The following is a 52,900-nucleotide window of genomic DNA, read 5'->3' on the forward strand; positions in this document are numbered from 1 at the left end:
CTTTGGCAATAACTCGCGAACGGTGCCCGCCCCGTGGCAAACCATCGAGTTTTCCAAATATGGCGCCTGGCAAGATGTCAAAGGGCTGAGCGCAGAACAAGCGATGCGCCACTACATTGAACTGGCCGAGGCCATTGGCCGCAGCCAAGTCTGCCATTAACTGCGCCAACCCAGCGACTTAAGAGTGACGATTTAGCCGTTCACGCTGGGCTTGGCGAAACTGTTCACGGGCCTCGTCTTGTTCTGGCTCTTGCTGCCACAAGCCGTCGGTGGGATCGTCATCGGACTGCTCCCACTGATAGCGTTTGCGCGGCGGCAGCGGATCGGCACGGCCATACCACAGCGCCGCCAGCACCCCGCCCACGCCACCAAACAGATGCGATTCAAACGACACGCTCGGATCCCGTGGCAGCACCCCATACAGCATGCCGCCAAACATAAAGAACGCCACCATCATCAGCGCAATTGAGCGGCCATCGCGGCGCACCAAGCTGCCCACCAGCAAGAAGAAAAACAACCCGTGGGTTAACCCAGAAGCGCCAAAGTGATAACTGCCGCGGCCCGTAAGCCAAACGCCCACCCCAGCCACCAACCAGATGATGGCCAGTACCTTCCAGCGGCTGTTGGGGTAGCCGTACAACAGCGCCGCCCCCAACACCACTACCCCAGTGCTGTTGGCCGCTAAGTGCGAGGCCGAGCCGTGGATCAACGGCGCGGTTAAAATGCCCCAAGCGCCGCTGAGTTCGCGCGGGTAGATCCCCCATTGGTGCAGCGACAGGCCCAACAGGGTTGCCACCATCCAAATCAGCCATAACAGCGCGGCAAAGCCAACGCTCAGCTGAATGCTGCGCTTTAATGGGCGCAGAGCTTGGCTTATTCGTTTCATCACCACTCCTTTGCCACCATCACCATATCAGACCGTTGTGGCCACTTATTTATTACTTGGGGCGGGGCAGCAGTGCTTCAAGTTGGGGCGGGGCTTTGATGCAGACTCAAGCGGCGAATGTTTTCGCCCATGCGCTGAAAGATCACCGCGTGGGCTGGCAGCATCGCCCACCAATACAGTAAGCCGGGGGCGCCCGCGGGATACCACCAACACCTCACCAGCAGCTGGCAGCCTTGGCCTTGCGGGGTAAGCACAAAGGTGAGCCCCCCCATGCCCGGCGCCTTCATGCCAAAATGCAAAGTCAGTCGTTGGGCGTCGATGCACTCCGCCACCCGCCACGAATCGATGCGATCCCCCTGTTGCAGGTGGTTGGGATCGCGGCGGTAGTAGTTCATGCCCTCGCCGCCCACCATCGCATCCAGTAATTCACGGATCCGCCACAGTGGATCAAGGGCAAAGTAGCGATGGCGCCCGCCGATCTGGCACAGCTGCCGCCACACTTGCTCGGGGCTGGCATCAATGAAGACCGTGGCTCGCTCCTGTTTGGGGTAGAAACCGTAGTTGGCACGCCAACGTTGTTTCAGCAGCAGGGCGATGCTGGGATCCTGCGCCAGCAACTGCGCTTGCTCTTGCGCCAGCGCGGCTTTGACGGCGTCATCAAAACCCAATAATGGCCTCGGGAAGCGGAGCTCTATGGCGCTGCTGTCGCACAGCAGATCTTGCTTTAGGCCGCCGATCAGCGCCCGGGCGATCCCTTCGGGTACCGAGGTGATAAAGCGCAACCAATGAGCCGACAACGCCGGCGACAACAACGGCACCCCGATGATGCGGATCTTACGCCGCAGCAAGTGCGCCAGCTTTTGCATCTGCTGCTGATAGCTCAGTTCCTCTGGCCCGGCGGCGTTAAAGATCTGACCATCAACATCGTCGCTTTGTGCCAACGCCCGCAGGTAAAACAGCAGATCGTCGATGGCGATGGGCGCCATTTTCGACCGCACCCAGCGGGGGGTGATCATCACTGGCAGGTTGGCCACCAGATCGCGCATCACTTCAAACGCCGCCGAACCCGCGCCGATGATCACCGGCGCGCGCAGCTCAATCACGGGCACCGTCCCTTGACGCAGCACCTCGCCGGTGGCGGTACGACTATCCAAATGGGTGGAATGGGCGCCACGGGGGCACACCGCCCCAAGGTAGATGATCCGCTTAACCCCTGCAGCGGCGGCCGCGTTGGCCAGATTGGCGGCTCCTTGCCGCTCTCGCTGCTGATAACCTTTGCCTTCGGTCATCGCGTGCACCAGAAAATAAACCACGTCGATCTGCGCCAATGCCGCAGCCAAGGTGCTCGACTGCAGCAGATCCAGCCTCACCTTATCGCAGTGCTGCCAGTTGGGGCGGCTCAGTTTACTGAGATCGCGACCAGCAAGGCGCGGCTGCAGGCCATCCTGCAGCAAGGCATCGGTCAGATGGGTGCCAACAAAACCGCTGGCACCAATAATCACTGTGCGGCAATTTCTGTCCATGTGGTTGTTACGCTTTAGCAAATGGGCTTGATCACAACCCTAGTTGCCCCAGCGTACTTTTGCCGCAATAACCGCCCAGCGAAATCGTCGTCGCGGCATCGCGCCTAGCCGCCCCGCGTTATGCCCACTTGTGCTACCATGCCTCTGGCAGCTCACTTTGCTGCCACGCTAAGCGGCACAGCTCGCTCACGTCATCCCATTGCCGCAACTGCAGCCACTGCACTAACGCATCGCCCATTGGCGGGTACACGATCGGATCGATCCCCGATTGCCCCAACCACGTTTCAATCTGGCTTGGCTCTAAGTGCTTCATCACTTTGGCCGCGCCTAGCAGCTCTAAGGCCATGGCGTTCGACAGCTGTTCAAACTGGCCCTGCAGCGGTTTCAACAGCAGCTTTTTGCCCAACACCAGCGCCTCTGACACCAGCTCAAACCCCGCCGAGCAGATCACCCCAGCGCAGGCGGACAACTCTTGCTGAAAACCATCGCGGCTAAAGCCATGCCACTGCACATTCGCCGCTAACCCCGCCGGTGCTGGGCTGCCATGAAACACCGCAAACGACTGCTGCGGCAGCTGCCCCAGCAACGTGGCAATGGTGTCGGCCGCTTCAAACGGCAGATACACCAGCACCCGCCCCGTTCCGTGTGGCGCCACTTGCAGCGGTTCGATGAAGGGCGGCAACAGATCGCAGCCAAAGTGATGCCAATGGCAACCCAGCGCCACGGTGGCCGGCGCAAAGTGATCCATGATCAGTCGATTAACCACGCCATCGCCGGTCATCGGCACCGGGTGTTGAAACGCATTTTGGTGGCTAATGCCGATGCAAGGCAGCCCCTGTCGTTTCGCCGCCCAGGCGGTGATCGGCTCAAAGTCGTTTAACACCAGATCGTAGCCCGACAGATCCAGCTGGCGCACATCCTGCCACCATTGCCACAGGTTGTTGTGCCGCGCCGTTTGCAGCAGCTGCACCGCCCCATCGCGACTGACGAACGTCAGCCCTTGGCGACAATCAAAATCCCCAAAGGGCTGCATATCAAAGAACTGCTCGCGGTCGCGGCCAGAAAACAGGTAGTCCACGTCGATCCCCGCTTTCGCTAACGCCGGCGCCAGTACCCGCGCTCGGGTCAGATGACCGTTGCCCGTGCCCTGCACCCCATAAAGAATTCGCATCATCTTCCTTAATCGCAATGGCTGGGTTAACCCAGCAAATAGAAACTGAGCCACGCCGCACCGCCGCCAAGCAGCGCGCCCACCAACACATCCCCGAGGTAATGCACCCCCAACACCACACGGGAAAACCCGACGGCGGCGGCCCAGCCGTAAGCCAAGGGCGTCAGTGGTGGCCAATACCAGCTCAGCACACTGGCAAACACAAAGGCGGCGGCACAATGGCCCGAGGGCAAACTGAATTTATCGTGGGGTTGAACGATGGACGCCACATTGGCGAGGGCGTGGCACGGGCGAGCTCGTTTTAAGCTGTTTTTTAACAACCAATACAGTGGCAGTTCGATGGCAAAGGCCAGCAAGGCAAAGCGCAACAGCTCGAGCCCCCGCTCGCCGCCGCTGCAAGTCAGTAACACGATGACCAACGCGTAACCGCCGCCGTCGCCACTTAACGAGAACCAGCGGGCGCTGCCCCGCCAGATCCGCAGGTAGGGCAGATGTTGCATCCGCCCCATAAAGGCTCGGTCGTGCTGATCAAGAAATTGCCACATGACGTACTCCCACCGAAATTGTCTGCACTCAAGGTGGCCAATGGCAATGACAATGCGGTGACAGGCGGAGGAAACTACGGTGACACGCACCAAGGCAGTGTGGTTGCCGTGATGATCTGGCGCGTGCTGTAGCTTGTGGCTTGTGGCTTGTGGCTTGTGGCTTGTGGCTTGTGGCTTGTGGCTTGTGGCTTGTGGCTTGTGGCTCAGGGGAAGATGGCACGGCGGGCGTTTGGGGCCGCCCTAAAACCACAAAACCCCAACTGGGCAAAGCCCAGTTGGGGTTGTCTGACCGATGAAACGGCGATTACGCGGCTTGGGCGCTTTTTTCGCGGTTCAGCTTGATCAGGTTGTAGATGTTGATACCAACACAGAAGCCGTTCATCAACGCAACAGGCCAGGCGCCAATGGACGCGCCGTAAATCACAAACAAGATACAGCCGGTCATGTTGATCCAGCGCAGCTTGGTGACGTTGGTCATCATCAAAGAAACAGCAACAAATACGGATGCGGCGTAGCCAACGATCTCAACTAGGTTTAATTCCATGGGGGAAGTGCCTCAATTGCGGGCCCCTAGTAAGCGTTGTTACTTGGTAGTGCCCTGTCTAATTAGAAGCCGATAATAGCAGTGAAGACACTTGCGCCTCTATTCCGCCATTGAGAGTTTGTGACATGGGTCATATTTGAAAACTCTAAGTTCGTGATTTAGAACAATACCGGATGCAGCCCTCGAATTCGGCCGCTGCCATTGCAAATGCAAGCCAGTTCGCTATTTTCGACACAATACCGTTTGCGGGAGCCCTGTAATGCAATACAACACTTCGGCGCTGTGCGATCTGTACGGCGATCAGCTTGATGTGCTGGAACCTATTTTTAGCCACTTTGGCGGCCGTCTCTCTTTTGGGGGGCAGGTGCAAACCATTAAGTGTTTTGAAGACAACAGCGTCCTTCATGAGGTGCTAAGCCAAGACGGCGACCACAAGATTTTGCTGATCGATGGCGGCGGCTCGATGCGACGGGCGCTGCTGGATCAGCAACTCGCTAGCTTAGCGGTAGAGCATCAGTGGCAAGGCATTGTGGTGTTTGGCGCGGTGCGCGATGTGGATCTGCTGGAAGAGCTCGACATTGGCATCATGGCGCTGGCGTCGATCCCAGTCTTGGCGGGGCAACAGGGCGAAGGTCAGCAGGATCTGCCGATCAACTTTGCTGGGGTGACCTTCTGGCCGGGGGATCACCTCTATGCCGACAGCACCGGGATGGTGTTATCGCAAGATCCGCTGGATGTGGATTAACCGCCTCCGGTAATAATGGCCTCAACTTACCATGCGGTGGCGCTACTTCAGCGCCACGGGGCCATCGGCCGCACTAAAGGGACGCAGCTCCCCCACCCCAAAACCCTGCACTCCATCGATCCCCAGTTGCCACAGTTTTTGCGCCAGTTCCGGTTCTTCGACCTGTTGCGCCACCACCTTGATGCCACGGCTGTGCGCCGCCGCAATCATCATCTCGATCAAATCGCTGCTGCCGCTGTCGGTTAATAAGGCGCGGGTATAGCCCGGATCCAGCTTGATCCCCTCGAGCCCCGGTTGCGCCATCAACACCATGCCGGATGGGGTGGTGTGATCCAGCCACAATCGCGCACCCGCTTGGCTCATGGTGCTGATAAAACGCTGGGTCAGCTCGGCATCAATCAGCAGCGCCCGCTCGGGGATCTCCAACGCCAATTGCGACCAGTGGTGGCGTAAGCGCCGTTGCAGCTGCCCGCTTAACAACGGATCCAACACCGATTCGGCGGTTAGGTTGCAGCTTACTGGATAGCGGTGTTGGCGCAGTTTCAGGCGCTCCAGCAGCGCGGTTAACACCCACAAGTCAAACTGCTTAAAGCACTGTTGCCGCGCCACCATCGCCATCACCGGTGCCGGGTTATACCAGCGCTTGCCGTCGCTAAAGCGGGTCAGTAACTCTTGATGCAGCACCTGGCCATTGCGATCTTGCACTGGCTGCGCCAGCAACCGCGGTGGGGTGGTCAGCAACTTGTTCAACAGCTCGCCTTGCGCTGCCAGCAACAGCGGCGGTTGCTCGCTGGGGTGATACTGAAACACGCTCATGGCGGCGCTGCCCAAGGCGTCCGACAGGGTCTGCTCTAACCGCTGCTCCAGCTCGGTGCTGGTTTGATCCAGTTGATAATCACAGGCGGCCATTAACACCCGCTCGCCTCCCGCTTGGCGCAACAACACGCTCAGTTGCTGCCGCGTGTTGCTTTCCAGCTCGGCCACGTCGTGGCCTGCGACTCCGGGAAACAGCAAAATGAAATCCGCAAAACCGATGCGGTACGCCCGCCCTTGGGGCAGCTGTAACGCCAGTTCATGCAGCAGCGCCGCGATCTTTTCCAGCAGGGTTTGTTCGCCACCGATGCCGCCCTTTAATTCCACTTTATCCATGCCGGTTAGGTGCAGCTTCACCACCACCCCGCCTTGGTGCTCGCGATCTTTCAGCGCCTGCTCTAGCCGCTGCCGATAGCGGCTCAGGTTGCCCAATCCGGTTTCATCGTCTTGCAGGGTTTGCTTACGCAGGCGCTCCATCCGCACGCATTGCTGCTTGAACATCGCTTCCGAGTTATCCACCATCAAATTCATGGTGCGTACCAGCGATGCCATCTCGCGAATGCGCGGCAGATGCGCTTGCCGTAGATAGCGGTGCCGCCGCAGGCCATTGGCTTGTTGCTCGGCCAGTTGCAGCGGCCGCAGCAAGCGGCGCAGCAACCAGCTGCCAAACAGCAGCGCCAAGCTGGCGATCACCAATGCCGCCAATAAGGCCTGTTGGCAAATGTGCCACAGCAACCGTTTGCTGGCGGCCACGCTGACTTGCACTTCAACGGTGGCCACCAACCGCCATTGGCCATTCACGTCGCTGCGCATTATCGGCGCTTGCAGCGGCAGAGCGCGGTCGAACCACGCGGGTACCTGTCGTTCACTGGCTGGCCGTTGGCGCTGCAAGCGCTGGCTGCCATCGATGCTTTGCAAGCGAATGTAGGTAAAGTCGCCCTGATCAAAAATGCTGTCGAGCAGCGACTGCGCCAACACCCAATCCGGTTGCGACAGCACCGGCGTTAACGACAACCCTAACGAGGTGGCTGTATCCTGCCCGTGCGCCGCCAATTGCTGCGCTAAAAACTGCTGGCTGGCTCGTAAGTAGATGCCGATGCTGGCGGCGCTGATCACGCTGATAAGCAGCACCAACCCCAGCAGTAACACGCGAAATAGGGTCATCCCTGCGCCTCCTCTTGCAACATTCTTCGGAGCAGATCGCCCCACAGATCGACACCGCTGTCACCGGCTTTCAGCTGCACCCCTTGATCAAAGGCACGCGCCCGCCACAACCCTTCCGCATTGAAGCTGTATACCGGCACCAGATCCGGCCGCTCGGCGCCGGTTTGCACCTGATCTTGCAAGTTATCCAGCACCAACGGCATCGCATCCTTGCTGGCCAGATACAGCAGCACCATGTGCGGTTGGTTCAGGGTTACCGCCTTAACGTACATCAGCCGCAGCCGCTCCGCTTCGATGCCGATGGCACGCAGGGCAAAATACTTCGCAATGGTGAAATCTTCGCAATCACCACCGCCACTGGCCACCATCTCCAGTGGCGTGGCCCAATAGTCGCTGCGCTGCCAATGTTCGGCATCACTGACAAAGGTTAATTGGTTGAAGTAACTGTTGGTGCGCTGCAACTGTGCCTGCACCGAGCGCGACTGCTGGGTTTCTGTGGTTAACCAGCGGCGTAACTGCAGCACCCGTTGCCGCCCAGCGGCGCCATATTGCTGCTCGACCGCCTGCAGCCGTGCGTCGCTAAAAAAGCGCTGCCAGCGCGCCGCAGGCTCCGGCTCGGCCAGTGCCCACCTCGGCCATAAGATCCCCAAGCAGAGAAAAATTCGCAGTAACAACCCACCCTTCCTATTTGTGTGCGTCCAACCTCAAAGGATTGGTATCGCGTCATTTTTGTTGGTTGCGTTATGAGTGTAGACTGTGACCAGTTTCAGGATGCAAACACAGGATTGAGTAGCATGGCCGACAACGGCGAAAACAAGACCCACTTTGGGTACCAAGATGTAGATGCGAACCGCAAAGCCGACATGGTGGCTGATGTGTTCCATTCTGTTGCCTCAAAGTACGACTTGATGAACGACGTCATGTCGTTTGGCGTACACCGTTATTGGAAGCGCTTTACCATCGAATGTGCCGCCGTTCGCCCGGGCATGCGTATTTTGGATCTGGCCGGTGGCACCGGCGATCTGACCGCTAAGTTCTCGCACCTGGTGGGCAACACCGGTGAAGTGGTGCTGGCAGACATCAACGAATCGATGCTGAAAGTGGGCCGCGCCAAGCTGCAAGATCGCGGCATTGTCGGCAACGTTAACTACGTGCAAGCCAACGCCGAAGCGCTGCCGTTCCCTGATAATCACTTCGATGTGATCACCATCGCTTTCGGTCTGCGTAACGTCACCGATAAAGCCAAGGCGTTGCGTTCGATGCAGCGCATTTTGAAGCCTGGCGGCAAGCTGTTGGTGTTGGAGTTCTCCAAGCCACTGAACCCAGCAATGCAAAAAGCCTACGACTTCTACAGCTTCCAGATCATCCCGCGCATGGGCTCGATGATTGCTGGCGATGCAGAATCTTACCGTTACCTGTCTGAGTCCATTCGCATGCACCCAGATCAGGACACGCTCAAAGAGATGATGATTGAAGCGGGTTTCGACCAAGCGGACTACGTCAACTTAACCAACGGTGTGGTTGCCCTGCACCGCGGCTACAAGTACTAAAAACTCGGTAGCAGTCCACGGCGGCTGATGGGACCCCCCGTCAGCCCACCCCGCGGCTCTTCGCCCCCACTTTGAGTGGGCGCGCTTCGGCGCAACAGAGCGCGGTGATCCGGACTGATACACCAGCCAAATAGGACGGCATGCAGCTATCTACTTTGCTGGCAGGCGCAGTTGAAACTGCACTCGCGCGCCTGCTAAAGCAACATCCTCATTCCGCCCCACTGGCCCAATGGCAGGGCCAAGTGGTGCGTGTGCAGCTTCACCCATTGCCGTTTCCGCTGTATCTGATCATGACCGATCCGATCCAAGTCTACAGCCAGTACGATGGCGACTGCGCTTGCAGTCTAGCGCTGTCGGTTTCGACCTTAGCCAAGCTGAAAGACAACGCCAATCTGACCGAGCTCTCTCGCAGTGGCGAACTGCAACTGGATGGCGACATCAAGTTAGCCGGGCAACTGGCCGCCTTATTAGGGGCCATTGAACCGGATCTGGCCGAGCCGCTGGCCAAGCTGGTGGGCGGTGCCATGGCCCATCGCATCGATACTCTCGGTCGCAGTATCTTGCACCGCGCCAGCGCCGATCTGTCCCGCTTAAGCCGCCACAGCGCCGTTTTTGTGCGCGACGAACTGCAACTGGCCCCAAGCCAAACCGAGCTCAACGAGTTTGTTGCCGACGTCGATCAGCTGGCCGAACGGGTGCAACGCATACAGCAGCGCCTTGAACAACACGAGTCGTCGCTATGAGCCTTGCTGCCATGGCTCGTGGCTACACCATTTGCAAAACCCTGCGCCAATATCGCCTCACCGACGCGCTGCCCAGCACCCAACCGCGGCTGCTGCGTTGGCTGGATAAGGGCCTGTTTTGGGTTGGTCGTAAGGCAGCGGATCAGCCTACCCCCGAACGGGTAAAGCTGGCACTGCAAGAGCTGGGGCCGGTCTACATCAAATTGGGGCAGATGCTCTCTACCCGCCGCGATTTGCTGCCGGACGATTTGGCCGACGCCTTAGCGCAGCTGCAAGATCAGGTGCCGCCGTTTGATCCCAAGGTTGCGCGCGCGCGCATCGAAGCCGCACTGGGTGGCTCGGTACACGACTACTTTGACCAGTTTGATCCGCAGCCGATGGCATCGGCGTCGGTGGCACAGGTGCACAGCGCCCGCCTCAAAGGCAGCGGCGATGACGTGGTTCTGAAGGTGATCCGCCCGGGTATAGATCGGTTGATCCACGGTGATCTGCAGCTGATGGAGCTGGGCGCACGCCTGCTGGCCACCACCAAGCTGGGGCAACGGTTGCACCCGGTCGAGGTGATTGCCGATTACCGCCGCACCATTTTGGCCGAGCTGGATTTAACCCGTGAGGGCGACAACGCCAGCCGCATCCGCGCCAACTTTGACGGTTCTGACGCCCTTTATGTGCCGAAGATCTACCCGCAATATTCCCACCCGGATCTGCTGGTAATTGAACGGATCTACGGCGTGCCCGTTACCGACATTGCCCGCTTAAAAGCCCACGGCACCGACATGAAACGGCTGGCTGAACGCGGGGTTGAAGTGTTCTTTACCCAAGTGTTCCGCGACAACTTTTTCCACGCCGACATGCATCCGGGCAACATCTTTATCGACGTAACCGATCCCGCTAATCCCAACTACATCGGCATTGATTACGGCATTGTCGGCCAGTTGTCAGAGCAAGATAAACGCGACATGGCGGCGATCTTTTTGGCGTTTTTCCGCCATGATTACCAACGCTTAGCGGAAGTGTTCTTGGCCACGGGCTGGGTGGATGCCAGCGCCGATCTGAGCGAGTTTGAATTTGCCCTACGGCAGGTGTTTGCGCCGCTGCAAAACTTGCCACTGGGGGAGATCAGCTTCGGCCACGTTCTGGTGAACCTGTTCCGCACCGCCCACGACTTTGGCATGGTGGTGAAGCCGCAACTGGTGTTGCTGGAAAAAACCTTATTGTACGTAGAAGGATTAGGCCGGCAGCTGTACCCAGAGCTGGATCTGTGGGCCACCGCCAAGCCCTATTTGGAAGAGTGGCACGCCCAGCGATTAAGCCCCAAAAGCCAGTGGCAACGGTTTACCGATGCCGCCCCAGACGCACTGGAAAAGCTGCCGGAGATCCCGGCAATGATCCACGAAAACCTAAGTCTCAGCAGAGATTTACTCAAGCAGCCGGAACGGTTACTTGACCGTTACATTGCACAACGGCAACGACATCATAAAAGCAGTTTGTTCTTCCACAGCGGCAGTGTTTTAGTGATCTCAAGCACAATCTTATTGGGCAAAACCGTTACAATCTGGCCTTCCGCCGTCCTCGCAGGGCTTGGCTTTGCGGCATGGATTATCGGCTGGCGAGTTAGAAAACCGTAGCAACGCGCGGTACACTTAAGTTAATTCCACTGGTGAATAAGTCATCAGTCCAACTATCTAAAGATGGAGCCATCAATGGGCAATTTCGGTATCTGGCAACTTTTGATTGTCGCTTTGATCGTCGTGTTACTGTTTGGAACAAAGAAACTGCGCGGCATTGGCGGTGATTTAGGCGGTGCGGTAAAGGGCTTTAAGAAAGCCATGGGCGACGACGATGCAGCGAAGGCCGCACCAGAAGAGAAAGCGGCTGTTGAAGACAAAGCCGACACCAGTGCTGAAAAGACTGAAACCAGCGAACAGAAAAACAAAGAGCAGGCGTAATCGTTTATGTTCGATGGATTCGGCTTTTTTGAGATCATTGTCGTTTGTGTCATCGGTTTGGTGGTACTTGGGCCAGAGCGTCTACCGGTGGCGGTGCGTACTGTCTCCCGCTGGTTTACCACGGCAAAGCGCATGGCCGGTTCGGTTCGCTCCGAACTGGAACAGGAGCTTAAAATTGAGCAACTGCAAGCGGATCTGAAAAAGGCCGAAGCACGGGGCATGCAAGATTTGGATCCCGATCTGCAAAAATCAATTGAGCAGCTGCGCGATGCCGCAGCCTCGGTTAACCGGCCTTACGCCGCCCCTGAAGCGGGTGCCGCTGCGGATCTAAAAGCCGAGGCCAGCGCTCCTGCCCCGACCGATAGCGCCAGCACCCCCGCGTCTTCCAGCACCCCAGCAAAAGATTAAACTATGTCTGAGCAACAACCGCTAATCAGCCACCTAATGGAGCTGAGAAATCGCCTGATGTATGCCATCGGTTCTGTGTTTGCGGTGTTCTTTTCCATCGCGTACTGGGCCAATGACATCTATCACTACCTGTCAGCGCCGCTGTTAGCGGTGATGCCAGATTCGGCGTCGATGATCGCCACCGACGTGGCCTCACCGTTCTTCGCCCCGTTTAAACTGACGCTGGTGTTGTCGTTCTTTATCGCCATTCCGGTGGTGTTGTACCAATCTTGGGCCTTTATCGCCCCAGGGCTGTATAAGCATGAAAAACGGATGGTGATGCCGCTGCTGTTCTCCTCCACCATTTTGTTCTACGCCGGTATCGCCTTTGCGTACTACCTGGTGTTCCCCGTGGTGTTTGGCTTCTTCACCAGCGTGGCCCCTGAAGGGGTACAGATCGCCACCGACATCAACAGTTACTTAAACTTCGTGTTAAAGCTGTTCTTTGCCTTCGGACTGGCATTTGAGATCCCAATCGCGGTAGTGTTGCTGTGCTGGACTGGCGCGACGGATGTCGACAGTCTTAAAGAGAAACGGCCATATATCGTTGTCGGTGCATTTGTCATCGGCATGGCCCTGACCCCGCCGGATGTGATCTCGCAGACCATGTTGGCGGTGCCGATGCTGTTGTTGTTTGAAGGCGGTCTGCTGTTTGCACGCATGTACAAACCCGCAGACGATGAAGACGAGGCCAGCGACGCCGAAGATCCTAGCGCCTAACGCGCCCCCTTCGCAGGTCAGGTTGGCCACCAACCATCTCCACGGAGGGGACCATGCGTCAAACCACACTTACGCTGGCGGCGCTGCTTTTTAGCAGCGCCGCCTTCGCATCCAACAGCAGTTGCGACAGCAACGATCCCACCACTCGCCTAGCCTGCTTTGATCAGCTCGCCGACACCATTGATGCTTGCCAAGCCAAAACCGATAAGCTGGATCGCTTGGTTTGTTATGACGATCTGTATCGCGCCATCAAAACCGCCTTTGGCGGCAAGGCACTGGCCCAGCCCAGTGTGATGCCAACCCCGGCCCCAACCGTGGCCGCCCCCGCGCAGGCAAGCCCCACTGCGGTGCCAGCCCCAAGCCCGGTTACGCCAACCGTCGCCCAAATGCAGGATGGCTTTGGCAACGAACGCAAACGCAGCCAAACCGAAAGTAAGCAGCTCGAATCGATCAGCTCGGCCGTCACTAAAGTGGTGAAGGATCCCTACAAAAAGTGGACCCTGACCCTCGCCAACGGCCAGCGCTGGAAGCAAACCGAAAGTCGTCATTTGCGAGTTAACGTGGGCGACACCGTGGTGATCAAACGCGCCTCCTTTGGCTCGTTTTTGCTGCACCGCGCTGGCAGCAACAAGCAGATGCGAGTCAAACGGCTGTGATGTCGCCGCTGACCGACATTGCGGTTAACCTCTGCTCAAGCCAGTTTGATGATGTCGACGCCATTGTTGAACGGGCTGATGCAGCAGGGGTGACTCGGCTGCTGAATCTGGCGGGGGATCTGGCCGAAGCGCAGCAGGGCATCGACTTATGCCAGCGTTTTGCTCAGGTTTACTCAACCGCAGGGGTGCACCCGCACTACGCCAGCAGCTGGCACGGTGAGAGTCAGCAGCAACTGCGCCAGTTGTTCAACCAGCCCAAATTGGTGGCGGTCGGCGAATGTGGCCTAGACTACAATCGCGATTTTTCACCGCGGCCACAGCAGCGGCAGGCCTTTGCCGAACAGCTGCAACTGGCAGCAGAGCTGAACAAGCCCGTGCTGCTGCACTGCCGCGAAGCCTACCAAGACTTGGTGCCGATGCTGCAACAGCACCGGGCGCAGTTACCGGCGGCGGTATTGCACTGCTTTACCGGCACCGAGCAAGAGCTGGAACACGCCTTAGGTTTGGATTGCTACATCGGCATTACCGGCTGGATCTGCGATGAACGCCGTGGCCAAGAGCTGCGCCGCTTAGTCCGCCAGATCCCCGCCGAGCGGCTGCTGCTGGAAACCGACGCCCCCTACCTGCTGCCTCGGGATCTGAAGCCCAAGCCAAAATCCCGTCGTAACGAACCTTCGCTGCTGCCGCACATCGCGCAAACGGTGGCAACGCTGCGGGGCCAATCTGTTGAAACAATAGCCAAACTAAGCCACGACAATGCAACTCGAGCCTTTAGTTTGTGAGCGAGCGCAACTCGCCAACAACGCCATTTGCTACCATGACGGCATGACGCAAGTCTGACCGTTAACCACAAGGAGCCGAACGTGAGCCCAGTAACCGGAGCGTTTCCACGCCGCCGCATGCGTCGTGTACGCAAAAACGATTTCTCTCGCCGTTTGATGGCTGAAAACGCCATCAGTGCCAACGATCTGATCTACCCAGTGTTCGTGCTGGAAGGCAACAATCGCTGCGAAGCGGTGCCGTCCATGCCGGGGGTAGAGCGTAAGTCCATCGACTTGCTGTTAGAAGAAGCCAAAGAGTTGGTTGAACTGGGGATCCCAGCCGTGGCGCTGTTTCCGGTAACGCCGGAAGAGAAGAAATCGCTGCACGCAGAAGAAGCCTACAACCCAGAAGGGCTGGCACAAAAAGCGGTACGCGCACTGAAGCACGCCTTCCCTGAGCTGGGGGTGATCACCGATGTGGCACTGGATCCGTTCACGACCCACGGCCAAGACGGCATCATTGATGACGAAGGGTACATCCTCAACGACATCACCACCGAGATCTTAGTGCAGCAGGCGTTATCCCACGCCGAAGCCGGCGCGGATATCGTGGCCCCATCGGACATGATGGATGGCCGCATTGGCGAAATTCGCGATGCACTGGAAGCCGCAGGCCACGTCAACACCCAGATCATGGCGTACTCGGCTAAGTACTCCTCCAGCTTCTATGGTCCCTTCCGCGATGCGGTGGGCTCGGCCGGTAACTTGGGTTCAGGCAATAAGCACACCTACCAGATGGATCCGGCCAACTCGGACGAAGCGATCCAAGAAGTGGCGATGGACATCGACGAAGGCGCTGACTACGTGATGGTTAAGCCGGGCATGCCGTACTTGGACATTGTCCGCCGCGTGAAAACCGAACTCAAAGTGCCCACCTTCGCTTACCAGGTCAGTGGCGAATACGCGATGCTGAAAGCCGCCGCCCAAAACGGCTGGCTGGATGAGCAAAAGGTGGTGATTGAAGCGCTGCTGTGCTTCAAGCGTGCCGGTGCCGATGGGGTGCTAACCTACTTCGCCAAAGACGTTGCCCGCTATTTGAAGCAGCAAGGTTAACCGCACCACACCGGTGATAAACGGCAAGCCTTGGGCTTGCCGTTTTTTATGGGAATGATAAAAAAAGTTTGCCGCCGTGGATCACAGTTTTGTGGTTACAGCGGAATCATTTACCCTGAAAACACTCATACTGCCAACATCGTGATAACCAAGGAGTCTCTCCATGAGAGCAATGGCACTCGCGGCGCTGTTGGCGCCAATGTTGTTCACCCCAGCTCAGGCTGAAGGTGGTTGTGGTTTTGAGCAAGCCGGAAAACAGCAAGGCTTGATCGCTACCTGTGATCAAGACACCGAAAAGAAAGAGGTTATTTTGACCGGATTATTAGGCCCTGCGGATCTGGCTCAACAGCCACATTTCGCTGAAAACCTAGCCGCTTACCAAGCGGACGCTGCCGTTATCAGCAAGCTGCAGCAAATTGACGTACCGACTGAAATCATCGTGATCATGGCCACTTGGTGTCCAGATTGTCACCGTGAAACCCCACGTTTGGCCAAGGTCATCGAACAGATGAACAACCCAAACATTAAGGTGACCTACATCGGTGTTGATCGTGAGAAGAAGGACGCCGACGGCCTCGCCGCCAAGTACGACTTTACGCGGATCCCAACCTACATCGTCCAACAGGGCGAGATGGAACTGGGCCGCATCGTTGAGTCGACCAAGTACAGCACCGAGCTGGATCTGTTGGACATTCTGCACAAGTAATTGCCGCAGTTATCCAGCAAAAAAAGGGGCCTTTCGGCCCCTTTTTGTTACGTTTCAGCGCAGCCAATGGTTAATTCAGCGGCTCCAATTCCAACGCCAGTTCTTGCTCATACAACGCCATGTCGGTCTGCCCCAGCATTCGGCTGGTTAAAAAGCCAGAGGTAATGGCGCCGTTAACGTTCAAGGCGGTTCGGCCCATGTCGATCAGCGGCTCAATCGAGATCAACAACCCCACCAAGGCCACCGGCAGATCCAACGCACTTAACACAATCAACGCCGCAAAGGTGGCACCGCCGCCAACCCCCGCCACCCCAAATGAGCCCACCACAATGGTGATCAGCATCGAAACAATAAACAGCGGCTCCATCACATCGATGCCAACCGTGGGCGCGATCATCACCACCAGCATGGCCGGATAGATCCCCGCACAGCCATTTTGACCAATGGTGGCACCAAAGGAGGCGGCGAAGTTGGCGATGCCATCGGGCACCCCCAACTGACGGGTTTGGGTTTGCACCGTTAAGGGGATGGTGGCGGCACTGGAGCGACTGGTGAAGGCAAAGGTCAGCACTGGCCACACCTTCTTCACGTATTTAAAGGGATTGCCGCCAGCCAAGAAAATCAGCAGCAGGTGCACCGCAAACATCAGCCCCAAGGCGGTGTAAGAGGCCAGCACAAAGTTAAACAGGTTGAGGATGTCGGCAAAGTTACTGCCCGCCAATACCTTGGTCATCAGCGCGAGCACCCCATAAGGGGTGAGCTGCAGCACCATGTTGACCATCCGCATCACTATCGCATACGCCACATCCATAAAGCCGGCAAACTTGCTGCCCAGCTCCGGTTGCTGTTGGTACAAGCCCAAGCCCGCTAAGCCAATAAAGGTTGAGAAGATCACCACCGAAATGATTGAGGTATCCCGCGCGCCGGTCATGTCTAAAAACGGGTTGGCGGGGATCAGTTCAATCAAGGTGCGAGGAATGGAGATCGCTTCTGCGCTGCCTTGACGAGCCACTAAGCTGGCGGCGCGCTCGGCTTCACGGCTGCCTTCCACTAAGCCTTCGGCACTTAAGCCAAACAGCTGCGCCACCAACAAGCCGATGGTGGCGGCAATGGCCACGGTAAACAGCAACCAGCCGATCGTCAGGCCGCTGATCTGCCCCAACGATTGGCCATCTTTTAGCTTCATGATGGCGTTGATGATCGACACCATCACCAGCGGCACAATGATCATCTTCAACAGCTGCACATAACCTTTACCGGCAATGTTGAAGTAATCCAATGAGGTTTTTAAGGTGACGCTGTCGCTGCCATACACCAATTGCAACAGAGCGCCGAAGCTGATCCCTAACCCCAAGGCCAAGAACACCCGCCGTGTGAATTTGACCTGCTTGCGCTGCATCGTAAACAGCAAATAGAACATAGCTAACATCATCGCGACATTAGCAATCACCATCACATCCATGGATCCACCTTTATTGGGCACAACGCCAACGACAGTAGGCGCTTGTTAAATTGAGCCTACCTGATGGTCACGGATGGTATCTAAACGGTTGGAAATATACTTATTCTTGAATCGAATAAGGCATAACCAAGCGGTGTTAAGCCGGCTTGGTCATGCGCTGGTAGCGGCGATTCAACTCCACCAAGACACCTTCTCGTAAGGCACCGCCGGCAGGATGCAGCTGCGTAATGTTCAGGGCGATCATCAGCGCTTGTAGGATGGCAAGGCCCGCGGCAAAGGTAGGCACCCGCTCTGAGTTTAAGCCGATTAACTCGGCCCGTTGCTCGGTTAACAGCTCTTGCTGCAACTGCTGCAGCAGCGGCAGCTCAATGGCGTTGATCCCCAGACCACGAGCCTCCGCTAATTCAAACACGCTGCGGAAGGTGCCTGAAATGCCCATCGCCTGCTGCCAGCCAATCTGCGCGATCTGCGCCAGATGCGGCTGCAACGCTGCCATGGCAGCGGCTTGCGCTTGGGCAAAGCCTTGGGCACTTAACCCCTGCGCAAAGTAGCGTTCGGTGTACAGCACCGCGCCCAAGGGCAGCGAGGTTTTGTAATCGATGGCCGCGTCACCCAACACCAATTCGGTGCTGGCACCGCCGATGTCGAGCATCAAGCAGCGGCCTTGCGTGGCGGTGGTGGCGCGCATGCCGTGGAAGATGTATTCCGCTTCGCGCTCGCCGGAGATCACCTCGATGGCGCAGCCCAACAGCGGCTTCGCTTGGGCGCAAAACATCGGCCCATCCGCCGCTTGGCGTAAGGCCGCGGTGGCGTATACCGCCCGATGTTGTGGTTGGTAGTGTTGCAGTAACTCACCAAACCATTGCAGGCAGTCCAGCGCTTCTTGGGCGGCTTGGGGCTCTAACACACCACCGGACACCAGCCCACGGGCTAACCGCACCTTACGCTTATGTTTGGCAATCACTTGGGGAAACTGCCCACCCGGACGGGCCAGCAGCATATTGAAACTGTTGGAGCCTAAAGTAATGGCGGCCACAAGGGGGCCGCCATTGGCGTGATCAACTGCGTCGACGTGGTTGGCGCCCGCCACGGGAGCCTCCTTGACGATCACCACCTGGGCGACGGCGTGGTGCCGTGCGCTTGGGTACGGTTAAATCACTCAGCAATGCGCTTGGATCGTAGCTGCTTTGCGGGATCCCATGCTGGATGTAATCCTCAATAGCAGGCAAGTTCAACGCGTACTGCTCACAAGCAAAACTGATGGAGTTGCCCTTGGCGCCAGCACGGCCAGTACGGCCAATGCGGTGCACGTAATCTTCGCAGTCATCGGGCAGATCGTAGTTGAACACGTGGGTCACATCAGCGATGTGCAAACCACGGGCCGCAACGTCGGTGGCCACCAGAAAATCAACCTCGCCGCTTTTAAACAGCTCAAGGATTTTCAGACGTTTCTTTTGCGGTACATCGCCGGTTAATAAGCCAACACGGTGACCATCGGCGGCCAGCCAGTTATGGATCTCTTCACAGCGGTGCTTGGTGTTCGAGAAGATGATGCCTTTTTCTGGCCACTCCTCTTCAATCAAGGTCAGCAGCAGTTTCATCTTGTCTTGGTTCGACGGATAAAACAGCTCTTCTTTGATCTGCTTGGCGGTTTTACGCTCTGGTTCCACTTGCACATGCTCGGGATCGTTCATGTGTTCGTAGGCCAGTTCCTGCACCTTGAAAGATAAGGTGGCAGAGAACAGCATGTTACGGCGTTCGGCCGGGGCTGGCATGCGACGGAACAGGTAACGAATGTCTTTGATAAAGCCCAGATCGAACATCCGGTCCGCTTCATCCAACACCATCACTTGAATCGCGTCGAGCTTGTACACGCCTTGCTTGTAATAGTCGATCAGGCGACCGGTGGTGCCAACAAGGATATCAACACCAGCAGCGATGGTATCGCGCTGTTCCTCGTAGCCTTCACCACCGTAAGCGAGCCCCATTTTCAAACCCGTGGTTTGAGCAAGAGGCTCGGCATCTTTGCAGATTTGGATAGCCAGTTCACGAGTCGGCGCCATGATCAGCGCACGAGGGCTTTTGCCATCGTGGTGCGCAGGCACCTCGCGCTGCAGCAATTCGTGAAAAGTAGCCACCAAAAACGCCAGCGTTTTGCCGGTGCCGGTTTGCGCTTGACCTGCGATATCTTTGCCTTGCAGCAGGATAGGTAAGGTCAACGCCTGAATGTGGGTACAGTGAGTAAAACCAACGCCTTCCAGCGCAGTAACCACCGTTGATGCCAATGGGAAATCGGCGAATTTTGAGTCGGTAAGATGGGTCTTTGTCATAACGATTGCAGCATATCCGAAGCGCTTGCTATTGGGAACCAATACAGTCAAATTATCGCCAGATAGCGCGGCCAGCTCGCAGCAGCCAGCAACGTCATTGGAACAATTCTCGATTAGGCCAACCGAAAATTGTGATTGGCGGCAACGGTTGAAAGCGGGCAAGCTCGCTCCCATATAGGGACATAGCCCTCCCGGGGATCATTTAATCTGGAGCAAACCATGAGCGACAAAATTCTTACTCTGTCTGACGACAGCTTTGACACCGATGTGATTAATGCCGAACAACCTGTATTGGTTGATTTTTGGGCTGAGTGGTGTGGTCCTTGTAAAATGATCGCCCCAGTGCTGAATGAACTGGCAGAAGATTACGCTGGCCAGCTGAGCATCGGCAAAATGAACGTTGACCAGAACAGCGCAACCCCAGCGAAGTTCGGCATCCGCGGGATCCCTACCTTACTGCTGTTTAAAGGCGGTGAGCTGGTTGGAACCAAAGTTGGTGCCGCATCTAAAACTCAATTAAAAGAGTTTATTGACGGCCATCTGTAAGCCGTTTCAGCTAGGCCAAGCAAAGCCTTGGCCTAGCTCACTCCCGCCAGAGAAAGCGCTGGACGCTCCTAAGCATTGGTGCTAACTTCTTAACCAATAAAAATCTCTGCTGAATTTTTCAGCGATTTCCCCCAAACTTAAACTCAAACTGACCCGTCGGCGCCGCAACGAGCCGCACAGTAATGATCAAAAAGACCCACCTATGAATCTTACCGAATTGAAACAGAAACCGGTCTCCGAGCTGGTAGCTCTGGCCGAATCCATGGGATTGGAAAACCTTGCCCGCGTCCGCAAGCAAGACATTCTGTTTGCCATCCTAAAAGCCCACGCTAAGTCCGGCGAAGACATCTTCGGCGACGGCGTTTTGGAAATTTTGCAGGATGGTTTCGGTTTCCTGCGCAGCGCTGATTCCTCGTACTTGGCTGGCCCCGATGACATCTATGTCTCGCCAAGCCAAATTCGTCGTTTCAACTTGCGTACCGGCGATTCAATTGCTGGCAAAATTCGTCCACCGAAAGATGGCGAACGTTACTTTGCGCTGTTGAAAGTCAATCAGGTAAACCACGACCGACCTGAAAATTCGCGCAACAAGATCCTGTTTGAGAACTTAACCCCACTGCACGCCAACGACCGTCTGCGGATGGAACGAGGCAACGGCTCAACCGAAGACATCACCGCCCGCGTGTTGGATTTGGCCAGCCCAATCGGTAAAGGCCAACGTGGCTTGATTGTGGCTCCGCCAAAAGCCGGTAAAACCTTGCTGCTGCAGAACATCGCCCAGTCCATTGCCCACAACCACCCAGATTGTGAACTGATGGTGCTGCTGATCGATGAGCGTCCGGAAGAAGTGACCGAGATGCAGCGGTTGGTGAAAGGCGAAGTGATCGCTTCCACCTTTGATGAACCGGCTTCTCGCCACGTACAAGTGGCCGAAATGGTTATCGAAAAAGCCAAGCGTTTGGTTGAGCACAAAAAAGACGTGGTGATCCTGCTGGATTCCATTACCCGTTTGGCCCGTGCCTACAACACCGTGATCCCAAGCTCTGGCAAGGTGTTAACCGGTGGTGTTGATGCCAACGCCCTGCACCGTCCAAAGCGTTTCTTTGGTGCGGCCCGTAACGTCGAAGAGGGCGGCAGTCTGACCATCATCGCCACCGCGCTGGTTGATACCGGCTCGAAGATGGACGAAGTGATTTACGAAGAGTTTAAAGGTACCGGTAACATGGAACTGCCTTTAAGCCGTAAGATCGCTGAGCGCCGCGTGTTCCCAGCCATCGACTTCAACCGTTCTGGCACCCGTCGTGAAGAGTTGTTGGCCAACGCCGATGAACTGCAGAAGATGTGGATCCTGCGTAAGATTTTGAACCCAATGCAGGAAGTGGAAGCGATGGAGTTCTTGATCGATAAGTTGGCGATGACCAAAACCAACGACGAGTTCTTCGATGCGATGAAACGCGCCAAGTCAAAATAAGACGGCGTCTTCATCCCTAAAAAACCGGCCATGGCGCCGGTTTTTTTGTGGCCAAAATCCAGCACACCGCTGCCCTATCGTCAGCGATGGCGAGCCGCCAACACGGCTATACTGACAATCATCGGCGGCGGCAATGCACCGCCACGGCCAGCAACGGAGGCGCAATGCAGCTCATTCACCCAAGGGCACGCTTAACCACAGTCAACACCGTCGCCATCGGCGTGGTCGCCCTGAGTTTGCTCACGATGGCACACGCACAGGCTGGCACCGTTGGGATCAGCGCAGAGCCCCGCGCCTCCCTTGGCCTGCATTACCGCAGTGACCAGCACCACCGCTACGGCACCGCTCCTTGGCGCCATCGAACCGTACCATCTTATGCCCGCGGGCCATACGCATCTTGGTCGCCAACAGCGTGGCCCGATTCAGCGCGGCATCCGTCGCACCGATGGGCGCCTTGGCAATCGCTCTGGCGTAACCCCTATTCGTATCGACAATGGCCACCGCGCTACCGTTATCAGCCAACGCCAAGGCTGCCCAAACCTATCCAGCTGAGCCAGCGCACCATCAAGGCGGAGCACGTTGAACGGGGCACGCTCAACCGCCTTCCTGCCAATGCACGTACGCTGCTCACAGCCAACGAGCGCCTCTATCGCTGGCAAGATCAGTGCTACCGCTTAAATCACCAAGACAGTCGCTATCATCCCCAGCCCTGCCCTCGCGTTCACTCGAGCCGCTGAGCCGTTGCCCTCAAACGCAGCCAGCAACGACCAACAAAAAGGCCACCCAAGCGGTGGCCTAATCACAACAATTGCAGAGCAATGGGGTTAGAACTTCACCCCTAACTGCAGCTGGCCACCCACTTCGTCGTCGCTGCCAAACTGCGCCGCCACGTCAAAGGTCACCAGATCCCCCGGCGACAAGCCTAAACCAACGGCAAAGATGTCGTTGTAGTTGCTGGCCATGTCGGTGCGATAGCCCATCCGCGCTTGGGCGGTATCAAACAGGTTGTACTCCAGCCCTAACCGCGCCCATTGGCTGGGCTCTGCAAACAGATCGAACGACTTGTCTTCAATCAGATCCAAGTCGAGCTCGGCGGTGAAGCCCAGCGACTGAAACGCCGCACCGGCGGTGATGGTTGGGCTTAAGGTAACGTTATCCCCTTGGATGTTCTTAAGATCCTGCTCAATCAGGTTGCGCCCCACCAACGCAAAGGCGAAGGGGCCATAACTGCTTTGCAAACCGATATCGAGGTTAAACTCGGTGCTGTCGGTCATGTTGGCGTCGTCGGTTACGTCGTCTTCATCGAAGTTGGCCACATTGGCGTTGTAGTAATAGCTGTCGATGCGCTGCACCTTCGGCGCTATCCCCACCGATAAGCTTGGCAGCAACGGTAGGTTGAATTCCCGCGCCATGGCGAAGGCAATTTCGGTCACCACCGCCGCTTGCAGATCAGAGTTGGTTTGCAGGTCGTCTTCATCAAAATCGACGTTGGGGATCGGCTGGTTCAGCTGATCAACCGCGTCTTCAATTAACTGCCGATCGCTTTCGGCAAAATTAACGATGCCCGATACCGCCCCGTAGGCGTTTAACGACACCCCAAAACCAAAGGTTTTACTGGGGGCATACCCCCCTAACACCAACCCTAACCGCCCTTGAGGCTGCTGCTGATCCAAGGCTTCTAACTGATCCACCAACAGCAGCGCCAACCGCGATGCTTCCGCTTGATCCAAGTTATCCAGCGCCACATCAAAGGCATCGATGGTGTCTTGCACCTCATCGATGTCGTCGGTTACGTCTTGGTAATCCTGCGCCAAGGCACCAACGCCCAGCTGCAGATAGAAATCGTCATTATCCTCAAAGCGCGTTAATAAGGCTGGGTTAACCGCGGTTTGGGTAAAATCGCCAGCGGCGATGCTGGCCCCAGCCATGCCTTGGCTGCGGGCGTCTGCCAGCGGGGAAGCGGTCGCCGCCAATGGCGTCAGCAGCGCCGCGGCGGTAAGTAGAGTCCGTGTTTTCATCATCATTTCCTATCACTACATCGACGGCCATGTGGCTATTCAAACATAGCCAAACTTGCAGAACTAAAACGACCGAAACACGACAAAACTATAACAATTCGACCCAAATTCCCTCCTTTTTCTGAGCCCAAATTGAATCTTTAATACCGAGCCACTGGCACGGCAAAATTACGCCAAAAGACCGCCACATGGCGGGCTTATGACAAATATCAACTGAGGCAATCTACTGGGTCGTTTAGGCAAAAGAGTAATGCGTTTACACAGTTGTTATACTGCCGGTTCACGCGCCGCTGGGCGCTGCCATGGCTGAGATAAAAACAATGAAGTTTAGGGACTTACGCTCATTTGTTGATCACCTCGAACAAGCAGGTGAACTGAAGCGGATCCGCACCGAGGTTGATCCTCACCTAGAGATGACTGAGATCTGCGATCGTATCTTACGCGCAGGTGGCCCAGCCATTCTGTTTGAAAATCCCAAAGGCCACACCATGCCGGTGTTAGCCAACCTGTTTGGTACCCCCAAGCGGGTTGCCATGGCATTGGGCCACGAAGATCCCAAGGCGCTGCGCCAAGTGGGCGAGCTGTTGGCGTTCTTAAAAGAGCCAGAGCCACCATCCGGTTTTAAAGACGCCATCGCCAAGGTGCCGATGTTCAAGCAAGCGCTGAACATGCCACCCAAAGAGGTGAAAAAGCCCAAGTGCCAAGAGATCATCTGGCAAGGGGACGAGGTGGATCTGACCAAGCTGCCAGTACAGCACTGCTGGCCGGGTGATGTGGCGCCCTTGGTCAGCTGGGGGCTAACCATCACCAAGGGGCCGAACCAAAAACGGCAAAACCTCGGCATTTATCGGCAACAGTTGCTGAATAAAAACCAGCTGATCATGCGCTGGTTGGCCCACCGTGGGGGCGCCATCGATTACCAAGAGTTTCAGAAACAACACCCAGGCGAACGCTATCCGGTGGTGGTGGCATTGGGCGCCGATCCCGTCACCATTTTAGGTGCCGTCACGCCCGTACCGGATTCGATGAGCGAATACGCCTTTGCCGGTTTGCTGCGCGGCGAGCGCACCGAAGTGGCCAAGGCACTGACCTGCGATCTGCAGGTCCCGGCCACCGCCGAGATCATCCTTGAAGGCTACCTCGAACCGGGTTTAGAGGCACCAGAAGGCCCTTACGGCGATCACACCGGTTACTACAACGAAGTCGAAACCTTCCCGATTTTGACCGTGACCCACCTGAGCATGCGCCGCGATGCCATCTACCACAGCACCTACACCGGTCGTCCGCCAGATGAACCGGCGATGCTGGGCGTGGCACTGAACGAAGTGTTCGTGCCGATCCTGAAAAAACAGTACCCCGAAATTGAAGATTTCTACCTGCCACCGGAGGGTTGTTCCTACCGCATGGCGGTGATCACCATCAAGAAGCAGTACCCCGGCCATGCTAAGCGGGTGATGATGGGCGCGTGGAGCTTCCTGCGTCAGTTCATGTACACCAAGTTCATCATCATCTGCGATGATGACGTTAACGCCCGCGATTGGAACGACGTGATCTGGGCCATGACCACTCGCATGGATCCAGCCCGCGACACCATGATGGTAGAAAATACCCCGATCGATTATCTTGATTTTGCTTCGCCAGTGGCGGGGCTAGGCTCGAAAATCGGCATGGACGCCACCAATAAATGGCCCGGCGAAACGGATCGCGAATGGGGCGAACCCATCGTGATGGACGACGAAACCAAAGCCAAAGTGGATGCCCGTTGGGCAGAATACGGCTTAGACCCACAAGAATAAGAACAGAGAATTATGAGCCAGATCCTTTGCCAAGTGGACAGCGTAACGCCACTGACCGATACCGTTTTTAAAGTATTACTGACCCCAGAACAGCCACTGGATTTTGTGGCGGGCCAGTACCTCACCATGGTGATGAGCAGCGACGACAAACGCCCGTTCTCCATCGCCTCTAAGCCTGGCGAACGCCAAATCGAATTGCACATCGGTGCCTTCGTGGCTGAAAGCTACGCCATGCAGGTGATTGAACACCTAAACAATCACGCCCAAGTGTGCATTGAAGCGCCGTTTGGCAGCGCCCAGCTGCGCCCAGACAACAAGCGTTCCCGCATTATGGTGGTGGGCGGCACGGGGTTCTCCTACGCTCACTCGATGCTGCAGCATTTGGTTGCCAACGGCGATAAGCGCACCACCTTCTTGTACTGGGGCTGCCGCGATGCGGCGGGCATGTACCTGCAACACGAAGCCGAGCGCCTGGCTCAGCTGCACCCACACTTGAGCTTTATTCCGGTGTTTGATGAACCCGTCAACGGCGCTCGCCAAGGCTCAGTGATCGACGCAGTCTGTGAAGACTTCAGCGATCTCAGTGGTTTTGACATCTACGTGGCTGGCCGTTTCGAGATGGCCGGAGTGGCCCGCGAGCGCTTTGGTGCCCAAGGTGCCAACAGCGACAACTTGATTGGCGATGCCTTCGCGTACTTAAAGTAAGTTGCTTCATCCGCGAATGAACACAAAGCGACGCCAATGGCGTCGCTTTGTCGTTGTGGATCACAGCACAGAGGTTCAGAAGTGGCGATAATTCCGCCTCTTTTGGAAACCTGAGCCCAGCCCGATGTCTGCCATTGCCCTAAGCCCTCACCACCAGCTGCAACCGCTTGACGCTGCCAGCGCCACCGCCTTTATCGCCACCCAAGCCGCGCAGCCACTGCAAGCGATCCCTGCGGCTCCGGCGTGTGCCCACTGGGGTGTCGTTCGCGACAATCAATGCATCGGCATCGTCGCTTTGCATCAGCAGCAACTGACGGTGCTGCTGCAGCCACAGGCACGACAGCAGGGGCTGGCCACTTTAGCACTGCGTGCCGTCCGCGACTGGGCGTTCTCCCAACAGGGCTTGAACCGCCTAACGGCGGCGTTACCCGACAGCGATAAGGCCGGCAAACGTCTGCTGGAAAAATGCGGTTTTGGCCGCAGCCACAAAGAGTATGGCTACTACGATAACCAACAGGATCGCTGCTGGTTTGGCATCGATTTGGCGCAGTGGCAGCGCAGCCAACAAGTGGCCGCGCAGTAACAACCGCCGCGCCGCCGTTGATGACGGCAGCCACAAAAAAGCTCGATGACGGTCTCCCGCATCGAGCTTTTTTATGGGCGGAGCCATCGTCTAGATGAACGGCCTTGGCATCTGCCGCTTAGCCAAGCAGCGCGTAATCCAGCACCACCCCAAGAAACAGCGCCGCGCCAGCCCAGTTGTTATTCAAAAAGGCATGGAAACAGGCGTCGCGATCGCGGCCGACAATCAGGCACTGCTGATACACAAACAGCGCGGCAATCGCCACTAAGGCGGTGTCGTAGATCCAACTCAAGCCTAAGCTGATGCCAATGGCCGCCAGCAACCCTAAGGTGATCAACTGCAACAGGCCGATGATGTGGCGGTCCCAGCTGCCAAACCAGATGGCACTAGAGCGGATCCCGATTTTCAGATCGTCTTCTCTATCCACCATGCCGTACATGGTGTCGTACGCCACCGTCCAACACCAATTGGCCAGAAACAACAGCCACGCCAACGGCGCGACCTCACCCGTTTGCGCGGCAAAGGCCATTGGAATCGACCAGCTCCACACTACCCCAAGAAACATCTGCGGCGCGGGGAAAAAGCGCTTGGTGAACGGGTAGATCACCGTCAACACAATGCCGCCAACCGCCAGCTGCACCGTTAACCCATTCAACAACAACACCAAGCCAAAACAGGCCAGCCCCAACACCGTAAACAGCGTCAGCGCTTCCCAGCTTTGGATTTCACCACTGGCCAGCGGCCGCCCTTTGGTGCGCGCCACGTGCCGATCCAACTTACGATCAGCAAAGTCGTTGATGATGCAGCCTTCGGCTCGCATCAACCACACCCCAACAAAAAAGACGGCCAGTACGAAAGGATCCGGCACCCCATCGGCGGCAAACCACAGGGCTGCCATGGTCGGCCACAACAGTAAAAAGGTACCAATGGGCCGATCTAACCGAGCCAAGCGGAGGTAAGCATTAAACTTACCCTGCATTACAGCGAGCATATTCCTTGCCCTACAAGCATCAATAATCTGCCCGCATTATGCGCTGCGACACCACAACGGGCAACGATCACGACACCTTAAATGTTGCCAGCGATGCCGTCAGCTGTTGTGCCTGTGCCACCATGGTGTGGCTGGCCTGCGCCAAGCCCTGTGCCATGGTGCCCACTTCGTTGGCCGCCTGATTCACGCTTTGCAAATTGCCGTTGATCTGCACCGCCACGCAGCTGTGTTCCTCTGCGGCGGTGGCGATTTGGGTTGAACGCTCATCCGCTTGCTGCAGCTGATCTAAAATGGCGTTCAGTTCTGCAGCAATGGATAACGTATCTTGCTGCCCCTGCTGCGCCAGTACCGAGCCGGCGTTCATCGCCACCACCGATTCGCCCGCCTGCCGTTGCAGTGTTTCCACCGTGGCTTTTACCTGCGAAGTCGAACTTTGGGTACGACTGGCCAGTTGCCGCACTTCATCGGCCACCACCGCAAACCCACGGCCTTGCTCTCCGGCACGGGCGGCTTCAATGGCGGCGTTGAGCGCCAATAAGTTGGTTTGCTCAGAGATGCCATCAATCACCTCGGTCACTTCATTAATGGCCACCACTCCCTGCTGCAACGCGGTGATCTGCTCGGAGTTAGTATTGATGTGTTGCGCCAACTCACCAATGCGGCGCTCCGTTTGTTGCATCAACACTTGGCTATCACTGCTGCGGCGGCTAACGGTTTGCGTCAATTGCGCCGCCTCTTCGGCATTGCGCGCCACCTCTTCCACGGTGCAGCTCATCTGCTCCATCGCCGTGGCGATCTGCTCCAGTTGCTGATGTTGGTGCTCAAGCTGTTGTTCGCCTTTGCTGGCAATGGCGGCGATCTCCGTGGCTTGGTTTTGGTTCGCCTGCACCGATTGGCCAACCTCTACCAGCATCTGCCCCAGTTTCGCCTTCGCCGCCACTAAGGCGCTGGCCAGATGGCCGAGCTCATCCTGCCGTTGCAGCAGGTGGCTGTGTTGCGTGGTGAGATCCCCAGCCGCCAACTTATCGCAAGCGTCTTCAATCTGCCGCAAGGGCACGCAGATGTCTTTTTGAATGCGCCAACACACCAACTGAGTGATCACCAATGCCAACAGCGCCACCATCACCAAATCCAACACCTTATCGATGATCACTTGCTGCATGGCGGCATTGCTGATCCCCGCCCCAACCACCCACTGGCTGCCTGCCACCGGCTGTACGTAGGTGTGCTTATTCAATACCGGCTCGCCGGGCAGCTGCAGGTGGTAGTTCACCATGCCACCGCCTCGCTTGGCCGCATCCAGCATCAACTGCCAGTGGCGGGCGCCTTTGGCGTCAGTGCTGGCCAACATATTGCGCCCGATCAGGCTGCTTTTCTTTGGGTGCATCACCACGGTGCCCGTCAGATCAAACACAAAGAAATAGTTGCCGTCATCAAAGCGTGCTTGCTGCAACGCCTGCAGTGCCAGCTGCTGCGCCGCTTGCGGATCGCTTTGGCTTGGGTTAGCCATCACCGCCTGCATCATCGCCACCGAACTTTGCACCTGCGCTCGTAAGCGCTGATCCGCAGCCCGTTGCGTATCTTGCGCCGCCAACCAAGCGGCGTAACTGAGCAGAGCAACCGTTGCCAGCACCGATAAAAATTGCAGCAGATTTAACTTACGCCCGATGGTCAGGCGTGACAGACGAAACCAATCCATTGTGTTACTCACAGGGTGATTACTGGGCTGACCACCTTCCCATAGCCCTGAGCAAACCACGTTGATCTGCATCACATTAGCGATGGCTAACTATCACTTATTACCTTATAAAACAATGTGATAAGCAACAATGAACGCCATTTGTTTGGCGTTCATTAAATGCCGTCGTGTCGGCGGAGCAAAGGGCATGGATCCGACACTCATTTGCTCAGGTTTGGGGGCCCCCCCATTAATGCAAGCCGTAATCCGGGCGCGGCGGCGCACTAAATCGACCGTGGTGGGCACGGTGGAACAGCTGCGGCACTGCGGTGGCGGGCACCTGCAACAGGTGGCAATGATCACCACCTTCAAGGTAAAGATCGCCGCCGCTTAATAAGCTTTCGTCATACACCACCGTTAAATGGTACGGATCCCCCGTGGCTGGCACTGCGCCTACTTCGCAATCGTCAAATAGATCAGCAAGCGCCCGCTCAGGCAGCAGCGACAAGGTGCACTCCAATTCGCGCTGCAATTTCCCCAGCAACAAGCGGTGCGCTGCGGGGATCACCGCCATCACCAAATGACCCTGATGATCCTGCAATACCACCGCTTTGGCTGTTTGCGCCGGTGGCACCCCCGCACTGCGGGCGCTTTGCAGCGCGGATTGAGTATGGGGATGATCCACCAAGCGGTAACCGATCCCCTGTTGCTGCAGATACTGAGCAACCCGTCTGGCTATGGCCATAACTCACCTCCTAGTCGTGATGACCTCCCTTGCAGTTTAGCCCGCCGCGGTCAGCGCCGGAGTAAATTCAAGCATTGTCGCTGCCATAAAAAAGCCCCACCGGCAGGTGGGGCTTGGCTGGGATCTCAGCAAGCGCTACTGGGATTTATACTCAATGCTGCCGTCGGTTTTAATCTCATCAAACCACACATTGTGGTGCTGCTTGGCCCAATTTTCATCGCAATAGCCGCTGGTCATGTTAACCAAACCGCCTTCCGACAACACCGTGGCCATAAAAACGTGCACCACGGTAAAACCGGTGATCACCACCGCCGATAAGCCGTGCACAAAGATGGCGGTTAAGGCATCGGTGCGCCCAGTACCCATCGCCACGGGGAACAGCATAAACAGCCCCGAAACAATGATGGCCAAACCGAAGATGGTGAAGCTCCAAAACCACAGTTTCTCACCGGCGTTAGAGAAGCCCGCATCTGGGTGCTTACCCTTAAAGGGACCAAAGTTAAGATAGCCCCCCACCACGGTAAACCACTTCAGATCGTACGCCGCAGGCAAGTTGTGCTTCATCCAGCGCAGCATGGCGATGATGGCAAACAGCGCAAACGGCAGCGCCATGTAGTCGTGGATCGGCTTGGCCATCGCCGCCAGCGCCGCCACCCCATCAGGGCCAAGCCAATCGCCAAAGACGAAGCGCCCAGCCATCAACGCCAGTCCGGTTAGGATCAGCAAGATGCAGGGGATCGCCATCAGCCAATGCACGGCGATGTCGAACTTGCTCCAGCGCAGCACTTCACGACCAGAAAACCCCTTTTCCAACTTGGCAGCGCCATTCACCAGCACAAAGGCGGCAAAGACGATGATCATTCCAAACAGCGCCATGGCTAAGGTGGTGCTAAGCCAGCTGGCCCGATGTTGCAATAGCCCCGGATCGTACTGGTTGATGAAGTTGTTGTGGAACGGGCTGGTGGAGCTGGTTCGACCCGACTCCCCCTGTCGCACCGCCTGCCACAACGGATCAAGGCCTGCGGTGTCGGCTTGGCCACTGCCTTTGGCTTGGGCCGCTTCGGCGCTGCTGATCAGCGGCACCTGCGGCATGGTGGCGTTATCGATTTCGGTCATCTGTGCTGCCATCAGGGCTTCAGCCTGCGCTTGTTGCTGCGCCTGCGTTGGGCTCTCACTGCTGGCCAGTGCCGTTAACGGCACCAACCACAGCAACAACAGCAACCGTCTAAAGGTCGCTTTCATGACTCCTCCTATCCGGCCCAGCCGGCGTTGTCGGCGCCACGAACCGCCACTCGTTGACGGAACACCTTAGAGATCACCTCGGCATCGCCAGCCAACAAAGACTTGGTGGCGCACACCTCGGCGCAGAACGGCAGCTTGCCCTCGGCAATGCGGTTAGCGCCATACAGCTGCATCTCTTTCTCGCTGCCCACCTCGGCATCAGGGCCGCCAGCACAGTAAGTGCATTTGTCCATTTTGCCGCGCGTACCAAAGGCGGTTTGTTTCGGAAACTGCGGTGCCCCAAACGGGCAGGCATACAGACAGTAACCGCAACCGATGCACTTATCTTTGCTGTGGCGAATAATGCCATCGCTGGTGCGCTCGAAGCAGTCGGCGGGGCACACCGCCATGCAGGGCGCATCAGAGCAGTGCATGCAAGCCACCGAGATCGAGGCCTCTTTGCCCGCGACCCCGTCGTTCAAGGTCACCACGCGGCGGCGCTGAATGCCCCACTCCACCGCAGCGTCATTTTTGCTTTTACAGGCGACCACGCAGCCGTTGCACTCGATGCAGCGTTTGGTGTCGCATAAGAACTTCATTGTTGCCATAACAAACGCTCCTTAAGCCTTGCGGATCTCACAAAGGGACACTTTGGTTTCCTGCATCTGGGTAACGATGTCGTAGCCATAGGTCATTGCGGTATTGGCGGATTCCCCCAGCACATAAGGCACACTGCCTTCGGGGTAGTTGGCTGCCAACGATTCGCCTTCGAAGATCCCAGCAAAGTGGTATGGCATAAAACATTCGCCGGGGATCACTCGCTCGGTAACGAGGGCGTGAATGTTCAGCACCGCGCCTTCCGGAGAGTGCAAGGTCACGGCGTCGCCGTCGCCGATGCCTCTGGCGCTGGCGTCAACCGGGTTTATCTCCACAAACATGGTTTGTTGCAGCTCCGCCAGCCACGGGTTGGAACGGGTTTCCTCGCCGCCGCCTTCGTACTCCACCAATCGGCCGGTGGTAATGATCAGCGGGTGCGACTTATCCAAGTTTTCGGCAATGACTCGATCCTGCACTGACTTAAACAGGGTCGGCAGTCGCGCCACTTGGCGATCCTCGTAGCTGGGGTACTTTTTCACCAGATCCCGACGGGGGGTGTAGAGCGGTTCGCGGTGCACCGGGATCTCGTCGGGGAAGGTCCAGACCCGACAACGGGCACGGGCATTACCGTAGGGGATACAGCCGTGTTTCATCGCCACTCGCTGAATGCCGCCGGACAGATCGGTTTTCCAGTTGCGCCCCTCGGCAGCTTGCTTCTCTTCGGCGGTGAGATCGTCCCACCAGCCCAGCTGTTTCAGCATCTTATCGCTGAACTCTGGGTGGCCATCCTTCAGCTCGTTGCCCTTGGAGCCGGGATCCGCCGCCAACAGGTTGTCGCCTTGGTATTCCACCCCAAAGCGAGCGCGGAAGTTACCGCCGCCATCCAAGATGTGTTTCGAGGTGTCGTAGAGGATGTGGGTGCCCGGGTGCTTCTGCTCTGGGGTGCCCCAACATGGCCATGGCAGGCCATAGATCTCGCCTTTGAGTTCGCCGCCTTTGGCTTGCAGATCCTCAAAGCTGAACAGATCCCAATGTTGCTGGTGGGCCTTTAGCCGTTCTGGCGATTGGCCGGTGTAACCCACGGTCCACATGCCACGGTTAAATTCCCGAGTGATGTCCTCAACCAGCGGCTCGGTGCCGTTGATCTTAATGTGCTTAAACATCTGCTCTGCCATGCCCACTTTTTTCGCCAGCAGGTACATGATCTCGTGATCCGGTTTGGACTCAAACACCGGCTCAACCACCTTGTCACGCCACTGCAGCGAGCGGTTGGATGCAGACACCGAACCGTAGGTCTCAAACTGGGTACAGGCGGGCAGAATGTACACCCCGTCGGTGCGTTTCGACATCACCGCCGCCATGGTTGGGTAGGGGTCCACCACCACCACGGTGTCCATCTTCTCCAGCGCCTCGCGCACTTCGCGACCACGGGTTTCGGTGTTAACCGACTGCCCCATAAAGAACGCCAAGCGGACGTTATCCCGCTGGCCCAGCTTGGCTTTGTCTTCGCGCACCCCATCGTGCCAGCGAGAACAAGGGATGCCGGCGCTGGTCATCGGTTGTTTGCCAAGGTAGGTGCCTTGATCAAAGCGAGATTTCACCCACTCAAAATCCAGATCCCACACCCGCGACCAGTGCTGCCACGCCCCTTCAGACAGGCCGTAGTAGCCCGGCAGGTTATCGAACAGCAAGCCAAAGTCGGTGGCGCCCTGCACGTTGTCGTGGCCACGGAAGATATTGGCGCCGCCGCCACTGGTGCCCATGTTGCCCAGTGCCAACTGCAAGATGCAGTAGGCGCGGGTGTTGGCGTTACCTACGGTGTGCTGGGTGCCGCCCATGCACCAGACGATGGTGCCCGGCCGATTCTCCGCCAGCATCTTCGCGGTGCGTTGCATCTGCGCTTCCGGCACGCTGGTGATGTTTTCCACCTCCGCCGGTGGGTAGTTCTTCACCTGTTCGCGGATCGCTTCCATCCCCCACACGCGGCCATCGATGAAGCCTTGATCCTCCCAGCCGTTTTCGAAGATGTGCCACAGCAAGCCATAGATAAAGGGAATGTCGGTACCGGGGCGAATGTGCACATATTCATCGGCGTGAGCCGCGGTGCGGGTCATGCGGGGATCCACCACAATCATCTTGGCGCCGCGCTCTTTGGCGATGAGGATGTGCTGCATCGCCACTGGGTGCGCTTCCGCCGGATTGGAACCCACAAAGATCATGCTCTTGGCGTTGTGCATGTCGTTGTAGGAGTTGGTCATGGCACCGTAACCCCAGGTGTTAGCGACCCCGGCCACGGTGGTGGAGTGACAGATCCGCGCCGAGTGGTCGACATTATTGGTGCCCCACATCGCCGCCATCTTGCGGTACAGATAGGATTGCTCGTTGCTGACTTTGGCCGAGCCCATAAAGTAGATGGAATCTGGGCCCGATTCTTTGCGAATTTTCAGCATCTGCTCGCCAACTTCATCGATGGCTTGCTCCCAGCTTAATCGCTGCCATTTGCCCCCGCTCAGCTTCATCGGATATTTGATCCGTTTTTCACTGTGGGTGTGGTGGATCAACGACGCGCCTTTGGCACAGTGCGCGCCGCGATTAATGGGGTGATCAAAGGCCGGTTCATGGCCGGTCCACACGCCGTTGCGCGTTTCCGCATAAACGCCACAGCCGACCGAGCAGTGGGTACAGATGGTGCGGACGGTTTCGGTTGGGCCGCTGCCACTGGCAGTGCTGGCCTGCGCTTTGCGGATCATGCCGGTGCCCAGCATCGACGCGGCGGCAATGCCACCACTGGTCACGCCAGCGCGTTTCAGAAATTGGCGTCGATTAAGACCAAGAGAGTTACCCACCTTGGGGGCGGAGCTGGTTGACGTCGAGCGAGTGAGTTTCATGGTTAGCCCCCCTGTTCACTGAGGGTGGCGTAATAGGTAAGAACGTGTTCAGACGCGCGGTATCGGGATTCCGCGGAAGACGGTGCGGGTTGATCAGGTTGAGATTGTGCTGCTTGAACCGCTTGGCCGCTGATTGCGGCTGCGCCTACCCCTAAGCCAATGGCTTTCAGGGCACGACGGCGATCCATGACGGGCTGCCGTTGGGTCATAACACCTCCAAGGTGCTCCCCACTGAATCCTTAATATTGAGAAAATGCCCAACATTAAGGCCAAGTGAGGCCATAGGAAATGGTGAAACGACCGCTTACTGTTCCACCGCCGAAAGACACCAATCGCTCATCAAACGGAGCGATTGGTGTTGCGGCGACGGGCGCGGAACCCCTTACCCTGCTTGGGTAACGTCGGTATCCAGCGTCAGTGCGCCGAAGCTGGCTTGCTCGATCTCAATAAAGCTCTGACCAAGCGCAGCTACTGCAGTATAGAAGCTGGCGCTATTGGCCTTGGCTAAATCGGCAAAAAACTTGTCCGCCCAAGGGGCGATATGACGACTAAAGACGCTCATCTGCTCGGGCGCGCTGCCTTCTTGCAGCAGGTAGGCCATCACTTCGCACAAGGCCGCAAGGTGATCTTCAGGCTCTTTCACCTCTTCTTGGCGAGCAAAACCCAACTGCTGCAGATCTTGGCGCAACATCACCAATGGTTTATCCATCAGCGAACCCGTTAGATACCAGCTGGCGTAGGGGATCACCTCGCCATGGCCAAGGCCAATAAACAGATTGAAGTATTCATCTTCAAGCTGATCCGCCGCGGCGGTGCTGGCACTCAATTTCAGCGCATGCCAGGCGCGCAAAATTGGGCTGTCTTGATCAGCATCCAGTTCCAGTTCAGCCAAAAACTGCAGCAATTCTGCGGTTGGTGCACTGCGTAACAGCGCCGCCAGCAGTTGGTATACGTCAGCGCGCAGCTGTTGTTGTTCGTTGCCGATGGTGGCAGTGGACTCGGTCATGGTTATACCCGCAATTGTTTTTCTGGGTTATCAAGAATGTCGCTGAACATGTCTTTCACTCGACAGTCTTCACACATTTTCAGTCGTTCGATGGCGCTGCCCGCAAAGGCGCTGTGACCGGCCAAAGCGGTGGTCATTTTTTTGATCACCGCTTGGGTGGCAAACGGTTTGCCACAGGTGATGCATTCAAACGGCTGCTCTTCCTTCAACACCTGTTGGCTCTGGCGCTGATCGCGATCCAAATTGAATTGCGCCGCGAGGCTGATCGCTTGCTCTGGGCAGGCTTGCTGACACAAACCACACTGCACACAGCTTTGCTCGGTGAACTTCAGCGCCGGGCTGTCGCCGCCATCTTGCAAGGCGCGGGCTGGGCACAAGGCCGCACAGCTCATGCACAAGGTGCATTTGTCGGTGTCCAGCACCACTTGGCCGTACGCCACGTTGCTGATGGCAATGCTGTCGCTGCTGCCAAGGTGACAACCGTTAAGGTGATCCAGTGCGTTGTAGAAGGTGTCGCGTTTAGGCAAATCGGTCGAGAACGCCGCCACCGGCAACACTTCTAACTGGGCACTTTGCGCCGCAATGGCGTCAATGGTGGCCAGTTCACTGGCGTCCAGCAGTTGCAACCGTTGCTCATCAATCCCTGCGGCGGCAAAGAGCTTGGCGATGTTGTCGTGCTCGCTGCTCACCAAATCACGCAGGGTTTGTGGGGTGTGTTCGTGGGTGAGCACCAACACTTGGCGGGCGCCCCACGCTAAGCTGGCCAGCCACAGTTCCGCACCGGCCACGCCGATCTCTTCCAGCGCCACTGGGATCACTCCTGCGGGCAGCTGCTGCAGTTGGCTTAACTGCGCCGCGCCAAGTTCGCCATCGTGAAACAACACCACTGGGCGCAGCTCTGACAGCTGCTGATAACGGCTTAATAACCGCTGCAGGTAATCTTTCATGATCGGCGCGGTGGGCTGATCGTATTGGATTGCCCCGGTTGGGCAAGCACTGGCACAAGAACCGGCACCGTGACACAGGTATGGGTCAATCTGGATCTGGTTGTGGTCGCTTTGAATGGCATCCGCCGGACACACGCTTAAGCAACGCTGACACCCATCAACGCCACTACTGTGGTGGGCGCACACCTCGTGATTAACCTGCACGTAGCGCGGCTTATCAAACTGGCCAATCAACTGCGGCAGTTGCGCTAAGGCGTCCACCAATTTGCCGTCGTCGGCGCCAACGTGAAAATACCCCGCCGGTTTCAGCTCAAGATCAATCGCCGCGCTGCTGCCCAGATCCAGCACCAAATCAAAGTGCGGCCGCTGAATTGCTTCGGCCGACAGGTTGATTGGCTGCTGCTGTTGCGGCGCAATAACCGCCGCTTGAAACTGGCCTAAGAATCCGCGCAGTTGCAGGTGTTCGGCGTTAAAGCACGGCAGCGATTCGGTGGCTTCGGCGGCCACCATCACCTGCTCAAGATACGCGTCGTCGCTGTTGCTTACCGCTTCGCTGATCAGCAAGGTGCGGCTGGCCACCTGCTCCAACTGCGAGGCCGCCAGACGCACGCGGTCTTCCGGCCCCAACAGCAGCACATGGCCGGCGGTGGTAAAGGTTACGGTGGCGGGGATCAAGTTCGCCAACAGGGTGGTTTGCTGCAGTGCTGCGGCACTGGTTGGATCCAACGTGATGGAGTTTTGGCTCACGGTAGCTTCCTAACTTAGGTAGTGGGATCCGTCGGTAAGGACGGATCCGCCAAAGGCGTAGGGTCTTCGTCATCGCAGTGGGGGCTGGATGGCGCAGTCGATTCGGTTGCGGCCACTTCGGCGGACGAAGTGGGTGTAGATTCGGTCGCAGCGTCGGCTGCTGGGGCTGCATCAGCCTCTAACTCTGGGGTCGTACTGTCGTCGGCGACGATGGCCTTGGTATCGGCCAAGCTGGATTCTGGCGGCGCCAATTGCGGTTTGGCGTCATCCAGTGCCGCTTGCGCTTGGTCAAGTTGTTCTAACCGTTCTACCGCTTCTTTGCTGTGGCGGAAAACGTTGTTCACCAGCTCCGCCGCCACGTCTTTATCAAGCAGCGGCTGGGCCGCGTAATCCAAGCTGTAGTCGGTTAAACCGTCGGTTACGTTGTACTGCGGTTGCGACCACAACGCTTTGAGCGCTTGCTGACGCTTAGCGGGATCCACCCCCTCTTTTAAGAATTCAGCAAAGCTGCCGCCCTCTTCGATGGTGTCGGGATCCGGCAGGTCGGCGGCATCGCTGGTTGCCGCCTCTGTGCTGGCGGCTTCGGGCTGCTCCAGCTCAGCGGCTTGCGCTTCGGCTTCGGCTTCGGCTTCCGCTTCTGCCTGCAAGGCTTGCTCGTGCTGAGTCTGCTGCGCTTGCTCGGCCACCTGCTGGCGGCGTTGTTGCCACCGACGGAACAGGCCGCTCATTGCTTGCCACCGCGCTGCTTCATCTCGCCGCGCACATCAATGTGTTTGCGCCGCTTCGCTTGGATCGCCATCTCGCCGTGGCGCGTGATGAAGGCTTCAAGCCAGCACGCAATGGCATCGGGGATCCCGATGGTCAGCACTGGGGTATCGCCTTCCAGCGCCCCTGCGGCGATGTTTTGGTTGGCGGTAACGCTTTGCGGGATCGGCACCCCATCGCCCGCGTCGTCACAGATGATAAACAGCTTAGGCTCAGCCAAATCGAGGTTTAAACGGTAGTTGGCGCGTTCATCTAAGAACAGCTCCATCACCACTTCGTGGGCATCGGCGGGCTTGTTGCCCGTAGCAGGCAGCAGCTGATCAACCTCCCAATGGGTTTGGGTCCATTGGCCAACACTGACTTGTTTGGAGCACAAGGTCACATAAAAGGACCAGTAGGAATCGCTTCGAGGCATCTGTAATCCAATTTGGCAGGCGAAGAGAGTTCGGAATTCTGCAATATTCGTTCCAACTCATACAGGATCGTTTTCAGAACAACGATCACATTTTTTGCATGGATATAGACATTTTGTCCAGTCACAGTGGGACAAACTGGGTCAGTTTGCTATTCATGCGGTGAGTCAGATCTCAATTTAGTCTAGCTTATAGGTTGGAATAAGTTTTGCAGTAAACCACTGACCTAGCTTGCTCTGATCGCCATCAGCGCAGCCTCCATATCCATCATAAGCAGATGAGCCAAGCCAATTATGACCACAGCTTCCCAGCGCCCTCGATTGTCCCGTACCCACGCTGAAGCCCCGCTGACGTTAGCGGTTACCGCCGTGGATGAAACCGGCCAGGTGGTTGAGAAGAGCATCGCCTGCGAACGCCCACTCACGCTGTACCTGAACTGGCAGCCGATTGTGACCTTAATGACGCTGGGGGCCCGACCGGAAACCTTGGCACTGGGTTACTTAAAAAATCAGGGCTTTATTAGCAACATTGCCGAAGTGGAATCGGTGATTGTGGATTGGGAGGTCAACTCCGCCGCCATCATCACCGCCGAAGACACCAGCCACGTCGCCAAGAAGATGGAAACCAAAACCGTCACCACCGGCTGTGGCCAAGGCACGGTCTTTGGCAGCTTTACCGCTGGCCTGGATCAGATCCAGCTGCCGACGCCTCAGCTCAGCCAAAGCGGGATTTACGCCCTGCTGAAGAATTTGAACCAATACAACGAAACCTACAAAAACGCCGGTGCTGTGCACGGTTGCGGCGTCTGCCAGCAGGATAAAATCTTAAGTTTTGTCGAAGACGTAGGCCGCCACAATGCGGTTGATACGCTGGCGGGTGAAATGTGGCTGGACGGTTTAAGCGGCGGCGACAAGGTGTTTTACACCACCGGTCGATTAACCTCAGAAATGGTGATTAAAGTGGCCAAGATGGGCATTCCGGTGCTGCTGTCGCGTTCGGGCATTACCGAGATGGGGCTGACCTTAGCCAAACAGCTGGGGATCACCACCATTGCCCGCGCCAAAGGTCGCCACTTTTTGGTTTACCACGGCGCCGACACCATCGAGTTTGATAAGGCCGAAGCATGAACGACAGCTTATTTTTAAACGCACGGCAGGTGGCTGAATACCTCGATCTGAACGAGAAAAAAGTCTACGCCATGGCCAATGAACGGCAATTGCCGGGCACCAAGGTAACCGGCAAGTGGCTGTTTCCTAAGGCGCTGATCGACCGTTGGATCATCGATTCCTGCCACGGTGGAACGCTCTCGGATCGGTTAGTGATTGGCGGCTCCGACGATCCGCTGCTGCACTTTGTGGTGCGCCGCGTAAGCCAACGCATTGGCAGCAGCGGCTTGATCAACTACTGCCCCAGCGACACCCGCTCTGGCCTGACTCACTTAGCCAATGGCTACACCGACATGTGCTGCATCCACTGGAGCAACGCCGATGAACGGGATCTGCGCCACCCCGCGCTGCTGAAGCACCACAGCGCCCACAAACAGTGGGTGATGGTGCACGGCGCCAACCGCGATTTTGGCATTTTGATGCGAGGCGAACACCACCACCTAAGCCAAGATCTGGCTCAAACCACCGCCCTGCGCTACCGCTGGGTGCCACGGCAGCAGGGCGCCGGCTCGCGCTATCAGATGGACAACTTCTTAACCAGCCACGGTTTAAGCAGCAGCGATCTGAATCTGCAGCCAGAAGCCCTGTCTGAGCACGAATTGGCGGCCGCAATTGCCCGTGGCCAAGCCGATTTTGGCATTGGCTGCCAAGGGGCGGCGGGTGAATTTGGCTTGGTGTTTGTGCCGCTGGGCAAGGAGTCGTTCGACTTTGTGATGCCGCGCGGGGTGTTCTTCCGTCAACACTTGCAGGCGCTGTTCAGTGCCCTGCAAACCCCAGAAAGCGCCGAGCACGCCCGCCTGCTTGGGGGCTACGACTTGCAAGATTGCGGCAAGCTGCTGTGGAGTGCCCAGTAGCGTTTGCCGCAACAGCCGCGCCAAACCCGCTAAAAAAAAACGGCGCCATGATTGGCGCCGGTGTCTTTTGGGTTGCGGCCACTAAGTTAAGGTGATGTCGCCACTGCTGTCTCGCGGCGGGCGCTGCGAAGGCAGCTTCACCGAGAACACCGTGCCGCGATTGGGCTCAGATTCCAGCTCCAGCTGGCCACCAAAGCGGCGGATAATGCCGTAACTCAGGGACAACCCCAGTCCGGTGCCCTGTTTCCGGGTGGTAAAGAACGGATCGAAGATCCGCGATTGCAGCTCCGCCGGAATGCCACAGCCGTCGTCTTCGACCTGCAGCACCACCCCTTGGCACTGGCCCGCGTCATCCAGCCAGTTACGGCTGTTCACCCGCACTTCGCCTTCGCCATCCAGCGCATGGGCGGCGTTCACCACCAAGTTGATCAACACCTGCAGCAGCTGCTGCCGATTCACCAACGCCGCTTGTTCCGCCTGCAGATCCAGCACCACATTAACCGATTGGCTGCGCAGCGAGTGGCGCACCAGCACCAGCATCTCGTCGATGATGGGGTTGATCGGCTGCACGCTCACCGGCATGTCCATTTCGCCGGGGCGGGCGTATTGCAGCAGCGATTGGATAATCGCTTTGATCCGCTGCACCTGTTGCAGGATCAAATCGATCTCCTCCTGCACCGGTTGGCTTTGCTCACCCAGCTCCCACTGGATCAGCTCGATGTTGCCCAAGATCACCGCCGTCGGGTTGTTGATCTCGTGGGCGATCCCCGCGGTCATCTCCCCCAGTGCCACCAATTTTTCATTGGTTACCATCTGTTCGCGGGTGGCGTTCAACAGCTCGATGTTTTGCTTTAACTCTTGGGTTCGCACCTGCAAGCTTTGGGTGCGCTCAACCACCTTTTGCTCCAGCTGATCGTTGGCCGCTTGGATCTGCCGATTGCGCTCCTGCAACTGATCCAGCATCTGATCAAATTGCTGCGCCAGCTGCGCCAGTTCGTTGCTGTTGCTGAGCCCCAGATCGCCAATGCGGCCATCACGGCCCGCTTTAACGTCGCTCACCACCGAGGAGATCTGCCGGATCGGCCGCAGCAAGCCCGCCGCGCCGCGATACACTGCCCAGCCGGAGCCCAACAGCACCAGCAGCAACATGCCCCCCAATTCGAAGATGTTACGCAGGTAGTTACCGATAAAGGTCTCTTCGGTAAAGCCGGTATAAAGCATGCCGATCCGCTTGCCGTTAATGTCCAGCAACGGCGCGTAGGCCGACACATACCAGTCGTCGTAAACAAAGGCGCGATCCACCCACACCTGCCCTTGCTCTAGCACCTTCTTACGCACTTGATCCGACACCAAGGATCCCACGGCGCGATGGCCGTGTAAGCTGTCGGGCACGTTGGTGCTGATCCGTAGGTTGTCTAAGCAGATGGTGGTGGTGCCGATCACGTCATAAGGCAAGGCGTCTTTGGCGTACACCAGATCCCGCACCTTATCGACAAAGTGGGTGTCGTAGTTGAGCAAGACGCCGCCATCTAAATAGCCTAACAGCCGTTTACCCGCCGCATACACCGGCACCAGCGAACGCACCATTAAGCCACGGCTTTCCAGCGGCGCCTTAGCTGCCCCAGACATTGGCGTGGTGCGGATCGGCATCTGCGCTTGCGCGGCTAAGCCCGGCTTCAGCGCATCCAGCTGGGCGGCATTAAGCACCTGCATGCCCGCGTGTTCTGGCGCCCCTTGCAGTGCCTGCAGTTCCGGATCTTGCTGCACCTGCTCAACCGCCACAAAGCGCAGATAACTTAAGCCTAACCCTTGCTGCCGCTGCTGCAAAAACTGCAGCAGCGGTGCTGGCTCGGCCTGTTGCAATAGGCGTCGAAATTCAGCGCTGTACTGCAATTGATCCAAGCTGCGTTTGCGCTGCACGCTTTGAGCAGCCAACACCCCCTGCGCCACCGACAGATCACTGCGTACCTTCATAAACAGCTGGCTGCCGGTGTAAGTCACGTTCCAGTAGATGGTGATGAACACCAAGCTGGCGAGGGTTAACAGCACCGGCAACAGCAACAACACCAGCAAGCGATAGCGAACGGTACTGGTCATCAGCTGCATGTCGCGCCGCACCAGTTGGCGCCAAACGTTGAGCATCAGTCGGTTAAACCCCACTCTTTAAACTTACGGTCTAGGGTTTTACGGCTGACCCCCAGCACGCGGGCGGCGGCGGATTTATTGCCGCCATGCTCTTCAATCACCTTCAACACGTGCAGCCGCTCCACCTCTTTCAGCGCCATCTGCACTGGGTAGCCGGGCTCACACTGGGCGTCGGGCTCGGCTTCCGGTGCCACTTGGCTGCGCCAGTAGTCTGCCGGTGGCTTGCCCAACAACAAGCAACGCTCCACCATGTTACGCAGCTCGCGGATGTTGCCGGGCCAGTCGTAGCGTTGCAGTACTTGCAAATCTTCATGGCTCCACGCGACTTCACGCACCCCCAGCTCGGTCGCCAACTGGCGAGTAAAGTGGTGCACCAGATCCACCACATCATCAGGGCGTTCGCGCAGGGATGGGATCAGGATATTCAATACGTTTAAGCGGTAGTACAGATCGCGACGGAATCGCCCCGCTTCCACTTCGGCCATCAGTTCGCGGTTGGTGGCCGCGACCACGCGCACATCCACTGGGATCTCTTTTTCCGAGCCCACCGGCCGAATGGTGCGCTGTTCCAGCACCCGCAACAGCGCGGTTTGCATCTGCAGCGGCATCTCGCCAATTTCATCTAAGAAGATGGTGCCGCCGTTGGCAAAGCTAAACAGCCCTTCCCGGCCAGTACGGGCACCGGTAAAGGCACCAGAGATGTGACCGAACAGCTCGCTTTCCAACAGATCGGGGGCGATGGCGCCACAGTTCACCGGCACAAAGGAACCAGAGCGATTAGACAGTTGGTGCAGGCTGCGCGCCACTAACTCTTTGCCGGTGCCGGATTCGCCTTCAATCAACACCACCGAGGTGGTTGGGGCCACGCGGCGGATCACATCCTTCATCTCGAGGATGTTTTGGCTTTTACCGATGATGGTGTGCGGGTGGCTTTGGGCCATTTCCCGCCGCAGCAGCAGGTTTTCTCGGCGTAATAAGCGGCGCTCAATGCAGCGCTGCACCGATTGCATCATCTGCTCTAAGCGGAACGGTTTTAAGATGAAATCCGACGCCCCAGCACGCAGCGCTCGAATGGCGGTGTCCATGTCGGCAAAACCGGTCATGAAGATCACATCGGAACGGCGGGTGTCTTCGTTCAGCGCTTCGTGCCATTCAATGCCATCACGGCCAGGCAGGCTGATGTCGACAATCAGCAGATCAAAATGACAGCGACTGCGCAGTTGTTCGGCTTCCTCTACCGAGCCAGCGGTTTCAACCAAACTGAAGCTGCGGGCGAGGGCTTTTTTCAAAAACGAACGCATACCGGATTCATCGTCAACAACGAGAACCGACATGGCGGTATTGGGCGTGGCTATGTCAACCATGATGGGGGTGCTCTTGGTGGCCTTGCACTAAGTCAAAATGTCCTACTATGGTCATTTTGGGAGATACTTTGGGATAGTGTGTCATTTTGACCCACTTAAGCCCCCAAATAATGTGAACTAGTGCAAAAAAACTTGGCCGACATTTCTGGCATCATCATTGCTAATAGTCAGTGACTTGTCCGGTATTTGGACGCTAATTTCACAGGGAATATTGTTGTTTCCTGTATATAAAGGATTTCACATGAACACATTGCGCGCTCTGTTTGCCGCCTCGTTGTTGTTGCTGTCGCTGAACGCGACCGCCACCGAAACGGTCATTAAACTGGCCACCACCACCAGCACCGACAACACCGGCCTGCTGGCTTACCTGCTGCCAGAGTTTGAGCAACAGTCGGGCTACAAAGTGCATGTGATCGCCACCGGTACCGGCAAAGCTCTGCGCCACGGCCGTAACGGCGATGTGGATGTAGTGATGACCCACGCCCCTGCCGCCGAAGCCACGTTTGTGGCCGACGGGTTTGGCCACCAGCCACGCCAATTGATGATGAACGATTTTGTGTTGGTTGGCCCCAAGGCGGATCCCGCGCAGCTGAGCCAAGCTAAAGATCTGAACGATGCCATGACCCGCATCGCCAACAGTGGCAGCAAATTTGTCTCTCGCGGTGACGAGTCCGGCACTCACATGAAAGAACTGACCCTGTGGCAGCAAGCGGGGATCACCCCAGAATTTGCCGGCTACAACGCCATTGGCCAAGGCATGGGCCCAGCCCTGCTGACCGCCGATCAAATGAACGCTTACCTGTTGGCCGATCGCGGCACCTTTTTAGCGTTCTCGAAGAAAATTGAATTGGACGTGGTGTACCAAGGCGCCAGCGCGCTGGCGAACCCGTACCAGATTGTGTTGATCAACGCCGAACGTTACCCCGATCTGAACCACGCTGGCGCGCAAGCCCTCAGCAACTGGTTGGTGGGCGCACAGGGTCAGCAGATGATCGATGAGTTTCGCGTTAACGGTAAGCAGCTGTTCCAAGCCACTTACCAGGCCAGCGCTGAATGAGTGACGGCTTTCTCGTCCATATTCTGGAAGGGATCCGGCTGCTGTTGAGCTTTGACGCTGAGGTGTGGGACATCATCGGCGTCTCCTTTACGGTCTCAAGCCAAGCGTTATTGTTGGCGCTGCCAGGCGCCATTTTGCTGGGCTTTTTGCTGGCGGTAACGCGCTTTCCCGGCCGCTGGTTGCTGATCTCACTGTTTCAAACCCTGCAAGCGGTGCCCACCGTGGTGGTGGGCTTGTTGGTGTACCTGTTGCTGTATCGCCAAGGCCCGCTGGGTGAGCTGCGCTGGCTGTTTACCCAACCGGCGATGATCATGGCGCAGTTTATGTTGGCGTTCCCGCTGTTGGTCTCGTTAAGCTACGGCACCTTTGCCAGCGCCGATTGGCGCGCGTGGGAAACCGCCCGCACCTTAGGCGCCAGCGTCAGTCGCGCCTTTTGGGTGCTGTGCCACGAATTAAAAGCGCCGCTGTTGGTGGCGGTGATCAGCGCCTTTAGCCGCGTTATCACCGAAGTGGGCGCGTCGATGCTGGTGGGCGGCAACATTGCTCAAGTTACCCGCAACATCCCCACCGCCATTGCCTTAGAAACCAGCAAAGGCGCCTTCGCCCAAGCGATTGCCCTTGGCACTGTGTTATTGTTGCTGGCACTGTTTCTTAACTTTGCCGTGGGCACCTTGCGTCACCGGCACGATCGCCTTGCGCGGGGATAATTGATGCTGCTCTCCAGCCACAATTTGGCCATGACCTTTGAGCGCACCACGCTGTTTGCCAACGTTAATTTGCAGCTGCAACCGCACCAATCCGTGTGGTTGCAAGGGGCCAACGGCTCGGGCAAAACCACCCTGCTGAAACTGTTGGCAAAGTTAACCCGGCCACACCAAGGGCAGGTGCGTTATCACAATGGCGCCGATCGTCGTGGTGCCGTGATCTATCTGCACCAACAACCCTATTTATTTGCGGGCAGTGTCCGTGCCAACCTCGAGTTTGGCTTACGCTCTTTAAAGCTCAGTCGCAGCGAACGCCAGCAAGCCTGTCAGCAAGCGCTGCAATTGGCGCAGCTAGAACACTTAGCAGAACGTTGCGCGCAAGTGCTGTCGGGTGGCGAACGCCAGCGCTTAGCGTTGGCACGAGCGTGGGTGATGCAGCCACAATTGCTGTTGCTGGACGAGCCCACCGCCAACTTAGATCCACAATCGCTGCAGCTGATCACCGCGATGGTGGTGCAACTGCAGCAGCAAGGCTGCGCCATTGTGGTCACCAGCCATCAGCAAACCCCGTTAACGGAACTGTGCCAATCCCGCTGGCAGATCGACCAAGGTCGACTGTTATGCCCACAGCTATAGGAGCCTTGCCCATGAGCAACGCCAATCTTACCCTTGCGGTGCTGGCCGGTGGCCAAGCCCGTCGCATGAACGGCGAAGACAAAGGCCTGATCGAAGTGGCTGGTAAGCCGATGGTGCAGCACGTGCTGGATCGACTGCAGGCCAACACCATGGCCACCATGTTGATCTCCAATCGCAATCAACAGCGCTATGGCGAGCTGGGTTATCCGGTATACAGCGACGAAGTGCCCGATTTTGCTGGGCCATTAGCGGGGATCTGCCGTGCCCTGCAGCAGGCGCAAACCGAGTTCGTGATTGCCGTACCCTGCGATACGCCGATGTTGCCGCAGGATCTGATCCCGCAGATGCTGGCCACCCTAACCGAGCACAACGCCGACATCGTGATTGCCCGCGACGAACAGCAAGATCATCCCGTATTGATGCTTTTAAAACGCAACTTATTGGGATCGCTGCAACAGTTTTTAAGCGACGGCGAGCGTAAAGTGATCCGCTGGTGCCAACAGCACCACATGGAGTATTGCGACTTCAACGGCCAAGCTCACGCCTTTGCCAACATCAACACCCCCGAACAAAAACAGCAGCTGGAACAACAGCTGCTTAGCCAGAACGCCTAACGAGGTCTTTGCATGACTCTGGATCAACTTCTTGCCGACTGCCGCGTGCCGGTGCTTGGGATCTGTGCCTACAGCGGCACCGGTAAAACCACTTTGTTGCTGAAACTGCTGCCATTGTTGGCCGAGCGCGGTGTGAAAGTGGCGGTACTGAAGCACGCCCACCACAACTTTGAAGTGGATAAGCCAGGCAAAGACAGCTTCGAAATTCGTAAATCTGGGGCCGATCAGGTGCTGATTGCGTCATCCCAACGTCGCGCTTTGATGATGGAACGCCCGGTGGACGGCGATCCGTGTTTGAAAGAGCTGCTGGCGATGGTGGATCAAGACCGCGTTGATCTGATCTTGGTTGAAGGCTTTAAGCGCTTGCCGCTGCCGAAGCTGGAACTGCATCGCGCCGCCGTGGGCAAACCGTTTGTGTTTGACCAAGACAGCCTGATCAAAGCCATCGCCTGCGACGCCGATACCGTGCTGCCAAGCGATTGTGCCCTGCCCCGTTTAGACATCAACGACGTGGCCGCCATTGGCGATCACATCCAGCAGTTTATGGCGAACTGGCAGCCCGTTGGCGTGCAGCCGTTTGGCCCCTGTTGCGATGCGTTTGAACGCAAGCAGCTGTCGGTGAAACAAGGCATCGAGCGGATCTTGGCGATGGTCACCCCCATCACCACAACCGAAACCGTTGCCCTAACCGACGCCATTGATCGGGTACTGGCGGAGCCAGCAATCTCGCCGATCAATGTGCCGCAGCACACCAACTCGGCCATGGACGGGTACGCCTGCGCCTTTGATGCCAGCATCGCTCAATATCAAGTGATGGATACGGTCTTTGCCGGCCACGCTTACGCGGGCGAACTGCAAGCGGGGCAAGCGGTTAAGATCATGACTGGCGCCCCTATGCCAGCCGGTGCCGATACGGTGATCATGCGCGAACTGGCCCGCCAAGAAGGCGATGTTGTGCGCTTTGAAGACGGCATCGAACGGGGCCAGCACGTGCGCCAAGCGGGCGAAGACATCGCCATTGGCGAGCAGGCACTGCCCGCCGGCGATCGCGTTAAACCGGCCACCGTCGGCTTACTGGCGTCACTGGGGATCGCCCAACCACGGGTATACCGTCGCCCCAAAGTGGCCATCTTCTCTACCGGTGATGAAGTGTGCTCTCCGGATGAACCGCTTAAGCCAAACTGCATCTACGACTCAAACCGCTACTCGCTGCATGGCTTGCTGGCCAAGTTGGATGTCGAGGTGCTGGATCTGGGCGTGATTGAAGACAATCAAGCGGCGATGGAGCAAGCCCTGCGTGACGCCGCCGCCCAAGCCGACATTGTGCTGACCTCTGGCGGTGTCTCGGTGGGCGATGCCGATTTCATCAAAGACGCGCTGGAACAAACCGGCGAAATCAACTTTTGGAAGATAGCCCAGCGCCCCGGCCGACCACTGGCCTTTGGCACCGTGGATGGCACCCTGTTCTTTGGCTTACCGGGCAACCCCGTTGCCACCATGGTGTCGTTTATGCAGTTTGTGCAGCCAACCATTCGCAAGATGGCGGGCGAAGCCAACTGGCAGCCAACGCTGATGCGTGCGATCTCAACCACAGCATTACGCAGCCGAGTTGGTCGAACGGAATTCATGCGCGGTATAATGACCCTAGGCGCGGCGGGGCAGCTTCACGTGAGCTCGACCGGCGCCCAAGGCAGTGGCATGCTCAGTTCAATGACCTCTGCTAACTGCTTGATAGTGATTGAAGAACCGCAAGAGTCTGTGGCCGTTGGCGACACCGTGTGGGTTCAACCTTTTTCCGATCTGCTGTAACACGGGAACGCTGTAATGAGTCTGACCGACGGCTTTGGCCGCAAAATCGATTATCTGCGCTTATCGGTCACCGATCGTTGCGACTTTCGCTGCATCTATTGCATGGATGAAGCCCCCGTCTTCCTGCCTCGTGCCGAAGTGCTAACACTGGAAGAGCTGCAACAGATCGCCCAAGCGTTTACCGAGCTGGGGGTGCGTAAGATCCGCCTCACCGGCGGTGAACCACTGGTGAAATCCGATCTGGTTTCGTTGGTGGCCAACATCGCCAAGCTGCCAGGGCTGGATGATCTGTGTATGACCACCAACGGTTCAAGGTTAACCAAGTTTGCCCAGCCATTGGCCGAAGCCGGACTGATGCGACTGAACATCAGCTTGGATACCTTGGATCCACAGCGATTTGAAGCCACCACCCGCAACGGCAAACTGGAGCGGGTACTGGCGGGGATCGACGCAGCCCAAGCCGCCGGCTTTAAACGTGTGAAGCTGAATGCCGTAGCAATTAAGGGCAACAACGACGACGAGATTGTCGACTTGGTGCACTACGCTCGCGAGCAAGGGGTCGACATCACCTTTATCGAGGAGATGCCACTGGGGGTGCTGAACACCGATCGCCGTGATCACTCGCTGCTGACCAGTGATGAAGTGAAAGCGCAGCTAGAAACCGCCTTTAACTTGATCGGCACCAACGAAAACACCGGGGGCCCCGCGCGCTACTACCGCATGGACGACAGCGACATTCGCATCGGCTTTATCAGCCCCCATTCGCACAATTTCTGTGGCGACTGTAACCGCGTACGGGTCACCACAACCGGTGAACTGCTGCTGTGTTTAGGCAATGAAAACTCCGTTGATCTGCGCCTGATCCTGCGAAAATACCCCAATGACATCGAGCGTTTGAAGCAAGTGATTGTGGATGCCATGGGCGCGAAACCGGAAAAACATCACTTTTCCACCGGCGCTGAAACGCAGATCCTGCGGTTTATGAGCCACACTGGCGGCTAAGCCACTAGCCGCTGACCAAAGACCCAGCCATTGCGCTGGGTCTTTTGCTTTTACACTGGGTTTAACTGGCGCGGACAGTCAGATCCACTGTGATCCGCCATCGCGCTCGCCTCAGGGGTTAACGCTGCCCGCCCCCCATTGGCGCACCCAGCCAATCGCCATCAAACGCCCATCACAATCGCGCCGTTTTTTGCTGCTGTTATCCCCTTTATCCCCGTCATTCATGCTCATTATTCTGAGTTGTCACCAAAGCAGCTCAGCAAAGACATTTAAACCAGATAATTAACAATTTTAAGGTAAATAAATCAAAAACAAGACCAGAACGACATTCAATAATCTTTGAGAGTCATTGTTCACATTTGCCGGCAAGCACATCTAGTGCATTTTTCCACAAAATATCCCCACATTTGCCGAAGCGATGATTTTGCGCCACAAAAATCAGCACCTTACACACAAATAACTCCTCGGCAATGGTAGTAAAAACACCGCTGCATCGGTAATATCGATCCGTTAATAAAGATAACAATTGTTGTTACTGGCAGCAGATCCTGCTGCCAAATGGAATGATCTTTGGGCGAGAGGGAATATCGTGCAATCACAAGTGTTGGCATCAACCGTCAAAATTACTCACATCAGCGGCGCTGTGGAACTTATTGTTACCGATGTAAACGGCAGCGAACGACTGCTGCAGGTAGGCGACATCGTCTACGCTGGCGAATCGTTGTTATTGCCCGCAGGCGTGGCCATTGAAACCGATGCCAACGTCGAAACCCCAAACTTTCCCAGCAATGAAGATGATGAGATCAGCGCCATCCAGCAGTTGCTGGAACAAGGCGGCGATCTGGATGAGTTGCCCGCCACCGCAGCGGGGAACACCGAAGCCGAAGGCAGCGACAGCTTCGTTAGTGTTAGCCGTACCGGCGCCGAAACCATCGCTCAAGCGGGCTTTGAAACCAGTGGCCCAGCCGCTGTTGCCGCCCCGGCGTTTGCCCAAGACGCCAGCGCGGTTGCCAACCTCAACCCCATTGCCACCGACAACAGCGCCGCCATCAATGAAGATGCCGATCCCCTCTCCGGTAACTTACTGACTGATGACGACAACAATGGTATCGACCAAGATCCCGAAGGCAGCAGCCTCACCGTCATTGGCGTAAACGGTGACAGCAGCGGCATCATTGAAGGCCAGTACGGCACCTTGCAATGGTTTGCCGACGGCAGCTACCGCTACACCCCCAACGACCATGCCCAAACTTTGGCCGCTGGCGAACTGGCTCAAGAGCAGTTCCAGTACCACATCACAGACGGGGATGGCGGCAACGCCAGCGCCACGTTAACCATCACCATCACCGGCAGCGATGATCTGCCCGTGATATCCGCCGATACCGGCGAAGTAACCGAAGGCAGCGACGTCGCCGCCACCGGCCAACTGACGGCAACGGATATCGACAATCCGGACTTGGCCTTTGTTGCCAGCAACATCAGCACCGAATTTGGCACCTTCAGCGTGGATGCCAACGGCAACTGGACCTTCAGCCTCGATAACAGCAATCCAGCGGTACAGGCGTTGGCCGCGGGCGAGCAACTGCCGCTGCCCAGCTTTGAAGTCATTCTGTCTGATGGCTCCAGCACCACCGTTGATGTGGTGGTGATCGGTACTGATGACTTGCCCGAGATCTCAACCGATACTGGCATGGTGACCGAAGACAGCGAGGTTATGGCCGAAGGCACGTTAACCGCCACCGACGTCGACGGCGACGCCCCAACCTTCATCGCTAACACCATCACCACCGAATTCGGCACCTTCAGCGTGGATGCTAACGGCAACTGGACCTTCAGCCTCGATAACAGCAATCCCGCTGTGCAAGCACTGGCCGCCGGCGAACAACTGCCGCTGCCAAGCTTTGAGGTGGTGCTGTCCGACGGCTCCACCACCACCGTTGATGTGGTGATCATCGGCACCGATGATCTGCCCATCATTTCCGCCGACAGCGGCGAAGTGGTTGAAGACAGCGACGTGGCCGCGACCGGCCAACTAACCGCCACCGACGTCGACAACCCCGATCTGGCCTTTGTCGCCAACAGCATCACCACCGAGTTCGGCACCTTCACCATCGATGCCGATGGCAACTGGACCTTCAGCCTCGATAACAGCAATCCAGCGGTACAGGCGCTGGCCGCGGGCGAGCAACTGCCACTGCCAAGCTTTGAGGTCGAGTTATCTGATGGCTCTACCACCACCGTTGATGTGGTGGTGATCGGTACTGATGACGCGCCGGTGATCTCATCCGATACTGGCACCGTGACTGAGGACAGCGACGTTGCTGCCGAAGGCACGTTAACCGCCACCGACGTCGACAGCGACGCCCCAACCTTCACCGCTAACACCATCACCACCGAATTCGGCACCTTCAGCGTGGATGCCAACGGCAACTGGACCTTCAGCCTCGATAACAGTAATCCCGTTGTGCAAGCACTGGCCGAGGGCGAACAGCTGTCACTGCCAAGCTTTGAAGTCATTCTGTCTGATGGCAGCACCACCACGGTGACCATCACCATCACTGGTACCGACGATCTGCCAGAAATTTCCAGCGACGCCGACCGCAT

Annotated in this window: 51 protein-coding genes (1 of these 51 running past the window's edge); 27 read left to right on the forward strand and 24 right to left on the reverse strand. The window is 57.2% G+C overall.

Features of this window, described 5'->3' with window-relative positions:
- Nucleotides 1-160 carry the 3' portion of an acyl-CoA-binding protein gene (locus tag Q0796_RS05850; RefSeq protein WP_298441064.1) on the forward strand. The gene continues 134 nt to the left of window position 1, outside the view, so the window shows 160 of its 294 coding nt (coding positions 135-294); its start codon lies off the left edge, out of view; the stop codon is at nt 158-160.
- An 18-nt stretch (nt 161-178) separates the two neighbouring features.
- Here Q0796_RS05850 and Q0796_RS05855 read toward each other — a convergent pair whose 3' ends face one another.
- The 5 genes from Q0796_RS05855 to Q0796_RS05875 all read right to left on the reverse strand — a co-directional run bounded on the left by Q0796_RS05855 (nt 179) and on the right by Q0796_RS05875 (nt 4,669).
- A complete protein-coding gene (locus Q0796_RS05855) occupies nt 179-886 on the reverse strand; it encodes a rhomboid family intramembrane serine protease (protein WP_298441066.1) in 708 nt (235 codons plus the stop codon).
- Nucleotides 887-963: 77 nt separating this feature from the next.
- A complete protein-coding gene (locus tag Q0796_RS05860; protein ID WP_298441068.1) occupies nt 964-2,409 on the reverse strand; it encodes a DUF2867 domain-containing protein in 1,446 nt (481 codons plus the stop codon).
- Nucleotides 2,410-2,542: 133 nt separating this feature from the next.
- A complete protein-coding gene (locus tag Q0796_RS05865; RefSeq protein WP_298441069.1) occupies nt 2,543-3,580 on the reverse strand; it encodes an MJ1255/VC2487 family glycosyltransferase in 1,038 nt (345 codons plus the stop codon).
- Between the two features lie 26 nt (nt 3,581-3,606).
- Nucleotides 3,607-4,125, reverse strand: a complete 519-nt coding sequence (locus Q0796_RS05870) for a phosphatase PAP2 family protein (protein WP_298441070.1) — start codon at nt 4,123-4,125, stop codon at nt 3,607-3,609.
- Nucleotides 4,126-4,429: 304 nt separating this feature from the next.
- On the reverse strand, nt 4,430-4,669 hold the full coding sequence (locus Q0796_RS05875; protein WP_298441071.1) for a YgjV family protein: 240 nt from the start codon (nt 4,667-4,669) through the stop codon (nt 4,430-4,432).
- A 259-nt stretch (nt 4,670-4,928) separates the two neighbouring features.
- On the opposite strand from Q0796_RS05875, the gene rraA reads away from it, so the two are divergent.
- A complete protein-coding gene (gene rraA / locus Q0796_RS05880) occupies nt 4,929-5,414 on the forward strand; it encodes a ribonuclease E activity regulator RraA (RefSeq protein WP_298441073.1) in 486 nt (161 codons plus the stop codon).
- 42 nt (nt 5,415-5,456) lie between these two features.
- Here rraA and Q0796_RS05885 read toward each other — a convergent pair whose 3' ends face one another.
- Together Q0796_RS05885 and Q0796_RS05890 are read right to left on the reverse strand one after the other, a co-directional pair.
- Complete coding sequence (locus tag Q0796_RS05885; protein ID WP_298441074.1) at nt 5,457-7,391, reverse strand: EAL domain-containing protein; 1,935 nt, start codon at nt 7,389-7,391, stop codon at nt 5,457-5,459.
- Nucleotides 7,388-8,065, reverse strand: a complete 678-nt coding sequence (locus tag Q0796_RS05890; protein ID WP_298441075.1) for a transglutaminase-like cysteine peptidase — start codon at nt 8,063-8,065, stop codon at nt 7,388-7,390. The genes Q0796_RS05885 and Q0796_RS05890 overlap by 4 nt, the downstream gene beginning before the upstream one ends.
- A 120-nt stretch (nt 8,066-8,185) precedes the next feature.
- Between Q0796_RS05890 and ubiE the strand changes: the two genes are divergently transcribed.
- From ubiE to Q0796_RS05940, 10 genes are all read left to right on the forward strand, one after another.
- Nucleotides 8,186-8,941 (forward strand): bifunctional demethylmenaquinone methyltransferase/2-methoxy-6-polyprenyl-1,4-benzoquinol methylase UbiE, encoded by a 756-nt coding sequence (ubiE, locus tag Q0796_RS05895; RefSeq protein WP_298441077.1) that lies wholly within the window; start codon nt 8,186-8,188, stop codon nt 8,939-8,941.
- 140 nt (nt 8,942-9,081) lie between these two features.
- Nucleotides 9,082-9,684, forward strand: a complete 603-nt coding sequence (locus tag Q0796_RS05900; protein ID WP_298441079.1) for an SCP2 sterol-binding domain-containing protein — start codon at nt 9,082-9,084, stop codon at nt 9,682-9,684.
- Nucleotides 9,681-11,312 (forward strand): 2-polyprenylphenol 6-hydroxylase, encoded by a 1,632-nt coding sequence (gene ubiB / locus Q0796_RS05905; RefSeq protein ID WP_298441081.1) that lies wholly within the window; start codon nt 9,681-9,683, stop codon nt 11,310-11,312. The genes Q0796_RS05900 and ubiB overlap by 4 nt, the downstream gene beginning before the upstream one ends.
- Before the next feature lie 75 nt (nt 11,313-11,387).
- Nucleotides 11,388-11,633, forward strand: coding sequence for a Sec-independent protein translocase subunit TatA (gene tatA, locus Q0796_RS05910; protein ID WP_298441082.1), 246 nt, complete (start codon nt 11,388-11,390; stop codon nt 11,631-11,633).
- Nucleotides 11,634-11,639: 6 nt separating this feature from the next.
- Entirely contained in the window at nt 11,640-12,041 is a 402-nt protein-coding gene (gene tatB, locus Q0796_RS05915; protein WP_298441084.1) for a Sec-independent protein translocase protein TatB, read from the forward strand.
- A 3-nt stretch (nt 12,042-12,044) separates the two neighbouring features.
- Nucleotides 12,045-12,800 carry a twin-arginine translocase subunit TatC gene (gene tatC / locus Q0796_RS05920; RefSeq protein WP_298441085.1) on the forward strand — a complete coding sequence of 252 codons (756 nt, stop codon included), beginning with the start codon at nt 12,045-12,047 and terminating at the stop codon, nt 12,798-12,800.
- 53 nt (nt 12,801-12,853) lie between these two features.
- Nucleotides 12,854-13,456: a hypothetical protein gene (locus Q0796_RS05925; RefSeq protein WP_298441087.1), complete on the forward strand. Its 603-nt coding sequence runs from the start codon at nt 12,854-12,856 to the stop codon at nt 13,454-13,456.
- A complete protein-coding gene (locus Q0796_RS05930) occupies nt 13,456-14,238 on the forward strand; it encodes a TatD family hydrolase (RefSeq protein WP_298441088.1) in 783 nt (260 codons plus the stop codon). Before Q0796_RS05925 ends, Q0796_RS05930 begins: the two co-directional genes overlap by 1 nt.
- Nucleotides 14,239-14,319: 81 nt before the next feature.
- Entirely contained in the window at nt 14,320-15,330 is a 1,011-nt protein-coding gene (gene hemB / locus Q0796_RS05935; protein WP_298441089.1) for a porphobilinogen synthase, read from the forward strand.
- 172 nt (nt 15,331-15,502) lie between these two features.
- Nucleotides 15,503-16,036: a thioredoxin family protein gene (locus tag Q0796_RS05940; RefSeq protein ID WP_363322306.1), complete on the forward strand. Its 534-nt coding sequence runs from the start codon at nt 15,503-15,505 to the stop codon at nt 16,034-16,036.
- Between the two features lie 70 nt (nt 16,037-16,106).
- Here the strand turns inward: Q0796_RS05940 and Q0796_RS05945 are convergent, their stop codons facing one another.
- From Q0796_RS05945 to rhlB, 3 genes are all read right to left on the reverse strand, one after another.
- Entirely contained in the window at nt 16,107-17,498 is a 1,392-nt protein-coding gene (locus tag Q0796_RS05945; protein ID WP_298441091.1) for an L-cystine transporter, read from the reverse strand.
- Between the two features lie 136 nt (nt 17,499-17,634).
- Nucleotides 17,635-18,588, reverse strand: a complete 954-nt coding sequence (locus tag Q0796_RS05950; protein ID WP_298441092.1) for an exopolyphosphatase — start codon at nt 18,586-18,588, stop codon at nt 17,635-17,637.
- Entirely contained in the window at nt 18,557-19,828 is a 1,272-nt protein-coding gene (gene rhlB / locus Q0796_RS05955; protein WP_298441093.1) for an ATP-dependent RNA helicase RhlB, read from the reverse strand. The genes Q0796_RS05950 and rhlB overlap by 32 nt, the downstream gene beginning before the upstream one ends.
- Nucleotides 19,829-20,047: 219 nt before the next feature.
- Here rhlB and trxA point away from each other — a divergent pair, with 219 nt between their 5' ends.
- From trxA to Q0796_RS05970, 3 genes are all read left to right on the forward strand, one after another.
- A complete protein-coding gene (gene trxA, locus Q0796_RS05960) occupies nt 20,048-20,374 on the forward strand; it encodes a thioredoxin TrxA (protein WP_298441094.1) in 327 nt (108 codons plus the stop codon).
- A 202-nt stretch (nt 20,375-20,576) separates the two neighbouring features.
- On the forward strand, nt 20,577-21,845 hold the full coding sequence (gene rho, locus Q0796_RS05965; RefSeq protein WP_298441095.1) for a transcription termination factor Rho: 1,269 nt from the start codon (nt 20,577-20,579) through the stop codon (nt 21,843-21,845).
- 164 nt (nt 21,846-22,009) lie between these two features.
- A complete protein-coding gene (locus Q0796_RS05970) occupies nt 22,010-22,582 on the forward strand; it encodes a hypothetical protein (RefSeq protein ID WP_298441096.1) in 573 nt (190 codons plus the stop codon).
- 87 nt (nt 22,583-22,669) lie between these two features.
- On the opposite strand, the gene Q0796_RS05975 is transcribed toward Q0796_RS05970, so the two are convergent.
- On the reverse strand, nt 22,670-23,863 hold the full coding sequence (locus Q0796_RS05975) for a conjugal transfer protein TraF (RefSeq protein WP_298441098.1): 1,194 nt from the start codon (nt 23,861-23,863) through the stop codon (nt 22,670-22,672).
- Between the two features lie 320 nt (nt 23,864-24,183).
- Between Q0796_RS05975 and ubiD the strand changes: the two genes are divergently transcribed.
- From ubiD to Q0796_RS05990, 3 genes are all read left to right on the forward strand, one after another.
- Nucleotides 24,184-25,659, forward strand: coding sequence for a 4-hydroxy-3-polyprenylbenzoate decarboxylase (gene ubiD, locus Q0796_RS05980; RefSeq protein ID WP_298441099.1), 1,476 nt, complete (start codon nt 24,184-24,186; stop codon nt 25,657-25,659).
- 12 nt (nt 25,660-25,671) lie between these two features.
- Entirely contained in the window at nt 25,672-26,364 is a 693-nt protein-coding gene (fre, locus tag Q0796_RS05985; protein ID WP_298441100.1) for an NAD(P)H-flavin reductase, read from the forward strand.
- Between the two features lie 124 nt (nt 26,365-26,488).
- Nucleotides 26,489-26,947, forward strand: a complete 459-nt coding sequence (locus Q0796_RS05990; protein WP_298441101.1) for a GNAT family protein — start codon at nt 26,489-26,491, stop codon at nt 26,945-26,947.
- Between the two features lie 118 nt (nt 26,948-27,065).
- On the opposite strand, the gene ubiA is transcribed toward Q0796_RS05990, so the two are convergent.
- From ubiA to Q0796_RS06045, 11 genes are all read right to left on the reverse strand, one after another.
- Nucleotides 27,066-27,926 (reverse strand): 4-hydroxybenzoate octaprenyltransferase, encoded by an 861-nt coding sequence (gene ubiA, locus Q0796_RS05995; protein ID WP_298441102.1) that lies wholly within the window; start codon nt 27,924-27,926, stop codon nt 27,066-27,068.
- A 79-nt stretch (nt 27,927-28,005) separates the two neighbouring features.
- The gene (locus tag Q0796_RS06000) at nt 28,006-29,637 is read right to left on the reverse strand and encodes a methyl-accepting chemotaxis protein (protein ID WP_298441103.1); all 1,632 of its coding nucleotides are present in this window, start codon (nt 29,635-29,637) and stop codon (nt 28,006-28,008) included.
- Nucleotides 29,638-29,866: 229 nt separating this feature from the next.
- The gene (locus Q0796_RS06005) at nt 29,867-30,361 is read right to left on the reverse strand and encodes a YbaK/EbsC family protein (protein WP_298441105.1); all 495 of its coding nucleotides are present in this window, start codon (nt 30,359-30,361) and stop codon (nt 29,867-29,869) included.
- A 135-nt stretch (nt 30,362-30,496) separates the two neighbouring features.
- Nucleotides 30,497-31,603, reverse strand: a complete 1,107-nt coding sequence (locus tag Q0796_RS06010) for a formate dehydrogenase subunit gamma (protein WP_298441107.1) — start codon at nt 31,601-31,603, stop codon at nt 30,497-30,499.
- A gap of 8 nt (nt 31,604-31,611) precedes the next feature.
- A complete protein-coding gene (fdh3B, locus tag Q0796_RS06015; protein WP_298441109.1) occupies nt 31,612-32,190 on the reverse strand; it encodes a formate dehydrogenase FDH3 subunit beta in 579 nt (192 codons plus the stop codon).
- A gap of 12 nt (nt 32,191-32,202) precedes the next feature.
- A complete protein-coding gene (locus tag Q0796_RS06020) occupies nt 32,203-35,067 on the reverse strand; it encodes a formate dehydrogenase subunit alpha (protein WP_298441111.1) in 2,865 nt (954 codons plus the stop codon).
- 2 nt (nt 35,068-35,069) lie between these two features.
- Nucleotides 35,070-35,276 carry a twin-arginine translocation signal domain-containing protein gene (locus tag Q0796_RS06025; RefSeq protein WP_298441113.1) on the reverse strand — a complete coding sequence of 69 codons (207 nt, stop codon included), beginning with the start codon at nt 35,274-35,276 and terminating at the stop codon, nt 35,070-35,072.
- 173 nt (nt 35,277-35,449) lie between these two features.
- Nucleotides 35,450-36,073, reverse strand: a complete 624-nt coding sequence (locus Q0796_RS06030; protein ID WP_298441115.1) for a molecular chaperone TorD family protein — start codon at nt 36,071-36,073, stop codon at nt 35,450-35,452.
- A 2-nt stretch (nt 36,074-36,075) separates the two neighbouring features.
- Nucleotides 36,076-37,767, reverse strand: a complete 1,692-nt coding sequence (locus Q0796_RS06035) for a 4Fe-4S binding protein (RefSeq protein ID WP_298441117.1) — start codon at nt 37,765-37,767, stop codon at nt 36,076-36,078.
- 14 nt (nt 37,768-37,781) lie between these two features.
- Entirely contained in the window at nt 37,782-38,495 is a 714-nt protein-coding gene (locus tag Q0796_RS06040) for a DUF3306 domain-containing protein (RefSeq protein ID WP_298441119.1), read from the reverse strand.
- On the reverse strand, nt 38,492-38,947 hold the full coding sequence (locus Q0796_RS06045) for a DUF3305 domain-containing protein (RefSeq protein WP_298441121.1): 456 nt from the start codon (nt 38,945-38,947) through the stop codon (nt 38,492-38,494). Before Q0796_RS06045 ends, Q0796_RS06040 begins: the two co-directional genes overlap by 4 nt.
- A gap of 291 nt (nt 38,948-39,238) precedes the next feature.
- Between Q0796_RS06045 and Q0796_RS06050 the strand changes: the two genes are divergently transcribed.
- Nucleotides 39,239-40,072, forward strand: a complete 834-nt coding sequence (locus tag Q0796_RS06050) for a formate dehydrogenase accessory sulfurtransferase FdhD (RefSeq protein ID WP_298441122.1) — start codon at nt 39,239-39,241, stop codon at nt 40,070-40,072.
- Complete coding sequence (locus tag Q0796_RS06055; protein ID WP_298441124.1) at nt 40,069-40,965, forward strand: helix-turn-helix transcriptional regulator; 897 nt, start codon at nt 40,069-40,071, stop codon at nt 40,963-40,965. The genes Q0796_RS06050 and Q0796_RS06055 overlap by 4 nt, the downstream gene beginning before the upstream one ends.
- Before the next feature lie 81 nt (nt 40,966-41,046).
- On the opposite strand, the gene Q0796_RS06060 is transcribed toward Q0796_RS06055, so the two are convergent.
- Both Q0796_RS06060 and Q0796_RS06065 read right to left on the reverse strand, forming a co-directional pair.
- Complete coding sequence (locus Q0796_RS06060) at nt 41,047-43,125, reverse strand: HAMP domain-containing sensor histidine kinase (protein WP_298441126.1); 2,079 nt, start codon at nt 43,123-43,125, stop codon at nt 41,047-41,049.
- Nucleotides 43,107-44,474 (reverse strand): sigma-54 dependent transcriptional regulator, encoded by a 1,368-nt coding sequence (locus Q0796_RS06065; protein WP_298441128.1) that lies wholly within the window; start codon nt 44,472-44,474, stop codon nt 43,107-43,109. Before Q0796_RS06065 ends, Q0796_RS06060 begins: the two co-directional genes overlap by 19 nt.
- Before the next feature lie 241 nt (nt 44,475-44,715).
- On the opposite strand from Q0796_RS06065, the gene Q0796_RS06070 reads away from it, so the two are divergent.
- From Q0796_RS06070 to Q0796_RS06100, 7 genes are all read left to right on the forward strand, one after another.
- On the forward strand, nt 44,716-45,531 hold the full coding sequence (locus tag Q0796_RS06070) for a substrate-binding domain-containing protein (RefSeq protein ID WP_298441130.1): 816 nt from the start codon (nt 44,716-44,718) through the stop codon (nt 45,529-45,531).
- Nucleotides 45,528-46,238, forward strand: coding sequence for an ABC transporter permease (locus tag Q0796_RS06075; protein ID WP_298441132.1), 711 nt, complete (start codon nt 45,528-45,530; stop codon nt 46,236-46,238). Before Q0796_RS06070 ends, Q0796_RS06075 begins: the two co-directional genes overlap by 4 nt.
- A 3-nt stretch (nt 46,239-46,241) precedes the next feature.
- The gene (locus Q0796_RS06080) at nt 46,242-46,871 is read left to right on the forward strand and encodes an energy-coupling factor ABC transporter ATP-binding protein (protein ID WP_298441134.1); all 630 of its coding nucleotides are present in this window, start codon (nt 46,242-46,244) and stop codon (nt 46,869-46,871) included.
- Between the two features lie 11 nt (nt 46,872-46,882).
- Nucleotides 46,883-47,485: a molybdenum cofactor guanylyltransferase MobA gene (gene mobA, locus Q0796_RS06085; RefSeq protein WP_298441136.1), complete on the forward strand. Its 603-nt coding sequence runs from the start codon at nt 46,883-46,885 to the stop codon at nt 47,483-47,485.
- A 12-nt stretch (nt 47,486-47,497) separates the two neighbouring features.
- Nucleotides 47,498-49,294, forward strand: a complete 1,797-nt coding sequence (locus Q0796_RS06090) for a bifunctional molybdopterin-guanine dinucleotide biosynthesis adaptor protein MobB/molybdopterin molybdotransferase MoeA (protein ID WP_298441138.1) — start codon at nt 47,498-47,500, stop codon at nt 49,292-49,294.
- 15 nt (nt 49,295-49,309) lie between these two features.
- On the forward strand, nt 49,310-50,296 hold the full coding sequence (gene moaA / locus Q0796_RS06095; RefSeq protein WP_298441140.1) for a GTP 3',8-cyclase MoaA: 987 nt from the start codon (nt 49,310-49,312) through the stop codon (nt 50,294-50,296).
- A 589-nt stretch (nt 50,297-50,885) separates the two neighbouring features.
- On the forward strand, nt 50,886-52,900 hold a 2,015-nt coding region (locus Q0796_RS06100; RefSeq protein WP_298441142.1), incomplete at its 3' end, for a VCBS domain-containing protein.

It is taken from the genome of uncultured Ferrimonas sp. (assembly GCF_947489035.1).
Lineage (GTDB): Bacteria > Pseudomonadota > Gammaproteobacteria > Enterobacterales > Shewanellaceae > Ferrimonas.

What these genes read in the sequence shown, in the direction of transcription:
- Q0796_RS05855 (WP_298441066.1), bottom strand. Translation starts at nt 886, where the DNA reads ATGAAACGAATAAGCCAAGCTCTGCGCCCATTAAAGCGCAGCATTCAG.
- Q0796_RS05860 (WP_298441068.1), bottom strand. Translation starts at nt 2,409, where the DNA reads ATGGACAGAAATTGCCGCACAGTGATTATTGGTGCCAGCGGTTTTGTT.
- Q0796_RS05865 (WP_298441069.1), bottom strand. Translation starts at nt 3,580, where the DNA reads ATGCGAATTCTTTATGGGGTGCAGGGCACGGGCAACGGTCATCTGACC.
- Q0796_RS05870 (WP_298441070.1), bottom strand. Translation starts at nt 4,125, where the DNA reads ATGTGGCAATTTCTTGATCAGCACGACCGAGCCTTTATGGGGCGGATG.
- Q0796_RS05875 (WP_298441071.1), bottom strand. Translation starts at nt 4,669, where the DNA reads ATGGAATTAAACCTAGTTGAGATCGTTGGCTACGCCGCATCCGTATTT.
- rraA (WP_298441073.1), top strand. Translation starts at nt 4,929, where the DNA reads ATGCAATACAACACTTCGGCGCTGTGCGATCTGTACGGCGATCAGCTT.
- Q0796_RS05885 (WP_298441074.1), bottom strand. Translation starts at nt 7,391, where the DNA reads ATGACCCTATTTCGCGTGTTACTGCTGGGGTTGGTGCTGCTTATCAGC.
- ubiE (WP_298441077.1), top strand. Translation starts at nt 8,186, where the DNA reads ATGGCCGACAACGGCGAAAACAAGACCCACTTTGGGTACCAAGATGTA.
- Q0796_RS05900 (WP_298441079.1), top strand. Translation starts at nt 9,082, where the DNA reads ATGCAGCTATCTACTTTGCTGGCAGGCGCAGTTGAAACTGCACTCGCG.
- ubiB (WP_298441081.1), top strand. Translation starts at nt 9,681, where the DNA reads ATGAGCCTTGCTGCCATGGCTCGTGGCTACACCATTTGCAAAACCCTG.
- tatA (WP_298441082.1), top strand. Translation starts at nt 11,388, where the DNA reads ATGGGCAATTTCGGTATCTGGCAACTTTTGATTGTCGCTTTGATCGTC.
- tatB (WP_298441084.1), top strand. Translation starts at nt 11,640, where the DNA reads ATGTTCGATGGATTCGGCTTTTTTGAGATCATTGTCGTTTGTGTCATC.
- tatC (WP_298441085.1), top strand. Translation starts at nt 12,045, where the DNA reads ATGTCTGAGCAACAACCGCTAATCAGCCACCTAATGGAGCTGAGAAAT.
- Q0796_RS05925 (WP_298441087.1), top strand. Translation starts at nt 12,854, where the DNA reads ATGCGTCAAACCACACTTACGCTGGCGGCGCTGCTTTTTAGCAGCGCC.
- Q0796_RS05930 (WP_298441088.1), top strand. Translation starts at nt 13,456, where the DNA reads ATGTCGCCGCTGACCGACATTGCGGTTAACCTCTGCTCAAGCCAGTTT.
- Q0796_RS05940 (WP_363322306.1), top strand. Translation starts at nt 15,503, where the DNA reads ATGGCACTCGCGGCGCTGTTGGCGCCAATGTTGTTCACCCCAGCTCAG.
- Q0796_RS05945 (WP_298441091.1), bottom strand. Translation starts at nt 17,498, where the DNA reads ATGGATGTGATGGTGATTGCTAATGTCGCGATGATGTTAGCTATGTTC.
- rhlB (WP_298441093.1), bottom strand. Translation starts at nt 19,828, where the DNA reads ATGACAAAGACCCATCTTACCGACTCAAAATTCGCCGATTTCCCATTG.
- trxA (WP_298441094.1), top strand. Translation starts at nt 20,048, where the DNA reads ATGAGCGACAAAATTCTTACTCTGTCTGACGACAGCTTTGACACCGAT.
- rho (WP_298441095.1), top strand. Translation starts at nt 20,577, where the DNA reads ATGAATCTTACCGAATTGAAACAGAAACCGGTCTCCGAGCTGGTAGCT.
- Q0796_RS05970 (WP_298441096.1), top strand. Translation starts at nt 22,010, where the DNA reads ATGCAGCTCATTCACCCAAGGGCACGCTTAACCACAGTCAACACCGTC.
- Q0796_RS05975 (WP_298441098.1), bottom strand. Translation starts at nt 23,863, where the DNA reads ATGAAAACACGGACTCTACTTACCGCCGCGGCGCTGCTGACGCCATTG.
- ubiD (WP_298441099.1), top strand. Translation starts at nt 24,184, where the DNA reads ATGAAGTTTAGGGACTTACGCTCATTTGTTGATCACCTCGAACAAGCA.
- fre (WP_298441100.1), top strand. Translation starts at nt 25,672, where the DNA reads ATGAGCCAGATCCTTTGCCAAGTGGACAGCGTAACGCCACTGACCGAT.
- Q0796_RS05990 (WP_298441101.1), top strand. Translation starts at nt 26,489, where the DNA reads ATGTCTGCCATTGCCCTAAGCCCTCACCACCAGCTGCAACCGCTTGAC.
- ubiA (WP_298441102.1), bottom strand. Translation starts at nt 27,926, where the DNA reads ATGCAGGGTAAGTTTAATGCTTACCTCCGCTTGGCTCGGTTAGATCGG.
- Q0796_RS06000 (WP_298441103.1), bottom strand. Translation starts at nt 29,637, where the DNA reads ATGGATTGGTTTCGTCTGTCACGCCTGACCATCGGGCGTAAGTTAAAT.
- Q0796_RS06005 (WP_298441105.1), bottom strand. Translation starts at nt 30,361, where the DNA reads ATGGCCATAGCCAGACGGGTTGCTCAGTATCTGCAGCAACAGGGGATC.
- Q0796_RS06010 (WP_298441107.1), bottom strand. Translation starts at nt 31,603, where the DNA reads ATGAAAGCGACCTTTAGACGGTTGCTGTTGTTGCTGTGGTTGGTGCCG.
- fdh3B (WP_298441109.1), bottom strand. Translation starts at nt 32,190, where the DNA reads ATGGCAACAATGAAGTTCTTATGCGACACCAAACGCTGCATCGAGTGC.
- Q0796_RS06020 (WP_298441111.1), bottom strand. Translation starts at nt 35,067, where the DNA reads ATGAAACTCACTCGCTCGACGTCAACCAGCTCCGCCCCCAAGGTGGGT.
- Q0796_RS06025 (WP_298441113.1), bottom strand. Translation starts at nt 35,276, where the DNA reads ATGACCCAACGGCAGCCCGTCATGGATCGCCGTCGTGCCCTGAAAGCC.
- Q0796_RS06030 (WP_298441115.1), bottom strand. Translation starts at nt 36,073, where the DNA reads ATGACCGAGTCCACTGCCACCATCGGCAACGAACAACAACAGCTGCGC.
- Q0796_RS06040 (WP_298441119.1), bottom strand. Translation starts at nt 38,495, where the DNA reads ATGAGCGGCCTGTTCCGTCGGTGGCAACAACGCCGCCAGCAGGTGGCC.
- Q0796_RS06045 (WP_298441121.1), bottom strand. Translation starts at nt 38,947, where the DNA reads ATGCCTCGAAGCGATTCCTACTGGTCCTTTTATGTGACCTTGTGCTCC.
- Q0796_RS06050 (WP_298441122.1), top strand. Translation starts at nt 39,239, where the DNA reads ATGACCACAGCTTCCCAGCGCCCTCGATTGTCCCGTACCCACGCTGAA.
- Q0796_RS06055 (WP_298441124.1), top strand. Translation starts at nt 40,069, where the DNA reads ATGAACGACAGCTTATTTTTAAACGCACGGCAGGTGGCTGAATACCTC.
- Q0796_RS06065 (WP_298441128.1), bottom strand. Translation starts at nt 44,474, where the DNA reads ATGGTTGACATAGCCACGCCCAATACCGCCATGTCGGTTCTCGTTGTT.
- Q0796_RS06070 (WP_298441130.1), top strand. Translation starts at nt 44,716, where the DNA reads ATGAACACATTGCGCGCTCTGTTTGCCGCCTCGTTGTTGTTGCTGTCG.
- Q0796_RS06075 (WP_298441132.1), top strand. Translation starts at nt 45,528, where the DNA reads ATGAGTGACGGCTTTCTCGTCCATATTCTGGAAGGGATCCGGCTGCTG.
- Q0796_RS06080 (WP_298441134.1), top strand. Translation starts at nt 46,242, where the DNA reads ATGCTGCTCTCCAGCCACAATTTGGCCATGACCTTTGAGCGCACCACG.
- mobA (WP_298441136.1), top strand. Translation starts at nt 46,883, where the DNA reads ATGAGCAACGCCAATCTTACCCTTGCGGTGCTGGCCGGTGGCCAAGCC.
- Q0796_RS06090 (WP_298441138.1), top strand. Translation starts at nt 47,498, where the DNA reads ATGACTCTGGATCAACTTCTTGCCGACTGCCGCGTGCCGGTGCTTGGG.
- moaA (WP_298441140.1), top strand. Translation starts at nt 49,310, where the DNA reads ATGAGTCTGACCGACGGCTTTGGCCGCAAAATCGATTATCTGCGCTTA.